35 protein-coding genes are annotated in these 44,388 nt (G+C 51.0%); 13 read left to right on the top strand and 22 right to left on the bottom strand.

Translation table 11 applies throughout. The annotated features are described in order from the left end of the window. The first annotated feature begins 115 nt into the window (after positions 1–115). Positions 116–598, top strand: coding sequence for a DUF4330 domain-containing protein (locus tag DCCM_RS16280; RefSeq protein ID WP_104373449.1), 483 nt, complete (start codon positions 116–118; stop codon positions 596–598). Between the two features lie 85 nt (positions 599–683). Here the strand turns inward: DCCM_RS16280 and DCCM_RS16275 are convergent, their stop codons facing one another. From DCCM_RS16275 to DCCM_RS16265, 3 genes are read right to left on the bottom strand one after another with little or no spacing between them, the layout of a single operon-like run. Then, positions 684–1,985, bottom strand: a complete 1,302-nt coding sequence (locus tag DCCM_RS16275) for a nucleotide sugar dehydrogenase (protein WP_104373448.1) — start codon at positions 1,983–1,985, stop codon at positions 684–686. A 25-nt stretch (positions 1,986–2,010) separates the two neighbouring features. Next, on the bottom strand, positions 2,011–3,180 hold the full coding sequence (locus DCCM_RS16270) for a glycosyltransferase (RefSeq protein WP_231702821.1): 1,170 nt from the start codon (positions 3,178–3,180) through the stop codon (positions 2,011–2,013). 2 nt (positions 3,181–3,182) lie between these two features. Beyond that, entirely contained in the window at positions 3,183–4,307 is a 1,125-nt protein-coding gene (locus tag DCCM_RS16265; protein WP_104373447.1) for a glycosyltransferase, read from the bottom strand. A 229-nt stretch (positions 4,308–4,536) separates the two neighbouring features. On the opposite strand from DCCM_RS16265, the gene DCCM_RS16260 reads away from it, so the two are divergent. Continuing rightward, the gene (locus DCCM_RS16260; protein WP_231702823.1) at positions 4,537–6,048 is read left to right on the top strand and encodes an O-antigen ligase family protein; all 1,512 of its coding nucleotides are present in this window, start codon (positions 4,537–4,539) and stop codon (positions 6,046–6,048) included. A gap of 71 nt (positions 6,049–6,119) precedes the next feature. Here DCCM_RS16260 and DCCM_RS16255 read toward each other — a convergent pair whose 3' ends face one another. The 4 genes from DCCM_RS16255 to DCCM_RS16240 all read right to left on the bottom strand — a co-directional run bounded on the left by DCCM_RS16255 (position 6,120) and on the right by DCCM_RS16240 (position 10,063). Then, positions 6,120–7,424, bottom strand: a complete 1,305-nt coding sequence (locus DCCM_RS16255; RefSeq protein ID WP_104373445.1) for an LCP family protein — start codon at positions 7,422–7,424, stop codon at positions 6,120–6,122. 127 nt (positions 7,425–7,551) lie between these two features. Further along, positions 7,552–8,040: a hypothetical protein gene (locus tag DCCM_RS16250; protein ID WP_104373444.1), complete on the bottom strand. Its 489-nt coding sequence runs from the start codon at positions 8,038–8,040 to the stop codon at positions 7,552–7,554. A 60-nt stretch (positions 8,041–8,100) separates the two neighbouring features. Beyond that, positions 8,101–9,198, bottom strand: coding sequence for a polysaccharide pyruvyl transferase CsaB (gene csaB, locus DCCM_RS16245; RefSeq protein WP_104373443.1), 1,098 nt, complete (start codon positions 9,196–9,198; stop codon positions 8,101–8,103). Positions 9,199–9,340: 142 nt separating this feature from the next. Next, positions 9,341–10,063 (bottom strand): WecB/TagA/CpsF family glycosyltransferase, encoded by a 723-nt coding sequence (locus tag DCCM_RS16240; protein WP_104373442.1) that lies wholly within the window; start codon positions 10,061–10,063, stop codon positions 9,341–9,343. A gap of 301 nt (positions 10,064–10,364) precedes the next feature. Between DCCM_RS16240 and DCCM_RS16235 the strand changes: the two genes are divergently transcribed. Next, entirely contained in the window at positions 10,365–11,213 is an 849-nt protein-coding gene (locus DCCM_RS16235) for a decaprenyl-phosphate phosphoribosyltransferase (protein ID WP_231702820.1), read from the top strand. Between the two features lie 95 nt (positions 11,214–11,308). Here DCCM_RS16235 and DCCM_RS16230 read toward each other — a convergent pair whose 3' ends face one another. The 8 genes from DCCM_RS16230 to DCCM_RS16195 form a co-directional block, all read right to left on the bottom strand. Further along, positions 11,309–11,920, bottom strand: a complete 612-nt coding sequence (locus DCCM_RS16230) for a hypothetical protein (RefSeq protein ID WP_104373441.1) — start codon at positions 11,918–11,920, stop codon at positions 11,309–11,311. Positions 11,921–12,101: 181 nt separating this feature from the next. Beyond that, on the bottom strand, positions 12,102–13,721 hold the full coding sequence (locus tag DCCM_RS16225) for an ArnT family glycosyltransferase (protein WP_104373440.1): 1,620 nt from the start codon (positions 13,719–13,721) through the stop codon (positions 12,102–12,104). Between the two features lie 21 nt (positions 13,722–13,742). Then, on the bottom strand, positions 13,743–14,138 hold the full coding sequence (locus DCCM_RS16220; RefSeq protein WP_104373439.1) for a DMT family transporter: 396 nt from the start codon (positions 14,136–14,138) through the stop codon (positions 13,743–13,745). Continuing rightward, the gene (locus DCCM_RS16215; RefSeq protein ID WP_104373438.1) at positions 14,125–15,201 is read right to left on the bottom strand and encodes a DUF362 domain-containing protein; all 1,077 of its coding nucleotides are present in this window, start codon (positions 15,199–15,201) and stop codon (positions 14,125–14,127) included. Before DCCM_RS16215 ends, DCCM_RS16220 begins: the two co-directional genes overlap by 14 nt. Positions 15,202–15,502: 301 nt before the next feature. Beyond that, positions 15,503–17,659 carry a copper amine oxidase N-terminal domain-containing protein gene (locus DCCM_RS16205; protein WP_104373436.1) on the bottom strand — a complete coding sequence of 719 codons (2,157 nt, stop codon included), beginning with the start codon at positions 17,657–17,659 and terminating at the stop codon, positions 15,503–15,505. Between the two features lie 51 nt (positions 17,660–17,710). Continuing rightward, on the bottom strand, positions 17,711–20,416 hold the full coding sequence (locus DCCM_RS16200) for a S8 family serine peptidase (RefSeq protein ID WP_165792218.1): 2,706 nt from the start codon (positions 20,414–20,416) through the stop codon (positions 17,711–17,713). A gap of 233 nt (positions 20,417–20,649) precedes the next feature. Next, on the bottom strand, positions 20,650–20,799 hold the full coding sequence (locus DCCM_RS18805) for a hypothetical protein (protein ID WP_165792217.1): 150 nt from the start codon (positions 20,797–20,799) through the stop codon (positions 20,650–20,652). A 231-nt stretch (positions 20,800–21,030) separates the two neighbouring features. Then, positions 21,031–24,666: a hypothetical protein gene (locus DCCM_RS16195; RefSeq protein ID WP_128739175.1), complete on the bottom strand. Its 3,636-nt coding sequence runs from the start codon at positions 24,664–24,666 to the stop codon at positions 21,031–21,033. A gap of 215 nt (positions 24,667–24,881) precedes the next feature. Here DCCM_RS16195 and DCCM_RS16190 point away from each other — a divergent pair, with 215 nt between their 5' ends. Further along, complete coding sequence (locus tag DCCM_RS16190; protein ID WP_128739174.1) at positions 24,882–25,412, top strand: RpnC/YadD family protein; 531 nt, start codon at positions 24,882–24,884, stop codon at positions 25,410–25,412. Positions 25,413–25,733: 321 nt separating this feature from the next. On the opposite strand, the gene DCCM_RS16185 is transcribed toward DCCM_RS16190, so the two are convergent. Beyond that, positions 25,734–31,064, bottom strand: coding sequence for an S-layer homology domain-containing protein (locus DCCM_RS16185; RefSeq protein WP_165792216.1), 5,331 nt, complete (start codon positions 31,062–31,064; stop codon positions 25,734–25,736). Positions 31,065–31,410: 346 nt separating this feature from the next. On the opposite strand from DCCM_RS16185, the gene DCCM_RS18800 reads away from it, so the two are divergent. After that, positions 31,411–31,563 carry a hypothetical protein gene (locus DCCM_RS18800; protein ID WP_165792215.1) on the top strand — a complete coding sequence of 51 codons (153 nt, stop codon included), beginning with the start codon at positions 31,411–31,413 and terminating at the stop codon, positions 31,561–31,563. A 189-nt stretch (positions 31,564–31,752) separates the two neighbouring features. Here the strand turns inward: DCCM_RS18800 and DCCM_RS16180 are convergent, their stop codons facing one another. Then, positions 31,753–32,058 carry a hypothetical protein gene (locus DCCM_RS16180; RefSeq protein WP_128739173.1) on the bottom strand — a complete coding sequence of 102 codons (306 nt, stop codon included), beginning with the start codon at positions 32,056–32,058 and terminating at the stop codon, positions 31,753–31,755. Between the two features lie 281 nt (positions 32,059–32,339). On the opposite strand from DCCM_RS16180, the gene DCCM_RS16175 reads away from it, so the two are divergent. Further along, positions 32,340–33,755: an Ig-like domain-containing protein gene (locus DCCM_RS16175; protein ID WP_165792214.1), complete on the top strand. Its 1,416-nt coding sequence runs from the start codon at positions 32,340–32,342 to the stop codon at positions 33,753–33,755. A 41-nt stretch (positions 33,756–33,796) separates the two neighbouring features. Here DCCM_RS16175 and DCCM_RS16170 read toward each other — a convergent pair whose 3' ends face one another. Then, a complete protein-coding gene (locus DCCM_RS16170; RefSeq protein ID WP_104373429.1) occupies positions 33,797–35,434 on the bottom strand; it encodes a hypothetical protein in 1,638 nt (545 codons plus the stop codon). Between the two features lie 205 nt (positions 35,435–35,639). Between DCCM_RS16170 and DCCM_RS16165 the strand changes: the two genes are divergently transcribed. Beyond that, positions 35,640–36,233 carry a helix-turn-helix transcriptional regulator gene (locus DCCM_RS16165; RefSeq protein WP_104373428.1) on the top strand — a complete coding sequence of 198 codons (594 nt, stop codon included), beginning with the start codon at positions 35,640–35,642 and terminating at the stop codon, positions 36,231–36,233. Positions 36,234–36,313: 80 nt separating this feature from the next. On the opposite strand, the gene DCCM_RS16160 is transcribed toward DCCM_RS16165, so the two are convergent. Both DCCM_RS16160 and DCCM_RS16155 read right to left on the bottom strand, forming a co-directional pair. Then, entirely contained in the window at positions 36,314–36,703 is a 390-nt protein-coding gene (locus DCCM_RS16160) for a retropepsin-like aspartic protease family protein (RefSeq protein ID WP_231702819.1), read from the bottom strand. Continuing rightward, positions 36,700–36,945: a hypothetical protein gene (locus DCCM_RS16155; RefSeq protein WP_104373427.1), complete on the bottom strand. Its 246-nt coding sequence runs from the start codon at positions 36,943–36,945 to the stop codon at positions 36,700–36,702. The genes DCCM_RS16160 and DCCM_RS16155 overlap by 4 nt, the downstream gene beginning before the upstream one ends. Before the next feature lie 403 nt (positions 36,946–37,348). On the opposite strand from DCCM_RS16155, the gene DCCM_RS16150 reads away from it, so the two are divergent. From DCCM_RS16150 to DCCM_RS16140, 3 genes are all read left to right on the top strand, one after another. Then, positions 37,349–37,573 carry a DUF1659 domain-containing protein gene (locus tag DCCM_RS16150; RefSeq protein ID WP_104373426.1) on the top strand — a complete coding sequence of 75 codons (225 nt, stop codon included), beginning with the start codon at positions 37,349–37,351 and terminating at the stop codon, positions 37,571–37,573. A 45-nt stretch (positions 37,574–37,618) separates the two neighbouring features. Then, positions 37,619–37,840, top strand: coding sequence for a DUF2922 domain-containing protein (locus DCCM_RS16145; RefSeq protein WP_104373425.1), 222 nt, complete (start codon positions 37,619–37,621; stop codon positions 37,838–37,840). A gap of 208 nt (positions 37,841–38,048) precedes the next feature. Next, positions 38,049–38,240: a YvrJ family protein gene (locus DCCM_RS16140; RefSeq protein ID WP_104373424.1), complete on the top strand. Its 192-nt coding sequence runs from the start codon at positions 38,049–38,051 to the stop codon at positions 38,238–38,240. 50 nt (positions 38,241–38,290) lie between these two features. On the opposite strand, the gene DCCM_RS16135 is transcribed toward DCCM_RS16140, so the two are convergent. Together DCCM_RS16135 and DCCM_RS16130 are read right to left on the bottom strand one after the other, a co-directional pair. After that, complete coding sequence (locus DCCM_RS16135) at positions 38,291–38,629, bottom strand: type II toxin-antitoxin system PemK/MazF family toxin (protein ID WP_165792213.1); 339 nt, start codon at positions 38,627–38,629, stop codon at positions 38,291–38,293. Positions 38,630–38,634: 5 nt separating this feature from the next. Further along, a complete protein-coding gene (locus tag DCCM_RS16130; protein ID WP_104373423.1) occupies positions 38,635–38,886 on the bottom strand; it encodes a toxin-antitoxin system protein in 252 nt (83 codons plus the stop codon). Positions 38,887–39,255: 369 nt separating this feature from the next. On the opposite strand from DCCM_RS16130, the gene DCCM_RS16125 reads away from it, so the two are divergent. From DCCM_RS16125 to DCCM_RS16115, 3 genes are all read left to right on the top strand, one after another. Continuing rightward, the gene (locus tag DCCM_RS16125; protein WP_104373422.1) at positions 39,256–40,110 is read left to right on the top strand and encodes a tyrosine-type recombinase/integrase; all 855 of its coding nucleotides are present in this window, start codon (positions 39,256–39,258) and stop codon (positions 40,108–40,110) included. A 56-nt stretch (positions 40,111–40,166) separates the two neighbouring features. Further along, positions 40,167–40,934, top strand: a complete 768-nt coding sequence (locus tag DCCM_RS16120) for a hypothetical protein (protein WP_128739172.1) — start codon at positions 40,167–40,169, stop codon at positions 40,932–40,934. Positions 40,935–41,105: 171 nt separating this feature from the next. Then, a complete protein-coding gene (locus DCCM_RS16115) occupies positions 41,106–44,141 on the top strand; it encodes a beta strand repeat-containing protein (protein ID WP_104373420.1) in 3,036 nt (1,011 codons plus the stop codon). The last annotated feature ends 247 nt before the right edge of the window (positions 44,142–44,388 follow it).

Below are 44,388 nucleotides of genomic sequence, written 5' to 3'. Positions count from 1 at the left end.
AAAGTCGGGCTTTCATTAGAGGTGTGTCCCCTGACATACGTTGGGGACATTCCTCACCCCAAAAGTCGGGCTTTCATTAGAGGTGTGTCCCCTGACCTTATTAAGGAGGAACATAATGAAATTGATTGACGAAAAGGGCAAGGTTCTGGGAATCATTAACGTGATTGATTTAATTATATTACTGGTGATTGTGCTGGTGGGGGCGGGCGCGGCCTACAAATACACTCACAAGGAAGCCCAGGGGGAAATAAAGACCGTGGAATTCCAGGTAATGGTCCCCTGCGTCCGCCCCGAACTGGCCCAGGCGGTTAAAGCAGGAGACAAAATGGTGCAGGGCGGCAGTTATACCACGGTAACAGTCAAATCAGTGGATATAAAACCCGGCCTTTCCGTAAACCTCAACGCCCAGGGGAACAAGGTAATATCCTACGACCCCTACATGAAGGATGTATTTGTGGTAAACGAAGGTAAGGTAAACATATCCTCGGCCAGTATAACCATGGGCGGGCAGGAAATAAGGATAGGCAAGGATTATTACGTCAAATCCAGGGATTACGAGTTAAAGGGAACCATAATGAAAATAGAAGTAAAGGACTAAAGTGAGACAATAAGACAAGGGGACGGTCCCGACTCAACAGCTGAGTCAGGGGAACCGTCCCCTTGTCTTCCCTTGTCTCACTTCTTTATAGTCCCTCCACCACCAAGCCCGGTGGGATTTTCCTTCCCCTGAGGATATTTTTTGCGTCTATTATAAATGGCGTTATACCGCCGTTGAGCATTCCCGCAATGCGTTCCAGGTCGGACAGGTCGATTCCTTCCTGGCGGGCCAGTATTAATGCCCCGTGCGCGCCTTCAAGGGCCTTTTCCAGGCTGTCCGCGCTGAAATGATACCTTGCGGGCACAGCCGGGTCAAAGGCCCGGACTTCCAGCCCGGCTCTTTCCAGCAGATTGATTATCCGGTGAGCGGGGCTGCAGCGGTCGTCGCTGGAATAATCCTTCATGGCGATACCCAGCACCGCCACCCTTCCCACGGAAGGAGGCACCCGCAAATTTTTCATCACCAGGGATACCACATGGGCGGGCATTTCCTCATTCACCTGCCTGGCCGTTTTCATCAGGGGCAGGTCCACACCCAGTTCCCCGGCTTTTGGAGTGAGGTAGTGCAGCGCGTTGGGAATGCAGTAACCGCCCACCCCCGGTCCGGGTACAAGCAGGCTGACCCTTTTGTGCGTGTTGGCCAGGGCTATGACCTCAAACACATCTATTCCCACAGCCTTGCAAAACACGGCCAGCTCGTTGACCAGGGCTATATTTACATCCCGGGAGACATTCTCCACCACCTTGGCGGTCTCCACCACCTCGAAGCAGGAAGCCAGGGCAAGTTCCGCCCTGGTGACCACCGACAGCAATTCCCTGGCCCGCAGCGCGGCTTTTTCGTCGTAACCGCCCACCAGGCCGGGCATGTTCTCAAACTCCTCAAAGGCCTTGCCCTCGGCAATCCTCTCCGAGGAATAGGCCAGGTAAAAATCCTCGCCGGCTTTTAAGCCGCTTTCCTCCAACAGGGGCAGCACCAGCCCCCGGGTCATTCCCGGAACCATGGTTCCCCTGACCACCACCAGGTCACCCTTTTTCAGCCCGGCGGCCACCGCCCGGACACAATCCTCCAGGTGGCCGTAATAGGGGACGCCGTCACTTACCGGCAGGCCCACGGTAATTATTATATTGTCACAGGAAGCCATGGCCTCCCCGGGACGGCCGGTTGCCGAAAATCTTCCGGCGTCCAGTTCCCGCCGCAGTATTTCCCTGATTCCCAGGCCCCGGTAGCTTTCCTGGTGATAGGTCACCCCGGAATTTATCTCCTCCACAAGCTCTTCATTAACATCGACACCGCATACGGTACAACCCCTCATGGCAAAGCTAAGGGCCAGCGGCAGCCCCACGAACCCCAGCCCGAATACGGCAACCCTGATATTTTCCCGGCTCATTTAATTAGTACCTCCCCTGCAATGATTAATGCTTCATAACTTCCCGTATCTTGTCCATCATAAACTCCACCCGGCTTTCCCAGGAGTTCCGGGCGGCCGCGCCGAGACGAAGTTTTTTTCTTTCTTCGCTTTCCCCGGCCAGGGCCCGCTCCACGCCCCGGTTAAACCCCTCATAATCGGACGCTGTCTCGATTACGCCGGAGAATTCCATTACCCCGGGCATTTCCACGCTTACCACCGGCTTCCCGGAAGCCAGGTACTCATAAAATTTTAAAGGGCTGACCCTCCGGGTAAGATCATTTATCCGGAAGGGATTGAGACAGACGTCAAAGCCCTTGATGTATCCCGGCAGTTCCTCCTTGGACTTGCGTCCGAAAAAATGCACGTTGGGCAGCGCCTTCAGCCGGTCCACGCTTATGCCGGCCCCCACCGGACCGACCATGGCCACGGACCAGTCCGGCCGTTTTTGGGCCAAATAGGCTATCAAGTTCAGGTCAATCCAGTCATGTATGACCCCCACAAACCCCAATACCGGCCCGGATAAAGCGCCGATTTCATCGGGAACCGGGGTTTCCGGCAGCGCGGCCCGGGCAAAGTGTTCCACGTCCGCGGCGTTCGGCAGGAGATGAATATTCCCGGCGCACTCCTTCTTACTCTCATAAAGGCCCGGAGCCGTGACGAACACCAGGTCGCAGCGTTCCAGCAGGCCCCGCTCCATCTCCAGCATGGTATCCTTTTTGATAAGACCCGTATATTCCGAATGTTCATCCACACAATCGTATATTAATATTTTGGGGTTCAAACCCTCCGCCAGGATCAGGCTGTTGGGCAGATAGGTCCATACCAGCGGATTATCCATTCCCAGCCGCCTGGCAATTTTCTTTACAAAAAGCAAAAGCCACCGCTGGTTCAAGCGGTTAACCCAACTGTAAATATTACCGAAGGGAAGCACCACTGGCGGTGAGTACAGGTAAATGTTTTCAGTTATCTTCCGGGGCCCCTTCAACCACTGCAGCCACTTAAACCAGAGGGAACGGTCCTTGACGGCGGACAGCAGGGTTATGGGGGGCTCCACATACAGTATTTTACAGGAAGCCGGCAGCCGGGACATTACCTGCTGCTTGCGGGTCCAAATAGGCTCCCAGTCCACCGACGAAATACATATAATGTTTTCCCCGGTCAGTTTCCTTTCCAAATTCAGACCTCCATTAACCTGCGGTAAAGATCCTCTGTTTTTCTGGCCATCACCCTGGCGGTAAACTTTTCCCCCACCACTTTCCTGGCCGACTCGGCCATTTCCAGTGCCTCGTTGGGATGATCCAGCATCCAGTTTATACCTCTGGCCAGGGCGGCATCATCCCCGGGGGGCACCAGCAATCCGGTGCTGCCGTGCTCCACCACCTCGGGCAGTCCGCCCACGGACGTAGCCACCACCGGAACGCCGGCCACCATGGCCTCCAGGGCTGTCAGGCCAAAGCCCTCCCATAGGGAAGGAATAACAAGTAAATTCAAATTGGGCAATATATCGGCCACATTATCCACAAACCCCGTAAACAGCACTGCCTCTGAAATACCCAGCAGATTGGCGTACTCCTCCAGCCTGTCCCTCTCAGGGCCGCAGCCCACCACCACAAACCGGACTTCCGGCCTGTTTTTAAGAATCTCCGCCGCCGCTCTTAAAAATATCCGGTGTCCCTTAACCGGGTGCAAGCGGCCGATTATCGCCACCAGGGAAACATCAGGCTCTATCCCCATGTTTACACGCCAAGTGCCCAAAGGGAGTTTGGCAATAAAATCCTCCGGGTTAAGCCCGTTATATATCACGGTAATTTTCTTCTCCGGTATGCCCTGCTGCAAAAGCGCCTTCTGCAAGCCTCCGGAAACGGCAATAAAATGTGTGGTCAGTCCCCGGGAGGCGCGCTCAATAAACATGTTGGCCAGACGGCTGAACATGCCGGGATAGTCCTGGGCCAGAAGACTGTGCACCGTGGTTACCACGGTATCCCTGCCGGCCAGCTTTGCGGCCACTCTTCCCACCAGATTAGCCCGCACCCCATGGGTATGCACTATATCGATTTCTTCTTTTTTTATTACATCACGTAATTTGGTTATTATGCTCAAATCCATTTTATGACGCATGGGAATAGCCAGGGCGTTAATACCCACGTCCCTGGCCACCTTGACAAATGGATCTGCAAAAAGGCAACATACGGTAATAGCCACCCTCTGCGGGTCCATGGCTGTGGCCAGATTGAGTATATGACGTTCAGCCCCACCGAATTCGCCACCGCCAATTACGTGGAGAACCCGTACTTGCTTCACCGGTAGTGCCTCCTTGGGCATTGCTCTAACCATTTTATCAATTCTACCGGAGTTCGACAAGGAGTTTTTGGGCCGTTGAGATATTATGGCCTGTCATGTATAATTGCACTGTACCCTTAGTGAACTGCCCCCACCCCTTCGCTCTCGCTTCACCAGTAAGGAAGGCCAAGGTTGTGGGGACTTCCCGGCGGAAAAGTTAAACGGAAAAGGGGAGTATATCTTGGAAGTAGTGAGAAACAGTTTATTATATAAATTTATAGTGGGGATTTACGCTTTTTTCAGCCAATACGGCAGAGGAAGCCTCACCCTGGGATTTTTCACGGGCGCTCCTTATTATACCACCCAAAAAGCCGTAACCTCATCCGCCCTGATAAAACTGGCGGCGGTACCGGCGGGAATACTGGCCGCTCCCTTTGCCGCGGCAGGCTCGCTGCTCAGGCGGTCCATACCTGGCAGCCTGTCTAACAATATAAATTTGCCGGCCTTTATTGAAAATAGCCTGGCCTGGCGGGCCGCCGCCGGAATCAGGGTTGAGACGGCCCTCTGGCTGATAGTCCTCTACCCGGTGGCGGACTATCTGTTGAGAAATATATCCCCCCTGGCCGCCCTTTCCGGAAGCTGGGACGAATTGCTGTTCCTTTTTATTCTCCTGGCCTGGCCCCTGCAAATGGCGGTTAGAGGCGGAATTTACTGGCGGCATACCATGCTGGACATACCGATTGTGGTCTATATGGGAATTATTTTATTCCTGTATTTCCTGCGTTCCCCTGACGCCACCCTGGCGGCGGAGGGCGCCAGGGTGTACATTCAATATCTGCTGTGGTATTTTGTGGCGGCCAACCTGCTCATCAACCGGCGGCAGTTCGACGCCCTGATCACCGGAATAATTGGGACAGCCGCTTTACTGGCGCTGATAGGCATATTGCAGTATATAATCGGGGTTGAAATGCCCGCCGGCTGGGTGGACCAGGCCGAAGCCGGGGTGCGCACCAGGGTGTTTTCCATCGTCACCAGCCCAAACGTGCTGGGCAGCTTTCTGATATTAATCATACCCGTAACAATCAGCAGGATAATCAATCTAAAAGGCAATCTCCCGGGACGGCTTTTTTACGCCGCCTGCCTGGCCGCAATGCTGGCTTGCCTGGTATTCACCTACTCCCGGGGGGCCTGGCTGGCCCTGGCCGGGGGACTGGCGCTGTACAGCCTTTTATACAGCCCCAAAATGCTCCTGGTCATGGTGGCCGGAGGTCTGGGGGTGTTGAAATTCGTTCCCGGCATAGGCTCCCGGATGAGCTACATGTTTTCCTCCGCCTATTTGGACAGCAGCGCCCGGGCGGGCCGCCTGGCCCGCTGGAGCATGGGCCTTGACCGGTTAAAGGAAAATCTCTGGCTGGGAGAAGGCTTCGGCCGTTTTGGCGGCGCGGTGGCCACCCGCCGTATACCGGGCAGCTTTTACGTGGACAATTTCTACCTGAAAACCGCGGTGGAGAGCGGCCTTATTGGATTGCTGGCGCTGCTGTGGCTGCTGCTGAACACCATTCGCCTGGGATTCGCCACCCTCCGGCGGCTGGCCGACGGAAAAGCCAGACTGCTGGCGGCGGGTATTCTGGCGGGGCTCACCGGCGTTATGCTGCATAACGGTGTTGAAAATATTTTTGAAGTGCCCATGATGTCCGCTTATTTCTGGTTTATGGCGGGAATGCTGGCCGCGGCCCCGGAGATTGAGAATGCCGATAAATAGAAAATAATAAAGCCCGGGTGAGTCAAAGGAACCGTCCCCTTGACTCAGTCCGGGCTTTTTGGTTTATATTGTCAGGATTGCGGGAATATGCCGCCGGGAATCCCCTGGGGCTGGGAAGGGGTAATTGTTACACTGCCCCCGTTTGCTCCGCTTGATTCATCAGCGCCGGACTCTATAACAACCCCGCTTTTTCCGCCGCCGGCGGAATCGGTTCCGCCTTTGCCGGAATGCTTGGAAGAATTGCCGTTACTTTGCTTTCCGTCCTGGGGCGGCTGCTGTTCAGCGCTATTATCCGTTGCCGTCTCCCCGCCGTTTACATTGTCACCCTCCCCGGAAGTGGAACCGGCCTCCTGGGGCACCACGGCCCCCGGTAAAACATTATTGTTCTCATCTTTCTTTTTATCACTGCTGGCCACCACCGTTGAGCCCTGAACCACCTTATCGGTCTTCACGCCGTCAAACAGGCGGGCCACCATCACCTGGGCCTGATCCGGGTCAACGCTCCAGAAACTGGTGCCTTTATAATCCAGGAAAGTTCCCGGCAGTGTCTGGGTGACAATATTAGCCTCGGTCATTTTGCGGGCCGCGTTGGCCAGCTTTACCATATCGGTGAGGTTTATATTGGTGGCAACGGCATCATTGATTTTGGGCAGCAGTTTGGGCAGCTTCAACACCGTGCCGGCCTGCATAACCTCTTTGGCCAGGGCGGTAAGGAATTTCTGCTGATACTCGGTCCTGGATATGTCACCCAGCTCGTATCCCCGGTAGCGTACAAACTGAAGCGCCTTCTCCCCGTCAAGCCGCTGAACTCCCGGCTGCAGGTCAATGGTGTAAATACCGCCGTCCTGGGGATCGTAATGGTACATCCTCTTTTCAACATCCATGCTTACCCCGCCCAGGGCATCGATTATTTCCTTAAAACCATCGTAGTTGGTAATGACATAATCCTCAACCCGCACTCCCACCAGTTTGGAAACCGTCTCCATGGCCAATTCAGGGCCGCCGTACAGGGTGGTGCTGTTTATCTTCTCCATGCCGTGCCCGGGTATCTCCACCCTGGTATCCCTGGGAATGGAAACCACCGCCAGCTGATTCTTCTCCGTATCTATACTGGCCAGCATCATGGTGTCGGTGCGCGCCTTGGTCTCTCCCTGCCGGGCATCCATACCCAGGAGCAGTATATTTTTCCTGCCCTGATAGGCTTCATCCTCGGAAGACTTAATAATCCCCGGCAAACCATCATCCGGACTTAAAGGAAAAAAATCGTTGGCCCATAAATAACCGCCTGCGGCCACAAGCATCAGGCAAACGAAAAGCACCACCAGCCTGACCTTGCTTTTCAGTTTGTATCTTGGTTTGGGTCTTTGGTGTCTCACCCTGAACACCTCTCTTTTACTGTGGTGAAATATAAGTAAACCTTAGAGCGAACTTAGTTCGAGCTTTACAGCCTGTTTATCTCCGACCTTTTAAGGACGGGTCTTACAGGCTGTTAGCGAGATAATTCTATTTTATTACCGCTTCTCCCCTGTACATAACTATAACATTTTTATCGCCCAGGGAAATAAAACCTCTCCCGTCGGTACGGGGTATAATCAACTGATGATTCAGCGCCAGGGTACTGCCGGCCCGGACATTGGTTCCGGCGGTTATATCCGGAACCCCGCTGCCCGGCGGGTCCACCAGCACGGCCTTACCCGCCCTGACAATAAACTCGGTGCCGGCCATGCCCTCAAACTGCTGGCCGGGAGGCAACTCCGCAACCTGCCAGACAAATTTATTATCCTGCTCATTTTTTGCGGGAGCATCCTTCAGCTCCGCCAGGGCCTTCTCAATCTGTTCCATTACAAAGCTTTTGGTGACCAGCGGGTCATCCTCGCTGCCCGGACTGCCGGTTCCCGCGGCCCCGGCCATTACCCCGCCGAATAAAACAGCCCCGGCCAGAGCCAAACCGGTCAGCAACCCCGCCCGTAAAGCCGGTTTATTACTTTTCACGAATCAGCCCCCTTAAGGAATAAGACGAGATTAACCAGCAAATTGTTCCCATAGCGGCCGCTATACCTTTTTCAGCATGTCGGCCACCAAATCCGCGCTTTTCAGCGCTTCTTTCCTCAATACCGAAACCCGGCCGGCCAACCTTTCCCTTAACTCATCATGGTGTTCAAGGACATGATGAACCCGGGTCAGCAATTGGTCAAAATTCAGACTGCTTATATCCCCCCCCGAAGGCATCCGGGCCAGGTTTAAAAACCTGTCCACCTTGGGGTCGTAGGATATTCCCACCATGGGTATGTTCAGCAGCGCCCCGAAGATTAAAAAATGAAGCCGCATGCCGATTATGGCTTTAACCCGCATCATCAGGGAAAGCATTTCTTTAAAGTTTATCTCCCTTTCCACCATTACCGGGGAGTTCTTCATCATGGCCGATATTTGCCTGCTGACCTCCATGTCCCCGGGATAATGCATGGGCAGAAGAATAATCCTCCAGCCTTCTTCGGACAGCCGGTCACAAACCCGGGCAACAACCCTTTTGTATTCCTGAAGGTTTTTCCATGGCCTTACCGACACCCCCAGAAGGGGCTTATCCGGGGCCACGCCCAGTTCCGCCAGTATTCCGCCGCCCAGGGCGGGATCCACGTCATCCACGTCCAGTCCCAGGGCCGGGTCTGCGGCGACATATACCGGAGGCCTGCTAACCCCCAGGGATTTAAGCTCATCCCCGGACTCGCTGTCCCGCACGGTGATGGCGCTCACCCTGTTTACCACCAGCCGCATCAGGGATTTCCCCAGTATTGTTTCAACCGGACCTATGCCCTGGCCGTAAAAAAACACCGGCTTTCCCAGCAGCCTGGCCAGGATTACCACGCCCAAATAATATAAAATACTATTGGGGCCTGTAACGTCCTGCAACAGCCCGCCGCTGCCGCTGATAAGGAGATCGGCCCGGCTCAGCTCCCTGCAGATCCGCACCAGGTCATGCCTGGGAACCGCCCTCACGCCGAAAAAGCGCCCCGTTTCCTGCGGGTCCCTGGAAAGGACAACGGGCTCAAGACCCGGGATTCTCCTGCCCAGAACCTTGAGAATAGCATATAACATGGCTTCGTCGCCGTTGTTTTTAAATCCGATGTACCCGGATATAACAACCTTCGGCATGAAAGATACTGCCTTTCCTGTATAGTCGCAAGACGCTTAACGTCAAACGTCGGCACAGACCGTTTGCAATAAGCCGGGGGACATTCCTTCGGGAAATCAATTGAAAAGTAAAAGATTTTCCGGCGGCCCGAAGGCGTGTCCCTTACCTTTTAGCTTTTCTTAAAACCATAAAAGCGAATTTGGGGAGAATCATCATTCTCCGCCAGCGGGATGGCTGCCTGACAAGCCTGCCCAGCCATTCCAGATGTATCTTCCGCATCCACAAAGGGGCTCTGGTTACCCTGCCCGCCAGCACATCCAGGCTGCCGCCCACCCCCACGGCCACGGGAACCCCCAGGATTTCCCTGTATTTATCTATCCACTGCTCCTGCCGGGGCGCTCCCAGGGCCACAAACAGGAGGTCAGGGCCGGCGGATTTAATTATTTTTATAATATTCGGCTCATCACCCGGCTTGAAATACCCGTGATGCGTGCCCACAACATTTATGCCCGGATAGTTTTTTTGCGCATTCCGGGCGGCATCCTCAGCCACCCCCGGCGCCGAGCCCAGAAAAAACACCCTCCAGCCTTTTTCCCCGGCCCGTTCCAGAAGCTTTTGCATCAGGTCGATACCGGTAACCCTTTCGGAAACCGGTTCCCCCATTACCCGGCAGGCCCACACTATGCCCACCCCGTCCGGGGTAACCAGATCCGCCCGGCCAATTAGCCTTAAAAGCTCCGGCTCCCGCTGGGCCTGGTAGAGCATCTCGGGATTCAATGTAATTATTAAACGGGGAGCACCGCTTGCAATAAACTCTCCAATCCTATCCACACACTGTTCAAGGCTCAATCCGTCAATACCGGCGCCCAGCAGTTTTATTTTCAACGGTTTTCATCCTCCGGTCAACCGGCACAATGCAAGACTCTAAAACATTTTACCACATTTTATAACAGCACTCCATAGCACATTATTTTTCTTAAGAGGAAAGGGGACACACCTTCACGAAGGAATGTCCCCAACTTGGGAAAGGGGGCACGCCTTCACGGAGGGATGTCCCCGGTAGGTCCAGGCAAATATATGCTGCCCTAAAAAGTATTGACAGGGAGTGCCCGGGTGTTTCGAAGAGGAATTAACTGATCCGTGTCGAAAGGCTTATTTTTGAGTCAGAAAAGAAAGGTTGTTTTTATTGAGACACTATTTCAAAGCAATGAGACCCAGGCAATGGACTAAAAACCTTTTTGTGTTCGCCGGGGTGGTGTTTTCCAAAAACGCCTTTAACCCGGAAATGCTATGGACGTCCATAGCCGCCTTCGTGATATTCTGCCTTTTAAGCAGCGGCGTGTATTTAATCAATGATATTGTTGACATTGAAAAGGACAGGCAGCACCCCAAAAAGAAAAATCGCCCCCTGGCCGCCGGAAAGATAAGCGTTAAAGGAGCAATTTCCGCCGCAATCCTTTTATCCGCGGCGGCGCTGGCGGGGGCCTTTGCCATCTCCCCGGCCCTGGGAGGACTGTCGGCGCTGTATTTTTCATTGATGGTGCTATATTCCTTCTATTTGAAGCAGGTAATAATACTGGATGTTTTCACAATAGCCTCCGGTTTTGTGATCCGGGTGGTGGCGGGAACGGAAGCCATACAGGTGTACCTATCACCCTGGGTGGTGATGTGCACCGCCTTCCTGGCCCTCTTCATCGCCCTGGGCAAGAGAAGAAACGAAATGAAATTGCTGGGCAACGGCGCGCAGAATCACCGCAACACCCTGGAATCCTACACTCTGCCCCTGATTGACCAGATGATCTCCATTGTAACCGCATCCACCATGGTGACCTACTTTTTATACACCTTCAAATCCGGGCAGAGCCTGGCGTCAATGGCCACTGTACCCTTTGTGCTGTTCGGGCTGTTCAGGTACCTGTACCTTGTGTACAGCGAAAACTCCGGGGGCAGCCCGGAGGAAATAATACTCACCGACAGGCCGCTGCAGGTTGATCTGGTTTTGTGGATCATTATATCAATGGCGCTAATATATTGAGCATTGCCACTATTAATATCACAAAGCATGAAATAAACCCAATACCGCGGAAAAATGCCCCTGCGCTCAATAACGGAGACAGGGGCATTTTTTATTTATTTGGGCATTACGGAATTCAGTTTGCTCAAATACTCCTGGTAGTCCTTTTCCCTCTTCTGGTAATCGGCCTTGAGTTCCTCATCAGTCAGCTGTTTCTTTTCTATGGTCATATTGCCGCTGGAGGAGTTGTCGGCCGGTTTTATCAGGCTCACCCCTTTGGAGGGAACAACCACCATATTCCCAAGAATATTGGGTAACTTTTTGCCGTATATCAACCCGTCTTTATATACCTGTTCCTTCCTGTCCTCAGGGCTTAATTTATTGCCTTTGTGATACTCCCTGGACTCCTTATTAAGCTGGTCCACTTCGGGTTTCAACTTCATCAGTTCGCTGTTCAGCTTTTGCCTGTCAATTGACCCTTTATTGAAAGCCGCATACAAATCACTGATTTTTTTATGTATCTCCACGAACCGGGGAACGTACTCCTTCTCCTTGGCTGTCAGCTCACTCACCGTGACTGTCTTGGCCTCGGGCTGCTGCTCTTTTTGTTCGGCCTGTTTAGAGGGAGCGGCGGGGCTTTCCGGCTTGGGGCTTTCCTTCTTGGCGCACCCCGCCACGCCGGAAACCAGCAATACACCGAGAACAATTAAAACCATTAACCTCCGCATTTAAAAAACTTCCTTTCATAACAAATTTAACTTTCCCGCCGGGAAGTCCCCATCCTGAGCCTTCCTTACCCGCGGAGCGAGAGCGAAGGGTGGGGATGGGAGGGGTAGTTCACTAGATACCTTACCAATATTACCTTAAAACAATCTTAAAATACAAAGAATAATGACGAAACCGGTATTGCTACTCCTTTAGATATAACACCCCGCCATCGGAAAATACTTTGTACAGCCTGAAACCGTAGAATCTTTCAGGCCGGTTGTACAATATGTTTTTCCATTCGTTTTTTACCTCCGGCATGTGCCAGAAAATCCTGTTCGATATAAACAGCGCCCTGGCGGAGCTTATTTTTTCCATCTCCGGAATCATATCAATGGAGTAGGGTATTTTCACCGCGTAGCGGTTCCCGTACCAGCTCACCATGTGACCCTCGTTGGTGATAACCAGATCCCCCCCGGAGGTTGTCCTGGAAATATCAAAAATGGCCTGGGGGAACCTGGTCCTCTCCTGCGCCCCGGGCTGATTGCCAAAATAATTCCACAGGGCGAACGCGCCTGTGATTATAATGATCCCCGAGCCGGCTATCAGTTTAACCCCCTTTCGCCGGGGGATGTTTTTTGAAAGTCCCGCCAGGTAATTTAACAGGGTCATAAGTGAACCCACCCCGGCGATAATTACCAGTGGGGTAAATATTAAAAACAGCCGGGGTATAAAATGTATAACCAGCAGCGCCGCCAGCTGAACAATAAAATTTACCGCCACCAGGGCCTTAAAGGCCGCCGCCCTTCTGTCCGCCAGGAATACCGGCAACAGAAACAGCAGCAGGATAACCGGAGTCACCCCCCAGAAATCCGCTGTCAGGGACATTGTTAGAAATTCATTCCAGCTGCCGGCCACCTTGTCAATTATTTCCCCGGTATTGTTCAGTAAAAAGCCCGCCGCGTCCGCCTTGTGCGGCAAAACATACATCACGTAATCGGGATAGGATTCGGTGAACATCATAAATTCGTATTTTTGCAGGGAAAACAGCGGGTTGCCGAACAAAAGGGTATTTCTTATAAACCAGGGAAACACCGCCAGCAAAAAACCCAGCGCCACCCGGAGAGCCGGGCCAAACCCCCTTTTAGGCCACTGATAGGCCCGGTAAACGGCGATAAAGGGAAGAAACAGCAAGGCATTGTAACGGGTCAGGTAAAAAAGACCGATAATAACGCCCAGCAGCAAGTCCCCGGGGCGGTTAACCGTGGATGGGGATAAAAGGGCCAGGAAGACCAGCGCCATGAAAAAAACGGACATGGATTCCGTCATGCCGGAAATGCCGTAATTCAGCATCTGCGGGCTAAATATGTATAAAAGCACCGAAGCCACGGCCACAGCGTTGTTGAACAGCAGCCTGGCCAGCAAAAACATCACCGGAACGGTTAAAACGTAGAAAAACCCCGTTCCCAGCGCCGAGGCCTCGTCAATGAAACCGAATACTTTTTGAAAGAGGGCCAGGGCCAGGGGCCAGAGGGGGGCCCGCCACATATCCGGCTGGGGGACCCCCTGGTGCGCCATGCTCAAGGGGGTCAGGTACTGCGATATAAAGCCCTCCCCCTCGGCCACGTTACGGGCTATGCCGGCGTAGTCCATGGCATCGTTCAAAGTTAGCCCGATAAAATATTTATCATAATAAAGGTACCAGACAATGGCGGCAACAACAGTCAAGGCCGCGGCCATTGCCAGCTCCGCCGGGCCCATACGCCCGCTGACCAGCCTGTTTCCGCCCCGGGCTTCCGGACCATATCCCGAAAAATTAAACATATCGGCAAACTCCCGTTAGATTTAATTTCTGCCTGCCAGCAGCCAGACCCCCGCCAGTATCAGCAAAGCGCCCATAATGTGCTGGTGTGTCAACTGCTCCTTCAGGTACAGGGCAGATACAATAAAGACAATTAAAAACCCCGCCCCGGTCATAACGGGATATGCTATGCTCAAATTTATTTTGCTCAGCACGGCGCTATAGGCCACCAGGGCCAGACCGAAACAGGACACCCCCAGCAGCAGCCAGGGATTTTTAACAGCTTGAAGCAGGCTGCTGAACACTGTGCCCTGTTCTATAAGAATTGGACTTTTTTGCATGGCTATTTTTATCAGTATGTTGGCCCCGGCATTCAATAAAATGGCCAGCGCCAAAACAAAATATATTTTCATACCCGGCCCCGCGTCAATACTTCTCAAATAACTTCCCCCAACCGGTCCGGGCGAAGGCTTTTATCCTGTTTCCGCCCACCGTGGGATACCAGAAAAAGTCGTGATATACATTTGAGGCAAAGGGCGCCCATACCATCAGCGGGCTGTGCAGCAATATTTTTTCAAAGGGCCGCAGAAACCCCTTCCGGATCATCTGGTCACCCCAGATAACAAAGCTTTTTTTGGCCTCAAAGCCGAAATTAACATTGCTGATATCCTCGCCAACAATCTCTATTTCCCCGGGATTGGCGCAGCCCAGTTTCCTGTCGTGGCACATCCGCAGGTAAGGTATGGACATGGGGTCCATGCCCATCATTTTAGCCGCCACCGCGTCTATGGCCACGGAATCGCCGCTGGCCAGTATGTAATCCTTAACGTAAGGTATCATGGTCCTGGGGCCCGCCCCGTCCCCGGCCACGGTTCCGTCCATAACCGCGAATATGCCTTCGTGTATTTCCCGCTGCAGCAGCATCAGGTCCACCAGCACCTCGTGCATGTACTTGTGGCAGTAGTGCCTGACCTCCTTTAACAGCCCGCCGAAGGAATTTTTAATGGCCCCGGTGGTGGTGCTGTGGCCGTGGGTCTTCACCGTGGGAAGGTGAAGCACGTTTTTTCCCAGGAACATTTTGGGCACCTCAATGCCCTCGGGGAAAATTTTATCCAGCATCAAAAGCTTCGCTTTAGGTTTAAACACCACCCACTCCACATCCGGCAGGGGGGTAAAGCCAAGCCCGTACCTGTTCAATACCGGCATCCATTTATTGTTAACGGCACCCTTCACCGGGTTGGTCACCACGGTTTTATTTTCCACCGGCCAGAGGCTTTCCTTACGGCAGCCGTCCTCCAGCAGGGTTTTCACCACCCCCTCCAGCTGCCAGGGCTGGGAGGAGCAGGCGGGAAAATATTTTGTCCAGGACAGGTTCAGCTTAATCACCGTGTCACTGTCCGGGGACAGATGTTTTTTATAGTCGGCCAGCCGCATCAATTTCCCGTAATCCTCCAGCACGGAGGAGGGGGAGGTTTTCAATACGGCCACCTTGGAACGGCTCATAATGTTCTCCTTTAATCGAGTTAATTTTACACTATGTAAATTATATTTATGGCAGGGATTAAAATCAAACAAAACAAGCGGCGAAAAAAAAGGCGGCTCCCCCCATATTGCCGGGAAAGCCGCATTTAAGCCCAATATATATATATTCCAACGTGAACTATTCAACAAAGAAAATTATTTCCTCATCGCCTTCCAGGGAAAGCTTTTTGGTGGCCGCGTCGGTTACGGCATTCCGGGGAATAACCAGTGTGAAATCAGTTTCCTCAGGCAGGGCCTTCGAGGACGGAGTCTTGGGGGCTGTTTATTTAAACTGAATATAAATGGCTTTTAACTGGTCGTTCCAGGTTATTTTCCCCCCTAAAGCCTCCACCAGATACCTGGCCGGTACCATGGTATGGCCGTTATATATCTCCGGGGGCACCTCCATCCGCATATCCGCGCCGTTTAGCTTGTACTCGTTTTTACCGATATTCATAACCACCGAATAGCCGCCGCCGGTGAGGTTCACTGTCTGGGTGGCCTGATCCCAGGTAATGTCCCTTTCGGTAAGACCGTAAAGATAGGCGACATTCCGCAGGGGCAGGTAGACCCTGCCGTCCTTGATATAGGGAGCCACCCCCGCCATTGCCAGGCTTTCGTTTTGATTGTAATAACTCTTGCCCACCCAGAATATGCCGTTGCTTTTATTAAGGGGAACCGTGGTAAATATTTGACCGACAACAGCCCTGGCGGCGACATCATCCCCAAAAACCTCCGCAGTCTCTTCCTCCACCAGGGAAGATCCCCCCACCGATAATTCAATGGGCCCGTCCGGGCAGTCGCTGTAAACATCCAGCATAATATTGGCAAACCTTATGGCGGAGGGAACGGTACCGGCTTTTTCAATTTTTAAATAGGCCTCCTCAAAAGTGCCGTCATTGCCCCTGTCCCTCAAATATACATAGCCGTTGTTGTCAAGGACAATATCACCCTCAACCACCGCGGCCATCGGCCGGGCGGCAAATTTAACACCGTCGGGGCATCGCAGGGACAGCTCCATGTCGGCGGAATCCGCCATTATCGCCCCCGCCCCGCTCTCCCTTACTAAAACCGGGGTAAAGGGCTGGGACTGGACACCCGCCTTTAACCCGGTAAAGCCCTCCACATTAACAACAACCGGGGGCATAACGTTGGCCACCGTAACAATCTCGTCCAGCCCCGCAGTGCCGGTAAAATTTATGGTAACCTCACCAATGGTGTCGGCGGCGGTGCAAATGCGGATATTGTTCAGGGCATACTCGCCCCTTGGAGTATCCTCCAATTTCCACACCAGTTTATTCCCGGTGTTTTCAGTAAGGGTCAGCCCCCTCACCCGGGAAGGCTCCCCCACAAACCTGGCGTTATCCAGCTCTGCAACTATATATCTGTTGCCGATTAAACTTCCCGGAGAGGAAGATACTATGTTTATCTCGCCCAGTTCCTCATCCCAGGTGCCGGCGGTAATAGTTTTTATCCCGGCGACATTGACGGTCACCCCGACGTCTTTAAGTTTGGCCACATATAATGTGTTAAGCGGGATATTGTTGGTTTCATCCCCCTCCAGATCGATGAAAACATCACCGGGCTCGGCTTCAAAATCCACATTAACATTAAAGGTTAAATCCAGAAAACCCCTTTTGTTTGTAACCTTATTGGCCAGGTAAAGTTTGAGTTTATCCCTGTTCCCGTTTAATTCCCAGTTTGTCGAACCGTCCTTCGGGTCTATCCTGTCCTGGCCGACCAGGTTGGCTAAAGTGCCGCCGCCGCTAAAGGGTTTTTTAGAACTGAATTTTATGCCTTCCGGCAGGGTGACGTTTATTACCCCCCCATTAAGACTGCCGGCCACTGTTTCTGTTATGCGCACTATCCCGGTGGCCACATCCACGTCTCCCACCACCAGCGTGCTGGTGCTAACCTCGGAAACGTCAATTTCTTCGGGCAGCACCTCTCCGAGCAGCACGGTGTCCGAAGGGATCAAACTGTCCAGAGACTCTATCTCCACCTCCACGTCACCTTCAAAGGAGGATTGGATTTCCAGTTCCCCAAAATCAAAAACGGCTTTATCCTTAACATTGGAGCTTCCGTATACGGAAAAGGTCACACTTATTTTACTGCTGCTGATTACCCGGTCCAGCTTGACGGTGCTGGACTTATCAAGCATGCCGCTGAAATCCGCATCATCCGGAAACTCCACCCCGTCCACCAGGGTGAAAGTTATATGGACCGGTGTTTCCTTAAAAGCATCGGACGACTCATCATCTTCAACAATGAATACTCGCCCGAAATTATATGAAGGAGCGTTATCGGACACCACCACTTCATCGTCCACATATATCTCCGCTTCTTCCGCGTATGCGCCGGGGGCGTGCCAAAAAAGAACCAGGGCCGCCAGCACGAAAAAGGTAATTGTAAAGCTGACCAATTTGCTATTGTTTTTCACCTGAATATTCTCCTTTTTTCCTGACTGTAGAGGCGGCACCCGAAAACCAGCTTATTTAATTTTAAAGGCCTTTTCCAGATTGGAGGAGCCGGACAAACTGCCCCTGTTATTGGTGATTCTTATATCATAGTAGCCCTTTTCCTCCAAGCCGGGAAAATCCACAACGGTAATTTTATCACTCTGCCTTTGTACCGTCACATCCTCAGGCAGAGCGATAAAATCCGGCCCGCCGGACGGTTTATACTCAACCAGGCAGCCGCTTAGAAAATTGGAGCCGTAAATAGTCATTTTGAAGGATTCGCTCCCGGAACCCCGGGTTTTGGGGGTAACCCTGGATATCCGGGGAGTAAGGGTATCTTTAATTGTAAAGGTTTTATTCGCGTTGGAATATACTTCCCCCGGGTTTATCACAGTCACCGAATATTCGCCCCCGGCCAGCAGCAAATTCTCCACCCTTATTTCCTTGCCGCTTTTTACGGTGACACTGCCGCAATCACCGGCATTCAGCTCCTCACCGGTATCGGTATTAATAAAAACAACCCGGGAGTATCCATCGGTCTTTTCAAAATTAGAGCCCTTTATAATCAGCGTTTCCTTGCTGAATTTCACGGAACTGACCCTGGGAACCTTTTGTTTCACCGCCAGGGTGGTGAAGGTAATGCTATAAGCCCTCTCCATTATTTCACCGTCAGCGCTCTTTACCGCCCCGGCGGGTATATCAAGACGGTAAGTAACTCCCCCGGCCAGTGCCGGGTGGCTGATTGACAGAATATTGCCTTCAATGCTGCCGGTAATGCTCACAGGGGAATTATCCCCGTTATTTACCAGGGTAATGGCGTTAAAATTATCACCGGACGCCACTTCCCTGTTGAATTCAACAGTGACAGCCCCGTCCGGCTTAACTCCGGTGGCTTTATTATCAGGAGTCGTGGACATAACCTTTAAAGAGCCGTTAGATATATACCTGTCAACGGCAGCCGCCACGTTAATCAGCCCGTAACCATACATATTGTCCGGCCCTGATTCGCCGGCATCCACCGCCGTATCAACCAGGATGGAGCGCAGCAGCCCGGAATCCCCCCTGGCTTCCGGAACTGCCTGAAGCACCAGTGCGGCAGCCCCGGCCGCCACCGGGGAGGCCATGCTGGTTCCATACATCGCAATGTAGTCCGCAGGGCCGGAGCCGTCCAGGTCATCGCCATCATTATCAATAATCAGGCTGTCATACACTCCGTTTAAATCTATGGCGTTTTCGTCCCGGCAGGAAATTATAGCAACCCCCGGTGCTGCCAGATCAGGCTTTCTCGTACCGTCAACCCGGGGTCCCCGGCTGCTCCAACCGGCCACTTGATCCAAAGCCGCCTGTTCTGCCTGATAGGATTTGCCACGGTAATTTACCCAGTCCGGCCTGGTTACATAAGCGCCCACGGCAATGGCCCCGTCGGCCTCCGCAGGCGAGGCGACGGTGTAACCGGGGTCGGGATCGGCAAAGGTCACATTGCCGTAAGTCCCTTCATAGATGTGAAAAAACTGATCCTTTGAGGAATTATTGACAACCTTGAGATAATAAGTGCTTTTTCCGTAAGGGAGTAAATAAGGGTAGCCGGAATACTCGCTCTCCGTGCCCCTGGGGCTTTCGGACTGCTCACCCGCCACTACCCATGATAATTTTTTCTTTTTGCTGTCATAGTATTCCAACTCCAGGTCCTTGCTGACACCCAGCCCGTCATACCAAACCAGGTTAAACATAAGAAAGTCATATCCGTCTTTATTATCCACATCAACCCTGATATAGCCGGATGAACCCCTGGCGGGCACGGTGCCCGAATAATGCCGTTCCGCGTCTCCGTCATTGCCGGCGGCGGTAAAAACAGCCGCCCCCTGGTCAGTTGCCCAGTCCACGGCCCGGCATATTTCATCCGACCCGTCGTGATAATCGCTCCAGCCGCCGTAGCTGATATTTATAATATCCGCTCCGTAAACGTCCCGGGCATCCTTTATGGCGTGCACCATGGCCGCGCTGGTGGCATCTCCCGTATCATCGTCGCCTATTTTAAGAAATATGAGGTCCGCGCCGGGAGCCATCCCCTTGTACCTGCCGCCGGAAAGGGTCCCCCTGCCCACGGCGCTTCCTGTTACATGGGTGCCGTGACCGCTGACCATATCTTCAATTCCACTGTCAAGTTTGGGGTAATTGGAATAATCCTTTTTCTGAATTGGAGCCGCGATATCCTTATGCCCCAGGTCAAGCCCGGAATCAAGAACAGCCACCTTAACCCCGGAGCCGTCATAATTAAGACTTTCGCGGACAATATCGGCCCCTATTTTTTGGGCGGCCAGGTCGTTATAGGGTTTTAGCTTCTTTTCCGCCGAGGTAAGCCTGACCACGTAGTCTTTACCGGCCAGAAGGGGCAGTTTGTCCACCGGGGAGGAGGCTAAAAGAAAGCCTTCGCCGGAACCCGGCGGGGAGAGCCAGGAGTCCGGGTAAACCTTGATACCCATTGAGGACAAATCTTCCAGCTGCCGGGACGTGGGTTCCTTGGAAAAATATATGTACAGGCTTTGCTCCTCCGCCGTTCCTTCGGAAGAGATGGAAAAAGGGGTTTTCTGGGACGCCCGTTCCAGTTTATTCTTCAGCTGAAAGGAAAGGTAACTGTCCATCTTTGAGGCTGTGGCCGCCAAAGCGGCGTCCCCGCACTGAAAGAAAGTTAAAGCCATGGATACACATAAAAATATTGCGCATTTTTTAATAAACATGTTTTGGCTCCTTGGAAAATTAATCAACCAATTAATGATGGAAAACTGGAACATATTTCCACAAATAATTCTATAATGTTTGATTTTTATTGCCATGTAATTTTCTACATAGCCTGCAAAAAATCCTCTTATTAAATTACTAGCAGAATTATTCAGGCATTATTAAGAATATCGGCATAAAAATAAAAACCCGGGGCTACCCGGGCTTTACAACAATAACCTTAAGACAATAGTCAACTTTCCGTTTCCAATAAAAATTTTTCCGCCACTTCCATAATGATTTGATCAATACTTTTCCCAGTTTGATCCTTTATTCTTTTTAATTTTTCAAATAAATCAGACGGTAAACTCAGCTCCAATATACAGTGATTGCTTTCATTCATTTGAAGTCCTGACCACCGCCTTTCTGCAACTTGATCTCATGCTAATAATTTAATGTAAAATGAAAACTTCCAGAATGTAAACACAATGTAAATAATATCAATTTCCCCGGGCGCCGCCCGGAGAAAAAGAGAGCTCCCGGAGGTTCGTTCCTCCGGGGCTCCCGCCGTAAAACCCGGCTTGGCTGCCAAGGGCTGCCCGTAACTTAATTTGGCAGCGGGCACCCTAAAGTTCTAGTTGATTGTCACAGAAGCGTCTTTGCTGATAGTGTCCCTGTTTGTTTTCACGCCGAAGGCACTGGCATAAGTGCCGGCGTCGGGGTTGGTAATCTCGTCGTCCGCTATTGTAACGGTGATTGCTTCCTCCGCGTCAACGGCGACATTCACGGTGATGGTAAGGCTATGGGTGCCGTTCCCGTTGTCGCTGACAGCAGCAGAAGTTTTCAGGTTGGGAGTGTCGTCCGTGTTTACGGTTACATCACCGTCAGCCACACTGGTCAGCGCAAAATCAGCATCCGACGTGGTTATAACAACAGCGTCGGCGCCAGCCAGCGCAGTATGCGGTGTGACCGTCAATGTCCATTGCCCGGAGCCACCCGCACTGGAATCATCAGTTACAGCCGTAAAGTCACTTACCGGAGAATCGTCAAAGTCAAGAGTAAAACTATTCGACGTCACATCAGAAACCGCTCCGGTTATTTTTGCCTGCAGCACGGTTACGCTTGCGTTATTAACGTCGTTGGCGTTAAGGTGATTATTCGCCTTGCCTGTAAAAACAATGGTGATTTGTGTGTCTGAATCGCGTGTGACACTTATTCCCATGCCCGAGGGCAGGTTATTCACGCTCACACCTGTGCTCATATCAGAGGCAAATATTCCGTTGGCCAGTGTAATTACCTGGGTTGCTGTTATACTTCCGTCGTTGGCCGCGTCCTCACTGATTGTATCGCTGCCCACGGTAAGGGCCGGCAATGGCAGTGTTTTAACTTCCGCCTTTACCGGGACGGCCTGCAGGTTTGGCGTACTGTCGTTATCCTCGGCCACCACGAAAATATCGTAGTCCGTATCGGCGCTAAGACCCATATTGATAGTCGCGGACTTGTTCGTGGCCGCCTGGTCAACGTCTATACTGCCGGAGGCGATAGCAGCCGCGCCGCCATAGGCTTTACCGTTTTTAACCTCCGCTGCCGACGGAGCGTTCGCATCGTTGGCCACCACTACGTAATAGGCTTTGCCTAATTCATTTAACTGTACCACCAGGTCAAACGATGTCTGGGTGATGTTTGACGTTCCGGGGTAACTTGTTATGAACTTGGGCGGAGATGCGGACGTGGATTTGATAATCGCCTTAAACTTCACCAGCTTACCCTGGTAGCGCACATAAATGCTGGCTGTTGAATCGTTACCGCCCAAAGCGGTTATCTCCCATTTATTGGTACCGGTATTATACGCCGCTTTAATTCTCGACGGATAGGAACTGATAACCTCGGCCAGAGCCTGGGCGGAAGCCGACAGGGGACTGCCATCGGCGCATAATGTTATTGCGGCAGTATTGCCGGGATATATTCTTACCGTGAACATTCCCTCCGAATCACCGGTTAAGGGGATTGAATACGGGCTCTCCACTTTATTGTCAATATCACAATAGAAGCTGCTTACCGCATCCACCACCGTTACCGTTACCGGTACGGTTTGAGTTTTATAAGTTACCGTAATTGTGTAATTTAATTTTTGCGAGTCATCAGCTGCGGTCACCGTGCCCGCGGCCGGGTCAACGACAACTTTTCCGTCATTGGGACTATAGGCGAAAGTGCACTGGCCGGTAACCTCGGAGTTGGTGTTGTCCTCCAAAATGGCATAAATCCTGAAAGGAGAAGTGCCGCCCTGGACCAGCGTTATGCTGTTTGACGAAGCGTAAATGCTTTTTACCGTGCTTTTAACCGTTACGTCAATGACAACTTTCTTGCCCTTGTATTCCCCGTTTATCTTGGTGCTTCCAATACGCCTTGCATCAATTTTAGTGCCGGAAATGGCCGCAATATTGGCATTAGAGGAAGACCAGGTAATGCCCTCACCGTTATTAGCCAATTGGACCACCACTCCATCGGCGTAGGTTACCGTCAGCCCGGGCAAGTCGGTATTGTCATCATCGGTGCCATACAGGGTAATACTGTTCACCTCGGCTGCCAGGGTGAACGAGGTGGTTACCGTCACAACAAGCCTTGCGGTTTTTTGGCCGTAAGTTACAACTATATCGGTCTGTCCCGGTTTTTTGGCCTGTATTAATCCGTTGCTTACAGTAAGAATATCGCTGTTTCCAACCACCCAACTGCAATATGAGGTTATATTCGTGGCATTGGCAGCGTCTGTGGCCCAGGCGTAAATATTTGCCTTATCCCCGGCCGGAAGGGTATAACTGCCAATGGAAGTCCCTGAATAGGCGCTGGAGGTGGTCAGGCTCATTCCCGATGAAGGAGCCGCATTGACTGTTACCGTGGACTTGAGATTACCCAGGGAAACCGTAATTTTAACTCCCATGCCAGGAGAAACCGCGGTAATCAAACCTTCAGCGCTAACCATAACCTTATCCTCGTCCGAGGAAGAAAACTTTAAGCCGTTGGCGCTGCCCACACTTATTACTTCACCTGCCGAGTTTTTGGCCGTGCATTGCAGCTGAACCGCTTCATTGGCATTCATATTGACCGGGCTGGGTGAAACCTTCAGGTCTTTATAGGATTCAGCCACATTAACTATATAATTGGAACTTATCCCGTTGAAGGAGTATTGAATTGTGGCCGCGGGGTCCACCGCCAGGCCATAGATTTTGTTGTTTTCAATATTGATACTGTCCGGGCTTTTGTTTTCATAAGCAACAAATTTTGTAATGTTATTTTTTCCCTGATACACCTGGGGCATTGATATACTTTTACCAATGGAAACACTGGCCGGGCTGACCGGCTTGAATGTCAGAGGGTCGGCGGAAGCATTCGTAACCCTTACCGTCACCCTGACTGTTTTGCCCGCGTAGCTGGCGCTCAGGTAGGCGGTGCCTGTGGCGAGAGCAGTAAATTCATTGGTCTCGGAATTGATTTCCAATATTTTTTTGTTGCTGATTTTAAATTCGGCATCAATCTCGGAAGTGCCCTCCGAGGTCTCGGCGTATATCACAGGCAGTTTGAGCTTGGTGCCCTTGATTACATTGTATTCTTTTTCTTCGGAGGTGAGCTTTTTAATTTTTGCTATAACCGCTATGTCGATTGTCTTCTGTGTTTCTCCTGCGTAGCCGGGCAGACTGAAGTCAACATGAACCTGGGTCTGCCCGACGCCGACAGCTTTGATGGCGCCGTTTTTCACCGTAACCACGGACTCATCATCGCTGGTCCAGGCGCAATACTTGGAAACATCCAGAGTCTTGTTCTGGCCGGAAAAGGTCAAATAAGCCTTTCCTTTCAAACTTGACCCGGCCTGTAAGGTGTTTGTTATTGTTACATCGGGAGAAACTTCAAAGGTAGCAATATTCCCCAAGACGTTTATGTTAATTTTAGCCTTCTTTTCCCCGTAACTGGCCTCGAGTACACCTTTGCCCGCTTTTTTAATATTGAGCAGGCCGCTGGAGTACTCTATCACATCAGTTTTGGTGGTGGTGAACTGGCACTCAGCGGTAACATCCTCCACGCTCCCGTCCGTGTATGTCGCCTGCAATATAATTCCCATTTCCTCGGGCGTGGTGGCGGCCAGAGTGTCACTGACCACAAGTTCTTTTACGTTAAAACTGAGACTTTTTATTTCAGACGCATCCGCCGGGCCAACAGGAACACTCAAAAAAACCATGAGACATAAAAGCAAACCCCAAAACCTTAATCGACCCAATAATCTCCCCCCCATAATTTTATTACATATATTAATTCGTCATTTATACACAATTTCTTAAGGCCAATCCGTTAAATTTGCCTGCCCGCGGCATGAATACGAAGCGGATCAATTGTCACGGAACTAAAAAAGGGGGGCGGAAGGCAGGAAAAATAAACCGGCATTTAGAAAACAGGTGGCCATATGGTAAAATATATAAGCCCAGACAGCCGGTGATGTCAGCAAGGCTGGCTGGGCTATACCCGCTACTGCCGCTGATGAAGGGTGAGAAGGAGGAAGAGAGTCCCGAGCAGGTGCTCAAAGAATGCATAAGGGCGGTTCAGGAGATACAGGACGAAACGCTGCAACTAAACCTGCTGGCCGCCATGGCAATACTGGCCGGTGGCAGGTACCCGTCGGACATGGTACTGTCTATGATAAGGGGGGAAATGGTAATGGAATCACCGATTTTCCAGGAATGGGTTAAGGATGCCGAGGCCAGGGCCAGAATTGCCGGCAAGGCGGAGGGCAAGGCGGAGGGCAAGGCGGAAGGTAAGGCAGAAGGCAGGGCGGAAGGCAAAGCAGAAATGGCTCAAGAAGCCATCTGCAAGTACCTTGAAGTCAAATTTGACACAGCTTCACTGGACCTGCAGCAACAGGTGAGAAGCATTTCCAGCCTGGATGAGCTGAACAGAATAATGAACAGCATATACACGGCAGGTACTGCCGACGAGGCACGGGCAATTATAAAGGGAACTAGAAGTTAAGAAAAAATATAAATAAAATTTAAACTTAATCTTGAAGGAACCGGCCACCGGTATAAACGATGGCCGGCTTTCTTCATTATTAGCTGCCAGAGGTAAATGCCGGTAGAATTCAGCTTGTTTGAAAGTGACTTCAAAACCCGGTACATTCAGGATAGACTCCGCCCATAATATATACCGTATACGGCCCCTTTATTATAATTTAAGAATATTGAAGCCCCACCTTCTCTAAAAGGTGGGGCTTCTTTTACGCTTACAATCCGGCAAACCCGGAGGCTACGGTATTAACTTAATAACTTAGGTATCCGGTACAGTCAATTGTGATCACACGCCATTAGGATAAAAAGGTAATTCTATGAAGCTTTCCACAACGCCTCCAAAACCTTCCAGGTCTCCGTTCTCATCATCAGCATCGTAGCTTATTTTCAGAGCATCTGTAACTTCCGAAAAGTCCTCCACGGTCAGCACTATTTGGTTAGCTTCCACTCCCTCTGAGGTAGACGTTACTTCATATTGCTCTGGCGGGTCTGCAGAATCAATGACCGTAAACGCGCTTTGTTTACCTGTCAAAGAAGAGTTAGCCAAGTCTTCGGTGAAGGTTATGATTATTGTAGTATTATCGTAATAATCGATGCTTTCTACTGTTGGCGGACCAAGGGCTCCATCCGAGAGAGCGTCTACTTCAAACAGCAATACGGCATCTTCCACTTCTCCCGCTTCTGAAACCCACACCGCGTATAGATTGCCACCGCTTCCTCTAAGAGTTGTTGTAATTGAACCCACTACTGTAGATTCTGTAGCGTCCCATATCTCAGTTGTATTTGATCCATACCATCTGGCTATGTCTGTTGCTTCCGGCACCGAACCCGCTTTTACCAGATATACGCTTCCCGAAGGAGATGATGTATCTTCCAGCGGCACAATGCAATTTATCACTCCAGGGCCAGTTCCGTCTGTAAACTCTCCAACTTTTTCTCCCGGCAGCACCACCAGACCATCTTCAATTGGAACTGATGTTCCGTCACTATTTGTTGCCACCACATCATATTTGCCAGCAGCTAATCCATAAGCCGGAGTGAACGCAAGCGTATCCCCATCGTCATACCAGGTTGCATTACCATTAGTTGGATACTCGCCGGTTTTTACCACAGGAGCGTCGTCCAGACCCACCACTCCTGGCATTTTCACCGGCTCACCGGTGGCACCATCCAGCACATAAACCGGCCAGTTATCTTCTGTAACCGATGGCTCTTCTCTAATAACAAGCGCATTGTCAAAAGTTATATTGTCTGAGCCGATGGCCACAACAATACCATAGTTTCCGGTCGGTATATCGTTTGGCAAGGTGACTACAATTTGCTCCGGCGTATTGTTGTTTATTGATAAATTTTGCCCGGCAACAGTCAGTCCGGAAGCAGAGCTCAAGTTAGCACCATTGATAATAAACTCAGGCGTTCCAACATAACCTTGATGCAGCGGCGCAGGTATAGTCATTACACCGGTTATTACCGGCATGCCAATGGCTACGTCACATGTTGCGTACACCGGGTCCGCCGATGTGTGCACACTGAATGTTTGCATGCCGCTTGATTCCGGGTTTCCTATGCCCGCCGCATTTAAAAACCTTACCTGAACCGGCTCGCCTCCGTCAATATAAACAGGAGTGGTTATGGTTACCTCCTGTCCTGTCACTGAGACGATGCTAGACGGCATTTCATACACTAGTACGTTACCGCTGGCGATTAATTCCGGCACTATGTACCCATTTGGGAAGATTACGGTAATGGTCCCTATGCCGTCTGTCAGCGCCCCGTCTTCACTGGTGTTAAAGTTCACGGTGTATTGAACGCAGGGGGCCAAAGGCGCTGTGTTGTCCGCTGTCACGTTTAGCCCGGTTACTGTGCCCGGAGCGCTAAATTCCACCGCATCCGGAGTCTGGTAATATCCTACCAATTGCTTTTCTGAATTAATGAATAATACCAGAACATAAAATTCTCCCGGCCCGGTCGATATAATTACAGAAGTATCAAACGCCTGAGGAAGGTCGGTTATCTCTGTTGGAATAAAGTGATCAAGGATTGTTGTGGAAAATCCCGCATCATTCCATAAAATTAGTTTATAAGTCGCCTCTTCCCGAACAGATTGTGGCTGGACAATTTCTTCAATTACATTCAATGCAGCGCCAGCTGTCAAATCTTGATTGCCGGGCAGTTCCTTCAGGATGTCTAATTCTGCCTGGTTTGCGGAGCGCAGGGTTACTCCCGATGTGACCTGCCAAAGAACATTTAAGAGGGCTGTTTCACTTTCCTTCCCGCTTGCCAATCCGGTGCCGGCAATATTAATAGTACCTGTTCCTGTTACTCGCTCAAGGACACCTTCCAACTCAACATATAAAGTTCCATCAGTATTTTTGAAAACCTCCACTACTGTGAGACTGCATAAATCCCCACCCAAAGCTATATCATTAACGGTAATATTATCTTTAAAAGTATCCCCTGTAATTGATAGATTAAAGATCTGGTAGACTAATTGACTAGCGGCTATCGTAGTCACATTACACACCAATACCGACGGTTCAGGAGCGGGCGGCGGATCCGGCGGCGGGTTAACCACGGGCCTTGCCGGCACAATCACCGGCAGGGTCGAGGTATCCGCCGTGGTGTTGTCCGAAAGCTTAGTGACGGTAAGCACCAGGTAAACCACCATATCGGTCTCCCCGGGGGTAATGGCCCCGCCCGGGCTGATTACCCCGGGATTGCTGGAGCTTTTTATGGACACGGTAAAGCCTTCCGGCACCGCGGGCAGTGTTATGACCGCATCTCCCTGGGACGGGGATGCAATTCCCGTTATTCCCGCCGCCACCTGGGCCGCAGTCAAGCCCCCGGTGGGGACCACCACCGGCAGGGCTGCTGTGTCCGCTTTGGTGCCGTCCGAAAGCCTGGTCACCGTTAATACTATGGTTACCGTTTGCTGTTTTTCCCCGGGATTTATCTTTCCGTCCAGGGCTATTACTTCCGGTTTGTCACTTGTCTTTATGCTTACCGCAAATCCCTGGGGCACCACGGGCAGGGTTAACTGCTTGTCCCCCGGCGCGGGCTGGGGTATGGCGGTTATCTTTTTAGCCACCCTTTCCGCCGTCAGTGTGGCCGCCGGCACCACCACCGGCAAAACGGCGGTGTCCGCGGTGGTTCTGTCGGAGGTTTTAGTTACGGTCAAAACCAGTTGTACCGTTGTTTCTTCATCCGGCGGGGCAATCCTGGCGTTAAGCTTTATTACCTCCAAGTTGCTGCTGGTTTTTATGCCTATTCTGAATCCCGCCGGCATCCCGGGCAGCGTCAACTCCGTGGCGTCCCTGGCCGGGGCCGTTATGCCCGTGATTGACGCCGCCACTTCCTGGGCCGTACGGGCCAGGGCGGGCACTATTACGGTTATTGGTGATGTTAGCGCTTTGTCATCTATTACCGTGCTGCTTATCTCCAATACCAGCAGCACCGGGGTTTCCTCCTCCGGCGGGGTGATTTTGCAATCCGTGGCTATTACCGCCGGGTTGCCGGTGCTTTTTATGGCTATGGCAAATCCGCCGGGCATCTGGGGCAGGGTAAGCCTTTTTATGTTGGGCAGCGGCGCTTCTATGGAGGTTATTCCGTCGGCCACTTCCCTGGCGGTCATTTTTGCCGGCACCGTTACGGATATTACTATGGTGTCCGCCACGGTGTTGTCGGATCTTTTGGTCACGGTCAGCACAAGGTTTACTGACGCGGCTGTCCCCTGGGGCCTTATTTTTCCGTCCAGGGTGATTATATCCGGGTTGTCGGTGGTTTTTATGGTTACCGTAAAGCCCGAGGGCACGTCCGGCAGCGTAAGGCTGGTGGCGTTGACCACCGGGGCGGAGATGGATGTGATTCTTTCCGCCACCTGGGCGGCGGTTCTATTCGACGACCCGCCGCCGCCTCCTCCACCACCTCCTCCGGGTGAGGAAGCGCCGGTATTGCCGGGATTATCCGGGGAGGAGGCGCCGGGGTTGCCGCTAGAATTCCGGCCGGCTTGCTGCAGGGCGCTATCTATTGTTTGCGTTATGTCCGGCGGCTGCGTTGCCTGCGGAGGCTGCTGGGCCGACTGGGGCGGCTGTTCCGGGGCGGGCGGCACCCCCGGTGACCCCTGCTGGGCAGGCGGCGGCGGAGGTGTCTGCGCTTCCTGGTTTTGCTGTATTTGTTGGGCTTGTTGCTGCACCCACTGGCTTTCGTTCAGCCATTCCTGGTTTTCTTCCGGACCGTTGGGGGCAGGGGGTGACGGCGGGGCTCCCGGGCCTGTTATCCCGGTGGACTGTCCCCCTGTCAGGCCCACTGTCTCATCCCCCGAAGTTACTTCTCCCTCACCGGTCAACAGGCTGGTGCTGGAGCTGCCGTCCCCGTGCACCGAGTTTTGCCAGAAGGTTCCCCGTATGGCGGCAACTCCCCAGGGCATGTCCACTTTGACCTTTGCCCGTTTGGTCTGGGATACTTCCCACCAGGGCATGTTTTTATTCCCCGCACCCTGTCCCGCCGGGGAGGGCTGGTTTGCCGCCAGTTTTTTTATGCCGATGCTTTCCAGGGCCGCCCCGTCGTCCAGTGATGCCAGCAGAATATACCTGCTTTTTCCTGTAATCTGGTTTTGTCCGGTTCCTTCACTTGCTTCGCTGCTCCGGGCGGGGGTGTTATAGCTGGTTGCCAGGGCGCCGAAGAGTTTTCCCCTTTTTAGCCCTATGTTCAGCCATTCCACCGCCTGGCCGGGTATTCCCCCGTTCTTTATGTAGCTGCGGCCCACGGCTTCCTTTATTTCCAGTTCCGTGTCCCCTTCCAGCCTCAAGCCGGTGCCGTCGGGGTATTGTATTTCCGCCGCGCCGTCATTTCCCGTTATTATTACATCCCCGGGTTGCAGGGCTTTTTTCCGGTTAACTTCCAGGGCGGTTTTTACATTATCTCTTATGAAGGTTATGGATCCCTTTACAACCTCCAGTTCCCCGGCCAGTGGGGTTTTGTAGTTTTCCGGGTCCCTGGTAAGTATAACTGCCAGGGCGCGGCTGAAATCCCCACGGGTTATGGCGGCGTCGGGATAAAAGTTCCTGTTGTCTTCAGAAAGGCCTATCATTCCCGCGGATACGGCTATTGCCGCCGGGCGAGAGGCCCAGTGTCCGGGGGGCAGGTCATCCATTTGCAACTGCGCCGTCCCGGGGTCGGGCTGCTTCGTCAGTCTCAGGGCCAGGCTGATGCCCTCCGCCCGGGTAAGTTCCGCTTCCGGGCGGAAGGTTCCGTCGGGGTATCCTTTTATTATCCCGGCATTATAGGCCAGCCAAATGCTTTTTGCCGCCCAGTGGCCGGAGGGCACGTCGGTGAACCCCGCCGTCCAGGGCGCTTCGCCGGCCAATCCCAGGGCGTAGGTGAGCATGGCCGCGGCCTCGGCCCGGGTCAGCCCTTCATTGGGCCTGAAGGTCCCGTCCGGGTAACCTTTGACCAGCCCTTTATTGGCCAGGTAGTTAATGAATAGATGGTTGGCTTCGCTTTCCGGGACATCTGAAAACAATGCTGCCGGAGAAGAAACGGCCATGGCCGGACAGGCTGTCAGAAAAAGCATTGTCACCATCAATAGCGCAGCCAGTAATAAATACGCTTTTTTCATATTTCTCCGTTCCTCTTTTACTAAAAGAATATATTTATAATTAAAATATTTGAGCTTCATTACTCCATAAAACGCTATTTTCCTTCATGTTTAGTCTTAATTTTACATTAAAAATAATGCCCGCAAAACGCCCGCTGTACTGCACTCTGCCTTGTTTTGGAAAAAGGAAGCCGCTCTTGCACATTTCCCGGGTGCGTATTTGAAATTTTGGCGGCACACCGCAATAGTCATTCTTTACCTGGCTGATTATCTTTGCTTCTATTTCACCATCATCAATTTAGGGTGATTTTGCAGCCTGGGGATATATGACAAAATAGAGCCGGACAAAATACGGGGGGATTAAAACATGAATTTTAGAGGCATTAGGCTGAAAGGAAAACTGCTATTCGCGGTACCGCTCTGTTTGCTGCTTGGCTGTCCCGGAGCCGCAGCGGGCCGGACAAATCAAGCGGCAAAAACCGATGAGGCGAGCGGCTGGAGCAAGCGCAACCGGGAATAACCGGATTTAGCAACGGCAAATGGAGCAAGGCCAGGGCGGTAAAGGACAAAAAGACCGGGGAGGTCTCACCGGCCGGGGATGTGCTTATTTCTTTTTCAACGGAGCAATAAGGCAAGCCATAATAAAAGGGGCGACTCACCAGTCAGCCCCTTTTTAACGCAAAAACCAGCACCGCCGCAAACGGAACCGTCAACCTTTGCAATTAGCCGGCCGATACTTTTCAATCCAGGAACCCGACAAGCTTTCGGCATCTTTATACGAAAGGGTAACATACCAGGAATACATGGACGCGCCGCCGGATTTGCCATTATTGACGGCAGCATTTATTTCCTTGTCCAGACTTTCCTTCGCGCTGCCCACGTATCGAACATCAAGACCGTCGGAAACAAACACAAATACACCCTGCTCATCAGGGGCCTCAATGTCTATTAAATCCAGCCAACCGTCATATTGCTTTATACGGTTGTCAAGCTCGTCGCCCAACTGCCACTTCATATCCAAACCTCGCTAGCCTTCCTTTTAAAACTTATGTATTTATATTAGACCCATTTTTTTTAATTTTAGTTCCCCTATTAGACGATTTTTGCAAATCCAATTTTTTTGCCGGCACACCCCCGGGATAATGCCGGATGACAGCGCTGGAACCGCCCCCGGGCTACCACGGCCCGGCCATCCCGGTTAAATCTTTTTTCAAAGGCAGGAATAATCTACCTTAATGTAGTATGTAAATACATATGTAAATCTTGTAAAAATAAAAATAAATGGGGAGAACAATTATGAAAACAAACAAAAAGTTTATCAGATTTTTATCCCTTTTGTTGCTCAGCCTTATATTCGTATCCTCCGCCGGCATAGCATCCGCCTCGCCATTGCAATCACTGAACGCTTCCTCCGCCAAAACCCTTGAATATATCTCCGCCAGTCCCGGCAGCCTCAGCCTATTTATAGGGGATACCGCCAACATAGTGGTAACCGCCCATTATAATGACAACAGCACCGAAGTACTCAACAATCCGGACGTTATATGGGCCAGCTCCATGCCGTCAACGGTAGCCGTGGAGCAAGGGACGGTCAGAGGAATATCACAGGGATCGGCGGTTGTTAACGCTACCTATTCCGGCAAGGCGGCAGCGGTATTAATAGATGTCGTCAAACAAAAAGACGGCTTGGCTGCTCTTTCCATAGAACCGGAGGTTTTGGAACTGCAGGAGGGTGCCACCGGCACATTAACCCTCACGGCCAAATATAATGACGGAACAAGCCGTGTTGTCACCGGCGCCGAGTGGTTCAGCAGCATTAAGGCCTTTGCCACGGTGCTTAATGGCGAAGTTACCGCCAAACAAACCGGAACCACCATAATTTCAGCCAAATACCAGGACAGGGTTGCTTATTGTACCGTAAACGTAACTCCTGACGGCAAGGGGATAAAAGAATTAAAAGCCTACCCCGATAGCGCCGCCATAAAAATCGGAGATTCCAAACTGTTCTATATTTCCGCCACCCGGAACGATGGTGTGATAGAAGATGTCACTGATTTAACAACCTGGAAGTCAAACAATACCGAAGTGGCGGTGGTGGATTCAGGCAAAGTAATTGGCGTGGCGCAGGGAAAGGCGGTTATCACCGCCGGGTATGGCGGCAAGGAAGTGCAAATACCCGTGGATATCAGTACTAACGGCAATCCCCTTGAAAATATCTCCGTAACCCCTGAAAATCTTGCCCTTGAAGTGGACGGCAAGGATGTGCAAATCAACGTTTATATAACAGATAATAACGGCAAAAAGACTAAAATTACCGATAAATGCACCTATTTGTCATTAAACACAAAAATTGTTACCGTAAGCAGTAAAGGAAAGGCCACTCCGAAGGGAAAAGGCGAAACCAGGGTCACCGTAACCTACAACAATAGAACCCTGGAGATTCCCGTGGTGGTTAACCCTAAACTGTCAAAAATAACAGTTGATACCGGGACACTGAAAATCAAAAAAGGAAAGGACACGGACATCACCGTTACAGCCGTATACTCGGACGGAAAGAAGGAAGATGTAACCGAAACCGCCACCATAAAATCCTCCAACACCAAGATATGCAAAGTTAATGACGGTGTGCTGGAAGGAGTGGCCAAGGGAACCGCCAAAATAACCGTAACCTTCGGCAGCCTGAAAAAGACACTGAGCATCAATGTCTATTAAGGGAAATAACCGAATATAGAGGGGACGGCCAGGTGTTATGGTTAAGACAACTCCGGGCCGTCCCCGCTTTGTTTATTATTTAAATCGGCCCGGACTCCGGCCATGGCCTCCGGATCCTCCATCAGCCGCAATATTTTATTGCATAAAGTTCTATTCTCCAGCAGGGCTCTCAAAACATTGTCACAGGTCTTAAACACCAGCTCAAAAGCGCTAAAAACCACCAGCAGCCGGATAACATCCTCATTGGTTTCCTTCCTGATCCACTCCCAGGCGTCCTCCGTCAGGGCCAAACCCAGCTGGGACACCGCCCCTGCGAGAAGCTGCAGGTTGCCGAGGTTTAAAGCTTCAATGGGTTCCCTGTCATGCTGAAACAGGCTCAGCATTAATTTACCTTTATAGGCCAGCAGCTCAAGATTCTTCTTTTGCCTTTCCGTGATTTTAATATTATTGTCATAGTAAAGAAGTAAATCACAATCATCCATGAATTGGCTTCTCTCTCCGTCCGGAGCATGGATTGTTGAGTAAACCGGCCCGATCTGTTCTGAAAATGCCGCCAGCCTGGCTTCAATTATTTCTATGCTATCATTGACGGCTTTTCCCAGGCTGTCAATTTGCTCCGGAAATAATTTTTTAAAAACGGATATTACTTCCGACTTTTCCCGGTAACAATTTATTTTCCTGCCCTTAAAACCAATATCCAGCAGGATATTGCCGAACTGCCGGCGTGCCGTTTCCGGGAGTTCAGCCGGGCGGGAAAAAATATTCATAAACCCGTACTTCTCCGGAGATATGGGCAGCCAGGTGCCGCAAAGGGCCGGGGCAAATTCCAGGGGGTCATAGAGAGGCCCTTTTTCCTCCAGGCAGGCCATCCGGCACAGTTCAGCCAGGTCACCGGTGCAGTTCAGCCAATCAATCATCAAATCAATTGCCCCCAATACCCTTGGAGACGAGTAGCCCTTTAACGCCCGCATTAACCATTCCCTATAAATGTGCGGATTTTTGGCCAGTAGAAATACTCCGAAACCCTCAGGCCTTCCCAGGCATAGTCTAAAAAAAACAGAAAACAGGTCAACTCCCCGGAAGTAATTGCTCAATCGCTGATAAAGGCGCTCCTTGTCCACCCTGACCGGAATATCCACCGGCTTTTCAAGAAGCGCATCCGCCCATTCTTTGGCGCTTTCCGCCTGGCGGCAGGTAATATCGCCGGTTACCGCCGCATGGGGGGCAAAACGTGTTTCCAGCAGCATGGCAATGGCCAGAACGTAAATATGATAGGGATGTCCCCGGGTATTTCCATTAAAAATGCTAATGGTATTTTCCTCATTGGCAATTTCCACCAGAATATCCCCGGCAACCCCGGCGGAGGGACGTCCTTTCCGCCGCTCCCAGCCGGACGGCCCGGGACGGTAACGGGCGAAGTCATAATAAAGAATAAAACCCTCACCTGTTTTTTTGCTGACAATATCGCCGCAAATGTGCCAGTGCCGTTTGCCTGGCTCATCCCTATGGCACTCCGGTTCCCGGACATAGGTTAACACCTCCCGGCCCTCTATGGATTCCGATTTTAAGCGCACGAAGGGAAAGGCATTTATCAGGAGCAGGGTCTCCCTGTAGGCGTCTTCCCAGGCCGTCCGGGAAACAGCTTCCGGAATAAGCTCAAGTCCTATATAGACACCCATAAACTTAATCCCCCCATTAACCTTTTGCCGGCGCCGGCAACAAAAGTTAAGATTTCCTTGCCATTGCCACCCACTTTTTTCTCTGATAAAATCTACTAAAACCACTGTATACAAACTGTGGAAGTCCCTGGATATATAATAGTGCGTCAATGCAACACTGTCAATAAACAATGTTTCATATGTCAAAGACGGAGTCAACACGGCCATGAAAACAGAAATCGGTATTCGATTAAAAGAATTAAGAACCGTTCTCAACCTTACCCAGGCACGTTTCGCGGCGCCCCTGGGTGTGGACCGGGGCCATATTGCCGGCATTGAAACGGGCACCAGAAATCCGTCGGAGCCTTTAATAAAGTCGATTCATTTTATTTACTGTGTAAATGAGACGTGGTTAAAAACCGGCCGGGGAGAAATGTTCATCACTCCCGATGAGCTTCTAAAAAGCCTGAAGGACCGTTTCGGCGAGCAGGCTTTCTTCCGGGCCGTCATAAACATAATGAATGAAGCGGCGGTTCCCGGCACGGCCCTGAATGAAAACGGACAAAACGGCCCCCCGTATTTTCTGAACGAGAATAAAGCCCCCTTCGGCGAAACCACCGCACCGGAGACCGGCGCCGCTGCCGCTGACAAGATCCGGGACGGTGCCGGCCCTCCGGAGCTTGAGCGCATGATTAACATTCTGCGGGACATCTGGGCAGCCGGGGACGACCGGCTGAAGGGCTGGGCCTCCATCCAGTTCGACCGGGCCATCCCCGCCGACGTGGTGGAGGAAGTCCGGAAAAAACAGCAAAAAAGATAAAAACCCCGGGGGTTGACAAAAAGAGAGAGCCTCCAGAGGTGCGTTCCCTCCGGGGGCTCTCTCAATGAGCAGTTTATTGCCTATTGACTCTCGTAGAGCAACAAATTTTTAAGGTCGATTACGGCGCCTACCCTGGACAGCAAGTCCAATCCCAAAAGTCCGTTAACCCTGCCTGCTGGGTCAATCACACTAAAATCAATATTACATCCGTTCACCCTGAACGGACCAAATTCAACCTTATCTACCGTCTTAACGAAAGCATATTGTTTGCCGCCCACACCAACACTGGTGACAATCCGGTCGTTGTCATCATATTCCACCCCCAACTCCCGAACGGAATCCGGCGAGAGAATCGAATGTGTGGCACCGGTGTCAACAACCACATTATTAATTACACCGGTCTTAGCCTGATAGGTTAGCAATAGCTTTGTAAACAATAAGCCGTCGCGGAAATCAATCGCCATTCTCATATAATCCCCCTGAAACCGGGATGGTTCCGGATCTCCAACTCCATCTTTTCGTTACGGGTATGGTAAACCAATGTGTCCCCCCTGCTCTTCATGAGTTCCGCGGTGGCCTCCTTTGGATCGGATATGCTGCGAATGATGGCAACCTCTTCAACTTTTTCTACGTTCCCATCAACGTTAGATTTAATTATTTTTACCTGCACGTACTGGTTCGGGTAGAGTCTCCGTACTTCGCCCCATTTCATCCTGCCCGCCTCCTTCCTGTTAAATCCTATTGCCAGTATTATACCAGATCCCTAAACGCTGCTTAATATCCTGCTGATATAATGTAAGAGTCATAAATAAAGTGACCGCATGATTAACATTCTGCGGTACACTGGGCGGCGGGGGACGACCGGGCCATCCCAGCCGGCGTGGTGGAGAAAATCCGGAAAAAAACAGCAAAAAAATAAAAACCCAGGAGGTCGTTTTCCCCCAGGGTTCGCGGACCGTCAGACACCAAACCATAGCTTTTTGCGACAGCGGGAACCGTCCCCTGTCGCATTTTTCGCTATTAAAATTGATAACATAATGTAAATATAGATATGCTAGTTAAATTGTAATTATGGTGATATATTTTAGTCAATCAAAAGACAGGAGGTGAACAAAATGGCAGTAAATAAGATAACCGCCTCTTCCTCGCTAAGGATGGAACTTCAACACGGCGTGGACGACAGCGGCAATCCGGTTTACCGTAACAGAACCGTGAACAATATTAAACCGGCTGCCGCGGCCCAGGACGTTTACGACGTAGGCGCGGCCCTGGCGGGATTACAGGAAAATCCACTGAATGCGGTGTACCAGGTAGACGTTAGCCGTCTGGAAGTGGTTTAAGCAGTAATAATATTTAGCCAATTTTTATAGAAAGGAGGGCCTCAAATGTCACAAAGACTGGTAATGTCTTTTCGCAACACAGCCGGGAGGACGGTAACCATGTCCATGGATGACCCCAGGACTGATGTAACAGCCGCTGAAGTAACCACCGTGATGGATACAATTATCGCGAAAAACATTTTCACATCCAGCGGTGGAGATCTGGTCACCAAGGAAAGGGCGGCGGTGATCGAAACCACGGAAAATGAAATGTATAACGCGGATTAGTGATAGCGGACAGGTTAGCATGCAGGGGGAGGCTGAGCACTCCCCTTTTCCGGCGCCGCCTGTTTGCCGTCCGGCGGTTTTGCCCGTTGCCTTGAGTATCGAGGCAATAGTTTTTGGCTAAACATTTGAAACAGAGATACCTATTGAGGGAGTTGGCCCGGCATCAAAGAGGATACCTATATTTAAGGAAAGGAGGCAGGCAATACTTATGGAAGAAATCATTAAGCTCTCTGCCAATTACGGTTTTCCAATGATCGTGGCAGGTTACCTGCTGGTAAGGATCGAGCCTGTGTTGCGGGAATTGAAGGAGTCAATAGTAGTTCTAACCGCGGTGGTAGCCCGGCAATATGGGACCGATGTTGAGGAAATACGCAATATAGCCGGACTCAAAGGCAACTAAATACTTTGCCATCCTTTTTGCGACAGCGATAACCGTCCCCTGTCGCATTATTAAAAACCTAAAAGAATACGGATGCGGTCTTCAACAGCTTCCAGGATTAGCGGCGACACTGTACCTAAACGCCTATACAGTCGGTCCTTACTAATAGAGCGTATATCCTCACACTTAATAAAACTATTTTCCTTTAGGCCACCCTCTGGTGGAAAGACCTCCACGTGGAAAGGAATTCCTTTTTCCTTTGTAGTTATGGGCAATACAACAACAAGACCGGCCGGACCACTATTAAATAAATCCACCGATAAAACGAGGGCCGGCCTTTTGCCTGCCTGCTCATGCCCCCGAACAGGGTTAAGATCCACAAGCCATATATCGCCACGGGACGGCTCCAAAAAAATCAATCTTCCTTTCGCAATCCGTCATTTAAGGTAACATCCCATTCCGCCCGCTCATTAAGCTCGGCCTTCCATGCCTCCGGGTTATTCCTAAGAGCTTCATAAGCCCTGTTGGCCTCTTCCAGAAAACACTTTCGCCGATAATTTTCTATTGCTTTATCAAGAACTGTCTGCATCGGCTCGCCAGCCCGAACCGCAATTTCCCTTAGCGCTTTCCAAGAAGAATGGCTAATCCTTACTGTGGTGCTAGGCATAAATCAACACTCCTAATTATCCATTGCTACATGTTAGTTTACATAATTGTATACTCATATGTCAACTTAAATCGGCAGACTGTCCTAAACCCGCTGGCTAATATAAATCAGGTAATCATTTCCTATTATTTGATTTTTTTAGCGCTTTAAAGTTGTGGGGACTCATCCCCTTTTGGGAGGTATTGGTGATCCAAAAGGATTCCCAATACCAGCCTGAGCACAAAAGTACCGTCCCCTTGTGTTGATTTGTCCCCCAAAAGGTTGTTAACCGGTCTGCTTATGGGGCAAGCTAATTAAGGATACCGGATAAGAGCCGGCATCCTTAAAACACCTGGTACACAGTACCTTACAGATAGGAGGTGTAAGTTCTTGCGGCTAAAGGAAGCAATTGATCTATTCCTTGCCCACATGGAATCAATCGGCCGGAGCCAAGCTACACTAAGAAGCTACCGGCAGCGCACACGCTACTTTTACAACTACCTGGCTGATCGCTTCAACTGTGATGTCTACCTTGAAGACATCACCACCCCAGACGTGGAGGACTACCTGGGACACATGTACAGCAGGGGCCTGACCCCGGCCACCAGAAAGTCGGCCCTGGCAGTGGCGCGAACCCTCTTCAACTACTGCCAGCGGCGAGGTCATCGTAGCGACAACCCCGCCGCCTGCGTGGAAGCGGTAAAGCTGGAGCAGAAAGAGCGAGTGTTCCTGGAAGAGGCGGAGGTCATGGCGTTAGCGGACAATGCAAGCACTCCGCTCATGCGGTCAGTGTTCTTGTTTCTATATTACACCGGCCTGCGGATAAGCGAGTGCCTGAACCTGACCCTTGGCGACATTGACCTGGACCAGGGAATCATCAGGGTCAGACATGGCAAAGGAGGTAAGAGCCGGCTTGTGCCGGTAAGCAAGTCGCTTCGTCCGGTCCTGGTTGACCACCTCACCCGGCGCCCCGCAACCGGAACGGACAGGTTTTTCGCTACGCGCACCGGCGGGCTATGCCGGGCTCACGTGGACAAATGCCTGAAGAAGGCCGCCCAAAAAACCGGGCTGGGCAAAAAAGTCTCCCCCCACATACTGAGGCATTCCTTCGCCAGCCAGTTGGTAAAAAAACAGGTTAACATCGTCAACATCCAGAAGCTGCTGGGCCACGCGTCACTAAAAACCACATCCATTTACACCCACACCAGCCTGGAAGACCTGGTGAGTTCAGTAAATCGCCTTTGATGTACATAAGCATCAGGCGGGGGAAAAACGGCCCCCGCCCCAGGGAGGATTGCATAATGCCAGCACGTAAACATGACCACAGGGTTGAAGAGATTCTGGGACTGCTGGGGCAGGGAAAAACCAGGGAAGAGGCGGCCAGGGAGTTGGGTTACAAGGGTTACAAGTCCCTCCACATAAAGATGACCAGGCACGGCTTCCGCTGGGATCGGAACGCCGGACGCTATTTGCCGGTATGCAAAGAAAAAGCATTGACATGCCCCTGTCCAAGGCAGGAGCCATTAGGCCGGGCGGCAAGAATAATTGAGCTGATCGGTCAAGGCATCGGCGCCAAGAAGGCGGCCCAAACACTCCGGTTCAGCGACCACAGGGAAATGGCGGCCTACATGGCGGGAAAGGGCTACAGGTGGGACCCAGTGCAGTCCAACTACTTCGTCAGGGCAAAGGAAAATATTGCAGAAGAGAAGTCTGGGGAGCAGTGCCTGGAGTCTGCGGAGACAGACTATACCGGGAGTAACAACGCCGGACTCTTCCCGAACGCAACGCGCTACCTGCCCCTGCTTGAGTGGTTGACGGCCAAACAGGATAAGTTGGAGGAACTGCTTTCCGGGCAAGATGACTCCTACAACATCCCAAGGTTTGTCATACCCGGGGGGTTCATCACAAAGGGTGTGCACATGTCGCAGCGGCTTGACCAAATGGTCCGGGACTTCAGCCAGGAAAAAAAAGTCAGCCAGAGGGAGATCTTCGAGGTTGCACTGGTGGATTTTTTCAGAAAATACGGCTATAGACGTGAGATAGATGCCATGTTGAAAATGACTTATTGAAGGCAGATTAACTGCCTTTCTTTTTCGAAAAAATTAAAGCGGTGGCAAAAGATTCTTGTGTTTCGGCAGAAACGCAACTCGAGGCGGTCATCTTATAATATCTTAATTACTTCAGGTAAACCTATGATAATGAAATATTATTTCCATTATCATTAGATTGGCTTAGGTTGTGTGGCAAAAAAACCTCGCAACCCTTGGTGCATAAGATACGCAAATATTGGATATTATCATAGGAATACAGTTTGTTTATCCGCTAATCCCGCTGCTGTTACTGTTGAGGCCAATCAGACAGAAAACGTTGCCCTGACAGCTGAAAAGGATGGCGAAGTTGTAGAAGGTGTTGATTATGATGTAACATCTGCAGACGAAACTGTTGCAACTGCTACCGAGGCTGATGGTGTTATCACCGTAACTGGCGTTAGGGAAGGTTCTACTGAGCTGACCGTAACTGCCGCAAAAGAAGGCGAAGAATTCGCTGCAATCGCTCCTATCGCTGTAACCGTAACTGAAGGAACTATTGCTACAGTTGAAATAACTGGCGCTGCTAGTGTTCCCGTAGGCACTTCTGTTGACCTGACTGCTGTCGCTAAAGACGCTGGAGGCAACGTAATTGCCGACGCTGGCGCTGTTACATGGGCTATTACCAGCGACAATGCTGATAATGCTGTCCTTACCCAGTCTGGTAAGTTTATTGCCACTGTTGCTGGTTCATACACTGTAACTGCTACCATCGGTGCTGTTGTTGGAACTGCAACTATACAGGTAAGCGGCATTGCTGCTGGTGTAACCTTTACTGCTAGCAAGACTTCTGTAGTAGCTAACGCTACTGATACTGCTGACATAACTGTATCCGTTGTAGATACCAATGGTAATGTTGTTACCAACTTTAATGGAACTGCTGCTCCTCAGCGTACTCCTGTAGCTGGAGCTCAAGCAGTAGCTGTTCCTGCAACTGTTACCATAACTAATGGTGTTGGTACCTTTACTGCAACTTCTTTTGCTGCTGGCTCAATCGGTACTGACTCTTTATCGATCACAGTTGGAACCTTAGTGTCCACTAACGGTCAACCTATTGCTACCAGCTTGAATTACGGTAATGTTCAGGTTTCCAGTGTTGCACGTACTGCGACTGCATTAACCTTAAGCGGCCCTGCATACGTAAGCGCTAACGGTAACACCCAAGCTACCCTTAACGTAGGTTATGCCGATCAGAATGGCGCAGCAATGAACGCTCCTGCTGCTCAATATGTGACCTATACCCTAACTGGTCCTGCTTCCTTCCAACAAGGTGGCGCACCTGTTACTACGCAGTCCGTATTTGTTCCTGCCGCTGGCGGCACTGTTAACATTTTTGCCATTATGGGTCAAACTGGTGCTATTACTCTTACAGCTTCCGCAGCTGGCTTGACCACGGCCACAGCTCAAATTCAAAGCGTAATTAATACTGCTGCTACTGACATCACTGTAACTTCTGAAACCGCTACTTTGACTGCTGTGTGCAATGCTGATAATGCCGGTACAAACCTGCCTGCTGGCACAGCCTTCAACCGCATCACTATTCAGTTGGTTGATACTAATGGCCTGCCTGTAGCTGGTACAGACGCATTAAACATCTCTGATAATACAACTGCTGCAAGCAGTCTGTACTACTGGACTGTGAATGCTAATGGACAGCCCGGCGTTTACCTAGGTACAACTCCTCAAGTTTCCGCGTTAGTAGGTGGCAGATTGCAATTAGCGGTTCTTAATACAGCAGTTGCTGCTACCAGTCCTACTATTACTGTAAGGGACACTGTTTTGAACGTAGCCAAAACTACTACTTATTCCTATGTAACGAGTAGCGCAAGTACAGCCACATGGGTAGGCCAGGCTATTCAAACTGCCATGGCTGGTCAATCTGTAACTTTGACATTGCAACTTCAAGATATTGCTGGCAATGACTTGCAAATTGCTAACCGTAATGTACCTGTTTACTTTTTAGCTAACGCTGCTAACGCAACTATTGCTGGATCTAGTGCGTGGACTGTGCTTAACCCCTACAACGTTACCACCAACGCACAAGGTCAAGCTACTGTAACCGTTGCAGTACCTGCTGCAAGTGCTGGAAGTGCCTTTACTTTGACGAGTGCTTTAACTGGCGGAGTTCCTGCTGTTGTGACTGTTACAGCTGTTAATGCTTCTGCTTACGCTACAGGTCTAGTTTTGGCAAACACTGCCGTAGCTGCTGGTAGCATTCCTAACCCCACAACTGAGGTTATTACTTGGCCTAATGGCAACATGACTGCTGGCCAAAATTTAGCTGCCTTTGTAGGATCTGCAATCAATGTGTTGCCAGTTAACGCGATTGGTCAAGTGGCAAACGCAACTGATGTTATTCGTGTAACATCTTCTAACGAAAATGTTCTTGACATCGCTGGTGTAACTAATGGTTTTGTTGAAGGTCCTTTTGCGGTGGGTCCCGTTCCTGCCATCACAGCAGTAAATTCTGGTACTGCGACTCTTACATTTACTAACGTAACCAACCCTGCGGTACCTGCAGTTACTAAGACCATTACTGTTGTTCCAGCTACTGCTCCTGCCGCAGTATTAGGGATGAACCCAGATGGTACTACTAACAGAGTATACAACTTCACAACCGCTGGTGTTGTAGGGCCCTTTACTCTCCAGGCAGTTGACGGAGGTAACAACCTGGTAGCTGCTACTGTTCCTATAACCCTGACTGCTGTTCAAGTTGACAACATTCTTGGCACTCCTGGCACACCTGGTATTCGTACCAGTGCTGCTGGTTCTAACGTAACTTCTGTAACAATTCCCCAGGGCCAGGCTTCAGTTCAGATTTGGGTTGACGGCATAACTCTTCCTTCTGCTACTGCCGCTACTGCCGCCGTGGCTCTAAACACATTGGCTCCTGAGATTGTAAGCGCTGCAATTAATGGCGACACCTTAGTAGTTACTATGAATAACCCTGTAACGGGAACTGCAACTGCTGCTGCATTTGATGTGGTAATTGATGCTGCTCCAGCTGTTAACCCAACTGGTGATGGGGTTATCTCCGGTAATACTATCACTTTAACTCTTGCCGCACCTGTAACCAATGCTAACGTTGTTACTCTAGCATACACCACAGACAGCTTTTTAACTACTGGTTATCAAGCTCCTCTTGCAACCACTATCGCACCGATCGCAGTAACTAACAATACCCCTTAATAAAATGCCTTAACAATCTAATTTACCTTTTCAGCGGAAAGGGGGAGTTCTCGTGAACTCCCCTTTCTTCATGGTACGCTCATCATTGGTATCATTCTGGGGTGACAGTTCCGAGGTAAGCGTCATACACAAGGGGACGGTTCTTTTGTGCCATAAATAAAAGTCCCATATGTTTGCATGGAAGGCCGGTAGGCCCCACGCGGATTACCCGGCTGTTTTCTTTTTCTGTTCTCCCTTATGCTCGTTT

This window comes from Desulfocucumis palustris, from assembly GCF_002933875.1.
GTDB classification, from domain to species: Bacteria; Bacillota; Desulfotomaculia; order Desulfotomaculales; family Desulfocucumaceae; genus Desulfocucumis; species Desulfocucumis palustris.
Note: the sequence above shows the minus strand (reverse complement) of the source record. Positions and strands in the feature narration are given on the sequence as shown.

What these genes read in the sequence shown, in the direction of transcription:
- DCCM_RS16280 (WP_104373449.1), top strand. Translation starts at nt 116, where the DNA reads ATGAAATTGATTGACGAAAAGGGCAAGGTTCTGGGAATCATTAACGTG.
- DCCM_RS16275 (WP_104373448.1), bottom strand. Translation starts at nt 1,985, where the DNA reads ATGAGCCGGGAAAATATCAGGGTTGCCGTATTCGGGCTGGGGTTCGTG.
- csaB (WP_104373443.1), bottom strand. Translation starts at nt 9,198, where the DNA reads ATGCCGAAGGTTGTTATATCCGGGTACATCGGATTTAAAAACAACGGC.
- DCCM_RS16230 (WP_104373441.1), bottom strand. Translation starts at nt 11,920, where the DNA reads ATGCGGAGGTTAATGGTTTTAATTGTTCTCGGTGTATTGCTGGTTTCC.
- DCCM_RS16225 (WP_104373440.1), bottom strand. Translation starts at nt 13,721, where the DNA reads ATGTTTAATTTTTCGGGATATGGTCCGGAAGCCCGGGGCGGAAACAGG.
- DCCM_RS16215 (WP_104373438.1), bottom strand. Translation starts at nt 15,201, where the DNA reads ATGAGCCGTTCCAAGGTGGCCGTATTGAAAACCTCCCCCTCCTCCGTG.
- DCCM_RS16200 (WP_165792218.1), bottom strand. Translation starts at nt 20,416, where the DNA reads ATGTTTATTAAAAAATGCGCAATATTTTTATGTGTATCCATGGCTTTA.
- DCCM_RS18805 (WP_165792217.1), bottom strand. Translation starts at nt 20,799, where the DNA reads ATGAATGAAAGCAATCACTGTATATTGGAGCTGAGTTTACCGTCTGAT.
- DCCM_RS16190 (WP_128739174.1), top strand. Translation starts at nt 24,882, where the DNA reads ATGTCAGCAAGGCTGGCTGGGCTATACCCGCTACTGCCGCTGATGAAG.
- DCCM_RS16185 (WP_165792216.1), bottom strand. Translation starts at nt 31,064, where the DNA reads ATGAAAAAAGCGTATTTATTACTGGCTGCGCTATTGATGGTGACAATG.
- DCCM_RS18800 (WP_165792215.1), top strand. Translation starts at nt 31,411, where the DNA reads ATGAATTTTAGAGGCATTAGGCTGAAAGGAAAACTGCTATTCGCGGTA.
- DCCM_RS16180 (WP_128739173.1), bottom strand. Translation starts at nt 32,058, where the DNA reads ATGAAGTGGCAGTTGGGCGACGAGCTTGACAACCGTATAAAGCAATAT.
- DCCM_RS16175 (WP_165792214.1), top strand. Translation starts at nt 32,340, where the DNA reads ATGAAAACAAACAAAAAGTTTATCAGATTTTTATCCCTTTTGTTGCTC.
- DCCM_RS16170 (WP_104373429.1), bottom strand. Translation starts at nt 35,434, where the DNA reads ATGGGTGTCTATATAGGACTTGAGCTTATTCCGGAAGCTGTTTCCCGG.
- DCCM_RS16165 (WP_104373428.1), top strand. Translation starts at nt 35,640, where the DNA reads ATGAAAACAGAAATCGGTATTCGATTAAAAGAATTAAGAACCGTTCTC.
- DCCM_RS16160 (WP_231702819.1), bottom strand. Translation starts at nt 36,703, where the DNA reads ATGAGAATGGCGATTGATTTCCGCGACGGCTTATTGTTTACAAAGCTA.
- DCCM_RS16155 (WP_104373427.1), bottom strand. Translation starts at nt 36,945, where the DNA reads ATGAAATGGGGCGAAGTACGGAGACTCTACCCGAACCAGTACGTGCAG.
- DCCM_RS16150 (WP_104373426.1), top strand. Translation starts at nt 37,349, where the DNA reads ATGGCAGTAAATAAGATAACCGCCTCTTCCTCGCTAAGGATGGAACTT.
- DCCM_RS16145 (WP_104373425.1), top strand. Translation starts at nt 37,619, where the DNA reads ATGTCACAAAGACTGGTAATGTCTTTTCGCAACACAGCCGGGAGGACG.
- DCCM_RS16140 (WP_104373424.1), top strand. Translation starts at nt 38,049, where the DNA reads ATGGAAGAAATCATTAAGCTCTCTGCCAATTACGGTTTTCCAATGATC.
- DCCM_RS16130 (WP_104373423.1), bottom strand. Translation starts at nt 38,886, where the DNA reads ATGCCTAGCACCACAGTAAGGATTAGCCATTCTTCTTGGAAAGCGCTA.
- DCCM_RS16120 (WP_128739172.1), top strand. Translation starts at nt 40,167, where the DNA reads ATGCCAGCACGTAAACATGACCACAGGGTTGAAGAGATTCTGGGACTG.